Origin of the sequence: Vogesella amnigena (genome assembly GCF_042648905.1) — a bacterium.
Classification (GTDB): domain Bacteria; phylum Pseudomonadota; class Gammaproteobacteria; order Burkholderiales; family Chromobacteriaceae; genus Vogesella; species Vogesella amnigena.
In genome coordinates this window covers 164,331-218,699 of record NZ_JBHRYH010000046.1, presented here as the reverse complement: position 1 = coordinate 218,699, position 54,369 = coordinate 164,331, and the positions used below count along the sequence as shown (strand labels likewise).

The 54,369-nt window shown below is 62.3% G+C and carries 57 protein-coding genes (2 of these 57 running past the window's edge); 34 read left to right on the top strand and 23 right to left on the bottom strand.

The window, feature by feature from the left end; all coding sequences use genetic code 11:
* Together ACFOKJ_RS16775 and ACFOKJ_RS16770 are read right to left on the bottom strand one after the other, a co-directional pair.
* Nucleotides 1–662 carry the 5' portion of a hypothetical protein gene (locus ACFOKJ_RS16775; RefSeq protein ID WP_390281770.1) on the bottom strand. The gene continues 25 nt to the left of window position 1, outside the view, so 662 of the gene's 687 nt are visible here — the first part of the coding sequence; its start codon is at nt 660–662; the stop codon falls past the left edge of the window.
* 230 nt (nt 663–892) lie between these two features.
* Nucleotides 893–1,087, bottom strand: a complete 195-nt coding sequence (locus ACFOKJ_RS16770; protein WP_390281767.1) for a hypothetical protein — start codon at nt 1,085–1,087, stop codon at nt 893–895.
* 604 nt (nt 1,088–1,691) lie between these two features.
* Here ACFOKJ_RS16770 and ACFOKJ_RS16765 point away from each other — a divergent pair.
* The 12 genes from ACFOKJ_RS16765 to ACFOKJ_RS16710 all read left to right on the top strand — a co-directional run bounded on the left by ACFOKJ_RS16765 (nt 1,692) and on the right by ACFOKJ_RS16710 (nt 12,565).
* Entirely contained in the window at nt 1,692–2,411 is a 720-nt protein-coding gene (locus tag ACFOKJ_RS16765; protein WP_390281764.1) for a type 1 glutamine amidotransferase, read from the top strand.
* A gap of 65 nt (nt 2,412–2,476) precedes the next feature.
* The gene (locus tag ACFOKJ_RS16760) at nt 2,477–3,397 is read left to right on the top strand and encodes a LysR substrate-binding domain-containing protein (protein WP_390281762.1); all 921 of its coding nucleotides are present in this window, start codon (nt 2,477–2,479) and stop codon (nt 3,395–3,397) included.
* A 90-nt stretch (nt 3,398–3,487) separates the two neighbouring features.
* Nucleotides 3,488–4,591, top strand: a complete 1,104-nt coding sequence (gene aguA / locus ACFOKJ_RS16755) for an agmatine deiminase (RefSeq protein ID WP_390281759.1) — start codon at nt 3,488–3,490, stop codon at nt 4,589–4,591.
* Nucleotides 4,592–4,820: 229 nt separating this feature from the next.
* Complete coding sequence (locus tag ACFOKJ_RS16750; RefSeq protein ID WP_390281757.1) at nt 4,821–6,134, top strand: NAD(P)/FAD-dependent oxidoreductase; 1,314 nt, start codon at nt 4,821–4,823, stop codon at nt 6,132–6,134.
* The gene (locus ACFOKJ_RS16745; RefSeq protein WP_390281753.1) at nt 6,134–6,970 is read left to right on the top strand and encodes a DUF1365 domain-containing protein; all 837 of its coding nucleotides are present in this window, start codon (nt 6,134–6,136) and stop codon (nt 6,968–6,970) included. The genes ACFOKJ_RS16750 and ACFOKJ_RS16745 overlap by 1 nt, the downstream gene beginning before the upstream one ends.
* Nucleotides 6,936–8,186, top strand: coding sequence for a class I SAM-dependent methyltransferase (locus ACFOKJ_RS16740; protein ID WP_390281751.1), 1,251 nt, complete (start codon nt 6,936–6,938; stop codon nt 8,184–8,186). Before ACFOKJ_RS16745 ends, ACFOKJ_RS16740 begins: the two co-directional genes overlap by 35 nt.
* Nucleotides 8,152–8,685 carry a chalcone isomerase family protein gene (locus tag ACFOKJ_RS16735; protein WP_390281748.1) on the top strand — a complete coding sequence of 178 codons (534 nt, stop codon included), beginning with the start codon at nt 8,152–8,154 and terminating at the stop codon, nt 8,683–8,685. Before ACFOKJ_RS16740 ends, ACFOKJ_RS16735 begins: the two co-directional genes overlap by 35 nt.
* Nucleotides 8,682–9,935 (top strand): MFS transporter, encoded by a 1,254-nt coding sequence (locus tag ACFOKJ_RS16730; RefSeq protein WP_390281745.1) that lies wholly within the window; start codon nt 8,682–8,684, stop codon nt 9,933–9,935. The genes ACFOKJ_RS16735 and ACFOKJ_RS16730 overlap by 4 nt, the downstream gene beginning before the upstream one ends.
* Complete coding sequence (locus ACFOKJ_RS16725) at nt 9,902–10,441, top strand: DUF3833 domain-containing protein (RefSeq protein WP_390281743.1); 540 nt, start codon at nt 9,902–9,904, stop codon at nt 10,439–10,441. The genes ACFOKJ_RS16730 and ACFOKJ_RS16725 overlap by 34 nt, the downstream gene beginning before the upstream one ends.
* Complete coding sequence (locus tag ACFOKJ_RS16720; RefSeq protein ID WP_390281740.1) at nt 10,438–11,211, top strand: SDR family NAD(P)-dependent oxidoreductase; 774 nt, start codon at nt 10,438–10,440, stop codon at nt 11,209–11,211. The genes ACFOKJ_RS16725 and ACFOKJ_RS16720 overlap by 4 nt, the downstream gene beginning before the upstream one ends.
* The gene (locus ACFOKJ_RS16715; protein ID WP_390281738.1) at nt 11,208–11,621 is read left to right on the top strand and encodes a nuclear transport factor 2 family protein; all 414 of its coding nucleotides are present in this window, start codon (nt 11,208–11,210) and stop codon (nt 11,619–11,621) included. Before ACFOKJ_RS16720 ends, ACFOKJ_RS16715 begins: the two co-directional genes overlap by 4 nt.
* A 35-nt stretch (nt 11,622–11,656) precedes the next feature.
* The gene (locus tag ACFOKJ_RS16710; RefSeq protein WP_390281736.1) at nt 11,657–12,565 is read left to right on the top strand and encodes a MerR family transcriptional regulator; all 909 of its coding nucleotides are present in this window, start codon (nt 11,657–11,659) and stop codon (nt 12,563–12,565) included.
* Nucleotides 12,566–12,569: 4 nt separating this feature from the next.
* Here ACFOKJ_RS16710 and ACFOKJ_RS16705 read toward each other — a convergent pair whose 3' ends face one another.
* From ACFOKJ_RS16705 to ACFOKJ_RS16690, 4 genes are read right to left on the bottom strand one after another with little or no spacing between them, the layout of a single operon-like run.
* Nucleotides 12,570–12,794 carry a TIGR02450 family Trp-rich protein gene (locus tag ACFOKJ_RS16705; RefSeq protein ID WP_390281734.1) on the bottom strand — a complete coding sequence of 75 codons (225 nt, stop codon included), beginning with the start codon at nt 12,792–12,794 and terminating at the stop codon, nt 12,570–12,572.
* Nucleotides 12,795–12,808: 14 nt separating this feature from the next.
* Nucleotides 12,809–13,351, bottom strand: a complete 543-nt coding sequence (locus ACFOKJ_RS16700) for a lipocalin family protein (protein ID WP_390281732.1) — start codon at nt 13,349–13,351, stop codon at nt 12,809–12,811.
* Nucleotides 13,352–13,374: 23 nt separating this feature from the next.
* The gene (locus tag ACFOKJ_RS16695; RefSeq protein WP_390281730.1) at nt 13,375–14,904 is read right to left on the bottom strand and encodes a cryptochrome/photolyase family protein; all 1,530 of its coding nucleotides are present in this window, start codon (nt 14,902–14,904) and stop codon (nt 13,375–13,377) included.
* Nucleotides 14,905–14,907: 3 nt separating this feature from the next.
* The gene (locus tag ACFOKJ_RS16690; protein ID WP_390281882.1) at nt 14,908–14,985 is read right to left on the bottom strand and encodes a DUF2256 domain-containing protein; all 78 of its coding nucleotides are present in this window, start codon (nt 14,983–14,985) and stop codon (nt 14,908–14,910) included.
* A 592-nt stretch (nt 14,986–15,577) separates the two neighbouring features.
* On the opposite strand from ACFOKJ_RS16690, the gene pabA reads away from it, so the two are divergent.
* From pabA to ACFOKJ_RS16655, 7 genes are all read left to right on the top strand, one after another.
* Nucleotides 15,578–16,147 (top strand): aminodeoxychorismate/anthranilate synthase component II, encoded by a 570-nt coding sequence (pabA, locus tag ACFOKJ_RS16685; RefSeq protein ID WP_390281727.1) that lies wholly within the window; start codon nt 15,578–15,580, stop codon nt 16,145–16,147.
* A gap of 21 nt (nt 16,148–16,168) precedes the next feature.
* Nucleotides 16,169–17,194, top strand: coding sequence for an anthranilate phosphoribosyltransferase (trpD, locus tag ACFOKJ_RS16680; protein WP_390281725.1), 1,026 nt, complete (start codon nt 16,169–16,171; stop codon nt 17,192–17,194).
* 80 nt (nt 17,195–17,274) lie between these two features.
* Nucleotides 17,275–18,648, top strand: a complete 1,374-nt coding sequence (locus tag ACFOKJ_RS16675) for a phosphomannomutase/phosphoglucomutase (protein WP_390281880.1) — start codon at nt 17,275–17,277, stop codon at nt 18,646–18,648.
* A 116-nt stretch (nt 18,649–18,764) separates the two neighbouring features.
* Nucleotides 18,765–19,715 (top strand): 50S ribosomal protein L3 N(5)-glutamine methyltransferase, encoded by a 951-nt coding sequence (prmB, locus tag ACFOKJ_RS16670; protein ID WP_390281723.1) that lies wholly within the window; start codon nt 18,765–18,767, stop codon nt 19,713–19,715.
* 9 nt (nt 19,716–19,724) lie between these two features.
* The gene (locus tag ACFOKJ_RS16665; protein ID WP_390281720.1) at nt 19,725–20,261 is read left to right on the top strand and encodes a cytidine deaminase; all 537 of its coding nucleotides are present in this window, start codon (nt 19,725–19,727) and stop codon (nt 20,259–20,261) included.
* A 134-nt stretch (nt 20,262–20,395) separates the two neighbouring features.
* The gene (locus tag ACFOKJ_RS16660; RefSeq protein ID WP_390281718.1) at nt 20,396–21,094 is read left to right on the top strand and encodes a hypothetical protein; all 699 of its coding nucleotides are present in this window, start codon (nt 20,396–20,398) and stop codon (nt 21,092–21,094) included.
* A 133-nt stretch (nt 21,095–21,227) separates the two neighbouring features.
* Nucleotides 21,228–21,545, top strand: coding sequence for a hypothetical protein (locus ACFOKJ_RS16655; protein WP_390281716.1), 318 nt, complete (start codon nt 21,228–21,230; stop codon nt 21,543–21,545).
* 60 nt (nt 21,546–21,605) lie between these two features.
* Here ACFOKJ_RS16655 and betA read toward each other — a convergent pair whose 3' ends face one another.
* Entirely contained in the window at nt 21,606–23,342 is a 1,737-nt protein-coding gene (gene betA / locus ACFOKJ_RS16650) for a choline dehydrogenase (RefSeq protein ID WP_390281714.1), read from the bottom strand.
* 119 nt (nt 23,343–23,461) lie between these two features.
* Nucleotides 23,462–24,925 carry a betaine-aldehyde dehydrogenase gene (gene betB / locus ACFOKJ_RS16645; protein ID WP_390281712.1) on the bottom strand — a complete coding sequence of 488 codons (1,464 nt, stop codon included), beginning with the start codon at nt 24,923–24,925 and terminating at the stop codon, nt 23,462–23,464.
* A 220-nt stretch (nt 24,926–25,145) separates the two neighbouring features.
* Here betB and purU point away from each other — a divergent pair, with 220 nt between their 5' ends.
* Complete coding sequence (gene purU, locus ACFOKJ_RS16640; RefSeq protein ID WP_390281710.1) at nt 25,146–26,006, top strand: formyltetrahydrofolate deformylase; 861 nt, start codon at nt 25,146–25,148, stop codon at nt 26,004–26,006.
* A gap of 85 nt (nt 26,007–26,091) precedes the next feature.
* Here the strand turns inward: purU and ACFOKJ_RS16635 are convergent, their stop codons facing one another.
* The 4 genes from ACFOKJ_RS16635 to ACFOKJ_RS16620 form a co-directional block, all read right to left on the bottom strand.
* Nucleotides 26,092–26,754, bottom strand: coding sequence for a carbonic anhydrase (locus ACFOKJ_RS16635; RefSeq protein WP_390281708.1), 663 nt, complete (start codon nt 26,752–26,754; stop codon nt 26,092–26,094).
* 110 nt (nt 26,755–26,864) lie between these two features.
* Nucleotides 26,865–27,839: a GTP 3',8-cyclase MoaA gene (gene moaA, locus ACFOKJ_RS16630; RefSeq protein WP_390281705.1), complete on the bottom strand. Its 975-nt coding sequence runs from the start codon at nt 27,837–27,839 to the stop codon at nt 26,865–26,867.
* 333 nt (nt 27,840–28,172) lie between these two features.
* On the bottom strand, nt 28,173–29,660 hold the full coding sequence (locus ACFOKJ_RS16625; protein WP_390281703.1) for an aldehyde dehydrogenase: 1,488 nt from the start codon (nt 29,658–29,660) through the stop codon (nt 28,173–28,175).
* A gap of 46 nt (nt 29,661–29,706) precedes the next feature.
* Nucleotides 29,707–30,252 carry a cupin domain-containing protein gene (locus ACFOKJ_RS16620; RefSeq protein WP_390281702.1) on the bottom strand — a complete coding sequence of 182 codons (546 nt, stop codon included), beginning with the start codon at nt 30,250–30,252 and terminating at the stop codon, nt 29,707–29,709.
* A gap of 209 nt (nt 30,253–30,461) precedes the next feature.
* Here ACFOKJ_RS16620 and ald point away from each other — a divergent pair, with 209 nt between their 5' ends.
* The 9 genes from ald to ACFOKJ_RS16575 all read left to right on the top strand — a co-directional run bounded on the left by ald (nt 30,462) and on the right by ACFOKJ_RS16575 (nt 39,686).
* Nucleotides 30,462–31,586: an alanine dehydrogenase gene (gene ald / locus ACFOKJ_RS16615; RefSeq protein ID WP_390281700.1), complete on the top strand. Its 1,125-nt coding sequence runs from the start codon at nt 30,462–30,464 to the stop codon at nt 31,584–31,586.
* Between the two features lie 15 nt (nt 31,587–31,601).
* Nucleotides 31,602–32,357 (top strand): gamma-glutamyl-gamma-aminobutyrate hydrolase family protein, encoded by a 756-nt coding sequence (locus tag ACFOKJ_RS16610; protein ID WP_390281698.1) that lies wholly within the window; start codon nt 31,602–31,604, stop codon nt 32,355–32,357.
* Nucleotides 32,358–32,429: 72 nt separating this feature from the next.
* Nucleotides 32,430–33,764 (top strand): glutamine synthetase family protein, encoded by a 1,335-nt coding sequence (locus ACFOKJ_RS16605; protein WP_390281695.1) that lies wholly within the window; start codon nt 32,430–32,432, stop codon nt 33,762–33,764.
* A 94-nt stretch (nt 33,765–33,858) separates the two neighbouring features.
* Complete coding sequence (locus tag ACFOKJ_RS16600; RefSeq protein WP_390281693.1) at nt 33,859–35,241, top strand: aspartate aminotransferase family protein; 1,383 nt, start codon at nt 33,859–33,861, stop codon at nt 35,239–35,241.
* A gap of 187 nt (nt 35,242–35,428) precedes the next feature.
* Nucleotides 35,429–36,355 carry a flagellar motor protein MotB gene (motB, locus tag ACFOKJ_RS16595; protein WP_390281691.1) on the top strand — a complete coding sequence of 309 codons (927 nt, stop codon included), beginning with the start codon at nt 35,429–35,431 and terminating at the stop codon, nt 36,353–36,355.
* A 1-nt stretch (nt 36,356) separates the two neighbouring features.
* On the top strand, nt 36,357–37,106 hold the full coding sequence (locus ACFOKJ_RS16590; protein WP_390281689.1) for an SAM-dependent methyltransferase: 750 nt from the start codon (nt 36,357–36,359) through the stop codon (nt 37,104–37,106).
* On the top strand, nt 37,093–38,421 hold the full coding sequence (locus ACFOKJ_RS16585) for an HDOD domain-containing protein (protein WP_390281688.1): 1,329 nt from the start codon (nt 37,093–37,095) through the stop codon (nt 38,419–38,421). Before ACFOKJ_RS16590 ends, ACFOKJ_RS16585 begins: the two co-directional genes overlap by 14 nt.
* The gene (locus tag ACFOKJ_RS16580) at nt 38,422–39,207 is read left to right on the top strand and encodes a TrmH family RNA methyltransferase (RefSeq protein ID WP_390281686.1); all 786 of its coding nucleotides are present in this window, start codon (nt 38,422–38,424) and stop codon (nt 39,205–39,207) included.
* Nucleotides 39,208–39,230: 23 nt separating this feature from the next.
* Complete coding sequence (locus ACFOKJ_RS16575; RefSeq protein ID WP_390281684.1) at nt 39,231–39,686, top strand: GNAT family N-acetyltransferase; 456 nt, start codon at nt 39,231–39,233, stop codon at nt 39,684–39,686.
* A 25-nt stretch (nt 39,687–39,711) separates the two neighbouring features.
* Here the strand turns inward: ACFOKJ_RS16575 and ACFOKJ_RS16570 are convergent, their stop codons facing one another.
* From ACFOKJ_RS16570 to ACFOKJ_RS16545, 6 genes are all read right to left on the bottom strand, one after another.
* On the bottom strand, nt 39,712–39,879 hold the full coding sequence (locus ACFOKJ_RS16570; RefSeq protein ID WP_390281682.1) for a hypothetical protein: 168 nt from the start codon (nt 39,877–39,879) through the stop codon (nt 39,712–39,714).
* Between the two features lie 258 nt (nt 39,880–40,137).
* Nucleotides 40,138–40,917, bottom strand: a complete 780-nt coding sequence (locus ACFOKJ_RS16565; RefSeq protein ID WP_390281681.1) for a peptidylprolyl isomerase — start codon at nt 40,915–40,917, stop codon at nt 40,138–40,140.
* Nucleotides 40,918–40,935: 18 nt separating this feature from the next.
* Complete coding sequence (locus ACFOKJ_RS16560) at nt 40,936–41,724, bottom strand: peptidylprolyl isomerase (protein WP_390281679.1); 789 nt, start codon at nt 41,722–41,724, stop codon at nt 40,936–40,938.
* 3 nt (nt 41,725–41,727) lie between these two features.
* Entirely contained in the window at nt 41,728–41,991 is a 264-nt protein-coding gene (locus tag ACFOKJ_RS16555) for a BolA family protein (protein ID WP_390281677.1), read from the bottom strand.
* The gene (locus tag ACFOKJ_RS16550) at nt 41,988–42,290 is read right to left on the bottom strand and encodes a YciI family protein (RefSeq protein ID WP_390281675.1); all 303 of its coding nucleotides are present in this window, start codon (nt 42,288–42,290) and stop codon (nt 41,988–41,990) included. Before ACFOKJ_RS16550 ends, ACFOKJ_RS16555 begins: the two co-directional genes overlap by 4 nt.
* On the bottom strand, nt 42,290–42,823 hold the full coding sequence (locus tag ACFOKJ_RS16545) for a septation protein A (protein WP_390281673.1): 534 nt from the start codon (nt 42,821–42,823) through the stop codon (nt 42,290–42,292). Before ACFOKJ_RS16545 ends, ACFOKJ_RS16550 begins: the two co-directional genes overlap by 1 nt.
* 215 nt (nt 42,824–43,038) lie before the next feature.
* Between ACFOKJ_RS16545 and ACFOKJ_RS16540 the strand changes: the two genes are divergently transcribed.
* A complete protein-coding gene (locus ACFOKJ_RS16540) occupies nt 43,039–43,971 on the top strand; it encodes an exopolyphosphatase (protein WP_390281671.1) in 933 nt (310 codons plus the stop codon).
* Here ACFOKJ_RS16540 and ACFOKJ_RS16535 read toward each other — a convergent pair.
* Entirely contained in the window at nt 43,955–44,641 is a 687-nt protein-coding gene (locus ACFOKJ_RS16535; RefSeq protein WP_390281669.1) for an HAD family hydrolase, read from the bottom strand. The genes ACFOKJ_RS16540 and ACFOKJ_RS16535 overlap by 17 nt on opposite strands.
* Nucleotides 44,642–44,689: 48 nt before the next feature.
* Between ACFOKJ_RS16535 and ACFOKJ_RS16530 the strand changes: the two genes are divergently transcribed.
* The 3 genes from ACFOKJ_RS16530 to ACFOKJ_RS16520 all read left to right on the top strand — a co-directional run bounded on the left by ACFOKJ_RS16530 (nt 44,690) and on the right by ACFOKJ_RS16520 (nt 48,341).
* Complete coding sequence (locus ACFOKJ_RS16530; protein WP_390281668.1) at nt 44,690–45,316, top strand: nucleotide-binding protein; 627 nt, start codon at nt 44,690–44,692, stop codon at nt 45,314–45,316.
* Nucleotides 45,317–45,519: 203 nt separating this feature from the next.
* Nucleotides 45,520–46,464 carry a GMP reductase gene (locus tag ACFOKJ_RS16525; RefSeq protein WP_390281666.1) on the top strand — a complete coding sequence of 315 codons (945 nt, stop codon included), beginning with the start codon at nt 45,520–45,522 and terminating at the stop codon, nt 46,462–46,464.
* Between the two features lie 275 nt (nt 46,465–46,739).
* Nucleotides 46,740–48,341: a methyl-accepting chemotaxis protein gene (locus tag ACFOKJ_RS16520; protein ID WP_390281664.1), complete on the top strand. Its 1,602-nt coding sequence runs from the start codon at nt 46,740–46,742 to the stop codon at nt 48,339–48,341.
* Nucleotides 48,342–48,437: 96 nt separating this feature from the next.
* Here the strand turns inward: ACFOKJ_RS16520 and ACFOKJ_RS16515 are convergent, their stop codons facing one another.
* Genes ACFOKJ_RS16515 through lptF form a run of 4 tightly spaced genes read right to left on the bottom strand, consistent with a single transcriptional unit; the run spans nt 48,438 to nt 53,643 of the window.
* Nucleotides 48,438–48,887: a MaoC family dehydratase gene (locus ACFOKJ_RS16515; RefSeq protein ID WP_390281663.1), complete on the bottom strand. Its 450-nt coding sequence runs from the start codon at nt 48,885–48,887 to the stop codon at nt 48,438–48,440.
* 6 nt (nt 48,888–48,893) lie between these two features.
* Nucleotides 48,894–51,464, bottom strand: a complete 2,571-nt coding sequence (locus ACFOKJ_RS16510; protein ID WP_390281660.1) for a [protein-PII] uridylyltransferase — start codon at nt 51,462–51,464, stop codon at nt 48,894–48,896.
* Complete coding sequence (lptG, locus tag ACFOKJ_RS16505) at nt 51,461–52,537, bottom strand: LPS export ABC transporter permease LptG (protein ID WP_390281659.1); 1,077 nt, start codon at nt 52,535–52,537, stop codon at nt 51,461–51,463. The genes ACFOKJ_RS16510 and lptG overlap by 4 nt, the downstream gene beginning before the upstream one ends.
* The gene (gene lptF, locus ACFOKJ_RS16500; RefSeq protein WP_390281657.1) at nt 52,534–53,643 is read right to left on the bottom strand and encodes an LPS export ABC transporter permease LptF; all 1,110 of its coding nucleotides are present in this window, start codon (nt 53,641–53,643) and stop codon (nt 52,534–52,536) included. Before lptF ends, lptG begins: the two co-directional genes overlap by 4 nt.
* 164 nt (nt 53,644–53,807) lie before the next feature.
* Here lptF and ACFOKJ_RS16495 point away from each other — a divergent pair, with 164 nt between their 5' ends.
* Nucleotides 53,808–54,369, top strand: the beginning of a protein-coding gene (locus ACFOKJ_RS16495; protein WP_390281655.1) for a leucyl aminopeptidase. Its footprint extends 1,001 nt past the window's final position; 562 of the gene's 1,563 nt are visible here — the first part of the coding sequence; the start codon lies at nt 53,808–53,810; the stop codon falls past the right edge of the window.

The window sequence follows — 54,369 nt, the reverse complement described above, 5'->3', positions numbered from 1 at the left end:
GCCTGAAGAGGCTTAATGAACGCAAGCGATTCAAGCTTATCTAACTGCCTCAGCAGTTCATTGCTAAGCTCCTCAGCTGCCCTTTGCTCAAGTGTGCCGGGAACCTGGTCATCAGACAGATAACAAGTGAATCCAATAAGCTTCTCAGGCAAATTCAGCATATATGGACCCACACCGTTACGTTCTTCTATCGCGACTCGCAGGTAGTACATTGGGTCTCTAAATATCTCTTCCATTGCCAACAATGGGCTAGTTGAGATGTCATCAATACAATAATCGAAGTTGGACTGGCGGACATTTAACGGCAAATCAAGGTAATTCAGCATCTTTGGGCTACAACGAAGGAACATCAATAGACGATTTGCAAATGCATCCCGAACCATATTTGATGAATCGACTACTTCGTTCAGCATGGCTGCTACGTCTTTATCAACGACAACATTGATAGTGTGGGTGCCAAGTCTTTTTAGCTCACCAGAGATGAATTTTCGTGCAGCAGCTGACTGGCGCTTAGAGCCTAATTCCTTCTTGAGATAATCGACCTCCGTCCGAAGTACGTGATTCAGAAATGCATCCCGCTTCAAACATAGGCGGTCAATATTTTTTTCAAAATCATCTAACAGGGGTTCGTAAATTTTAAACGTCAGTTTTGTCTGTTCCATGGTTTCCACCTTTTGGCTTGGTCTATGGATACAGCTTGGCTGTTTACGTCATTAATGTAAAGAATAATGAGTAAAGAAAAATAGAAGGTTTTCCGCAGATGGATACGGTTAGTATGGTCACTGAGGTGCTTTGTTGCACAAATAAGGGCTTGCGGCCACCCAGTAGAATGACGGCATGAGAAAGGCATGGCTTTTGCATGTGCAAACCAGCTTTGCGAGGCTTGGAAAAGTCACTTCCTGTGCTCAGCTCGACATGCTTCCAGTTCTCGGGTCAGCGAGTCTATTTCATCTTGCATGCTGGCAGCGCGATTCAGCAATTTGCTGATGCTGTACCAATATTCGTATCCAAGGTCGCCATCCGCCAGTGCCAGCTCATGGAGTTTCTGAAGTGCGATGCTCAGGTCAATTTGATGTGCTGTTGACATAGTAAGTCCGTTGGTCGTTTGTATTCGTTGAGGTAAGACCGGTCAACAGCGACTCTTTCTGGGTGGGCAGGGTATGGGGTTGCCTGTGACTGGTGGTCGACGTACCAGGCTGTCCATCAGCAGCATGTGTGTATTCGTTTTTTCAGGATGCTGGCTACGGAAAGTCTGTAGTTGTTCACTATCTTGTGGTAGGCCAGCTACCTTGGCAAGGCAAGGCAAAAATTACTGTTGAATTAAAGGTGATTTTTTTGACACTTTTTGCTTAATTTTTTGCTGATGCGTCAAGTTATGCTTTATCGAGGTGGATAGGGAACCCGGTTTGGTTCCGTGTTTACGACAGCATATGCTTTATTCCAAGGCAGGAAACGCTTAACGGCACAAGCGATTTGCTGAGTTTAATGGCCTTTTTCTTTGCCTGCAGTAAACCGTACTGCATGGGGAATGACGGCATGGCAAGCATCCTCAGCGCACCGCATAACAACGCCAAATCTGGCGGGCGCCAGCGATGCCTGCCACTGTCTGGTGGCTGGGTGGCGTGGTGCAGCTTGTTGAATGTTAAAAATTTGGTATCATGCGTTTAATAAAATAAACACAAGGTGGTGGCATGCATACCGTTCTCATCATTCAGCACACTGCTTACAGTGCGCCGGCTTATTTTCTGAGCTTCCTGGAGCAGCATGGCATTGCTGCCAACATCATTCGCCTGCATGAGGGAGATGCGTTGCCGGGGCAGTTGCACGGCTATGGCGGGCTGGCGCTGTTTGGTGGCGCCATGAGCGTGAATGACCATGAGCAGTACGACTGGATCCAGGCCGAGCTGGATCTGGTGCGGCTGGCGGTGCGACAGGATGTGCCGGTGATCGGGCATTGCCTGGGCGGGCAGATGCTGGCCAAGGCGCTGGGCGGCCGGGTATGTCGCGCGCCGGTGCCGGAGATGGGCTGGCATGCGCTGCAGCATGAGGACGCCACTGCTGCGGCCTGGCTGGGGGAGGAGACTGCTCCGCAGGTGTTCCAGTGGCATGGCGATACCTTCGAACTGCCGGAAGGGGCCGTGTTGCTGGCCTCCAGCCGCTGGTGCCGCAACCAGATGTTCAGCTATCGCGACAAGCACATAGGCATGCAGTTTCACTGTGAGATGACGGATGCGTTGATCCGGGAGTGGCTGGAAGAGGCGGGGCATGAGATCGACCGCCACGACCTGCCCAGTGTGATGCCCAGCCCGGTGATTGCCGCCGCCACTGCCGGCTACCTGCCTGGCAGCCAGCAGCTTGCGGCCAACATCTACCGGCGCTGGATCCGCCAGCTCAAGCCGCGTAGCGCCTGATGGCAGCGTGTTGTTGCTACGGTCTTTCCCTGTTCGTTGCCGCCGCTGTGCGCTAGGCTGGGCGGATGCGAAAACTTCCCCCTCTTGGCGCGCTGCGGGCATTTGAGGCCGCTGCCAGGCTCGGCCACTTCGGCAAGGCGGCTGACGAGCTGTGTGTTACGCACAGTGCCATCAGTCACCAGGTGCGCTCGCTGGAAAGCGCGCTGGGCGTGGTGCTGTTTGAAAAGCGCGGTCGCCTGCAGCAGTTGACCGATGCTGGCCGGCAGTTGCTGCATGCGGTGCAGCAGGCGCTGGACATCATGGCCGACGGGTGTGGCCAGGCGGCGGCCCCCGGCATGAGCGGTGCGCTGCGCATCTCGGCGCCCGCGGAGCTGGCGCACCGTTTCTTTCCCCGGCTGATCGGCGAGTACGCGCAACGCCACCCTGCCATCACCCTGCATTTGCTGGTGCATGACAGCGATTCGCGGGAGATCAATCCGGCGGCCGATATCACCATCCTGTACGCAATGGGCGACAGTGACTGGTCGCGCTACTGGGTGCTGCCGTTCCAGGCGATAGCGTTTTTCCCGGTGTGCCACCCCTCGTTGATGGAGGGCGATAACGCGCTGCGCAGCCCGGGCGATCTGGCCCGCAGCTGCCTGCTGCATGACGATGCCGATGGCAAGACCTGGGCTACCTGGCTGGGTGCGCATGCGGCCAACCTTGCCATGCCGGCGCGCAATCTGCATTTTGCCCATTCCGGGCTGGCCATCGAGGCCGCGCTGCAGCAGACCGGCGTGTGTCTGGCCGATGTGCTGACGGCGGGCGAGGAGCTGAAGAGCGGCCGCCTGGTGCGGCCGTTTCGCGGTAGCGTGCCGTCGCCGGGCAACTACTACCTGGTGGCGGAGCGGCGGAAACGTGACGATGCGCGCCTGGCCAGTTTTGTCGCCTTTGCCGGGCTGGCGCGCTACTTGTGTGAATTCAGCTCACCGGATCAAGAAATTTAGTCATTAGTCGGCAAGTAAATTTCACCATACGCTGCAGTCATGACCAGCGGCATCCCGCTGCTGGCATGTCCTGGCCCCTGGAGCTGCAGCATGGCACGCACCCTGACTTCTCTTCCCCGTCTCGATGGATTCCGCTGCCCGGGGGAATTCGAACCCAAGGCCGGCTGCTGGCTGGGCTGGCCGGAGCGCCCCGATGTGTGGCGCAATGGCGGCAAGCCGGCACAGCAGGTGTGGGTGGAAATTTGCAGCGTCATTGCCGCTAGCGAGCCGGTTACCGTGTGTGTATCGGCGGCGCAGTATGCCAATGCCCGCGCCATGCTGCCGCCGCAGGTGCGGGTGCTGGAAATGACACTGAACGATGCCTGGTTCCGCGATACCGGCCCCGCCTGGCTGCTGAACGATGCCGGCGAGGTGCGCGGCGTGGATTTCCATTTCAACGCCTATGGCGGCCTGCAGGGCGGCATCTACTTCCCCTGGGACCGGGACGAGCAGATCGCGCAGAAGATTCTGGAAGTCGAGCGTGTCGATCGCTACCGCGCGCCCTTCATTGCCGAGATGGGGGGTATCCAGTGCGATGGCGAGGGCACGGTGCTGACCACCGAGCAATGCCTGCTCAACATCAACCGCAATGGCGCGCTGGGCAAGCAAGAGATGACGCGACTGCTGCAGGATTACCTGGGCGCCAGCAAGGTGATCTGGCTGCCGCGCGGCTGCAAGTTCGACGAAACCGATGGCCATATCGACGATCTGGCGTGTTTTGTGCGGCCGGGGGAGGTGGTGATGCAGTGGAGCGATGATGTCGGCGACCCGCAGCATGAAATCTACCAGCAGGCCTACCAGATACTGGCGGCCGCCACCGATGCCTGCGGGCGGCGCCTGCGCATCCACAAACTGCAGGCGCCGCAGCCGCTGGTGTGGACGGCGGAGGAGGCCGCCGGGCTGGATCACGGCGATGCCGCCATGGCGCGGGTGGCGGGCACCACCATCTGCGCGTCCTACATCAATTACTACGTTGGCAACAGCGTGGTGGTGGTGCCGCAGTTCGGCGACCCGAATGACCAGCCGGCGCTACAGCTGCTGGCCGAGCTGTTTCCAGAGCAGCGTGTGGTCGGCATTGCCAATAGTCGCGAAATCCTGCTGGGTGGCGGCAACATCGCCTGCATCACTTCGCCGCAGTTTGCGCCACGGCGCTAGCAGGCAAGTCACGGCCTGCGCCGCCGGTGCTGCAGGCCGGGCTGCATGCTCGGCTGGTGGTTGCTGTCGCAGGCAGGGTCGGTGGCGGTACGGGCTATCGTGGAAGGCAGCGAATTTTATTGAACTTTTGATTTTTGTACAGTACAAAGCATGAACAAACAATTGGCGGTAGTGGATGCCTGCCAGCGATTGCTGCTGGCTGACTCACTGCCATGCCCAGGAGATGTTCATGAAAATTGCCGTGGTGGGTGCCGGAATCGCCGGCTTGTCCGCAGCCTGGCTACTGCATCGCAGTGGCCACCACGTGGTGCTGTACGAAGCCAATGACTATGCCGGCGGCCACAGCAATACCGTCGATGTGTGCTTGCAGGGGGTGACGGCGCCGGTGGATACCGGCTTCCTGGTGCACAACGACCGTACCTATCCCAATCTGACCCGCTTGTTCCGCCTGCTGGGCGTGGCGGTTCACGAGACGGAGATGACCTTCTCGGTGGTGCTGGAGCAGCCGCAGCTGGAGTGGGCCGGCACCAGCCTTGGCAGCCTGTTCGTGCAGCGGCGCAATCTGCTGCGCGGCCGCTTCTGGCACATGCTGGGCGATATCCTGCGCCTGCATCGCCTGGCGCCACGGCTGCAGCTGGAAGCGCATGCCAGCGGCGAGACCCTGGGCGAGATACTGGATCGCTATCGTTTTGGCCAGCCGCTGCGCGACTGGTACCTGCTGCCGATGGGCGCGGCGATCTGGTCCAGCTCCACCCGTGGCATGGCGCGCTTTCCGGCGGCAACCTTCTTCGACTTCTGCCGTAATCACGGCCTGATGCAGGTGCTTGACCGCCCGCAGTGGAAGACGGTGCTGGGCGGCTCGCGCGAGTATGTACGCCGCATGCTCACCGGATGCGGCCAACTGCGGCTGCAGTCGCCGGTGACACGGGTGCGCCGCAGCGAACTGGGCGTCCATATCAGCAGCCGGCATGGCGAGGAGCATTACCACCAGCTGGTGCTGGCCTGCCACAGCGACCAGGCGCTGGCCTTGCTAAGCGATGCCGATGCTGCGGAGCAAAGCGTGCTCGGCCGGCTGCCGTATCAGCGCAATCGTGCGGTGCTGCATACCGATGCCAGCTTTCTCCCGCAACGGCGCACCGCCTGGGCGGCGTGGAATTACCGTGTTGGCCGCCCGGGGCAGAGCGATCAGCCGGTGATGGTGAGCTATCTGCTGAACAAGCTGCAGCCGCTGCCGTTCAGCCAGCCGGTGATCGTGACACTGAACCCCTATCGCGAGCCGGAGCAGGTGCTGGCCGAGTTCGATTATGCCCATCCGGTATTCGATACCGGCGCCATCGCGGCGCAGCACGACCTTGCCCAGATCCAGGGTCGGCGCCATACCTGGTTCGCCGGCGCCTGGGCCGGCTATGGTTTCCATGAAGATGGGCTGAAAGCCGGCATGGCGGTGGCGCGTGGCTTGCACGCCGAGATTCCATGGCAGCTGGATCAGCCCTTGCTGGCGCATGATGTGTTGCCGCCGCTGGCCGCGCCGGGGGTGGCGTGATGCAGCCGCAACTGTATCGGGGCGAGGTCTGGCACGGGCGCAGCCAGCCGGTGCGGCACCAGTTCCGCTACCGCCATGCCTGGGTGGCCATCAGCCTGCCGCAGCAGGATGTGCCGCAGTTGCGGCTGGCCCCCGGCGTGCGCTGGCAGCGTCGCCGCCACGGCCCGCGCGATGGCAGCGCACTGTGGCCATGGCTGTGCCAGCGCCTGCGGGAGCAAGGGGTGCAGGAGTTTGCCCGCGTCGAGCTGCATACCCTGCCGGCGGTACTGGGCTACGTGTTCAACCCGGTGAGTTTCTACCTGGTGCTGGATGCCAGCCAGCAATTGCGTGCGGTGTGGGTGGAGGTGAACAACACCTTTGGCGAGCACCATGACTACTGCCTGCACCATCCCGATCTGGCGCCGATACGCCCGCGCGACTGCTTTGTTGCCCCCAAGGCGCTACAGGTGTCGCCTTTTTTCCAGGTAGAGGGCGAATACCGCTTCCGCTTTCAGCGCGATGCCGGCTCCGGCCGTTTCAGTGTCGCCATCGATTACAGCCGCGATGGCCAGCGGCGCGATTTTGCCGCCCGGCAGCAGGGTTGGCCGCAGGCTGCCACTGCGGCCAACGTCTGGCGACTGGTGCTGGCCTGTGCCTCGCTGACCTTCGCCGTGTGGCTGCGCATTCACTGGCAGGCCTGGCGTCTGTGGCGCAAGGGCGCGCCATTCTTTGGCGCCAATGGCCACCCCGGCACGCTACCACCCGCCGGGCCGGCGGCTGCCAGCAAGCCATACCAACCGTCACCCAACGGAGAACAAACCCATGAATACCGCTTCCGACACCCTGAGGCGCGCTGACGCGCCCGCCGTCACGCGTTCACAGCCTGCCGGCAAGCTGCCCTGGCTGGCGCGGCCCTTGCTGGCCGGCATGGAAAGGTTGCTGTATGGCGAACTGCTGCTGCACACGCCGGACGGCGGCCAGCGGCAGTTCAGCGGGCGTCACCACGGCAGCCGTGCCGAACTGCAGCTGCATGACTGGCGCGCGCTGCGCCGGATTGCGCTGGCCGGCGATATCGGCCTGGCCGAGGCCTGGCGCGATGGCCAGCTGTCGGCCAGCGACTGGCCGGCGCTGCTGAAGCTGGCGCTGGAAAACGAGGCGGCTTTCGAGCGCGCGATTCACGGCAGCTGGCTGGGCACGCTGGGCTATTGGCTGCGCCACCTGTCGCGCGCCAATTCGCGCCGTGGCAGCCGTCGCAACATCCACGCCCATTACGACCTGGGCAATCACTTCTACCGGCTGTGGCTGGACCCGGGCATGAGCTATTCGTCCGCCATTTATGACGGCGATGCCACGCTGTCGCTGGAGCAGGCACAGGAGGCCAAGTACCAGCGCATCCTAGAGCGGCTGGCGCCAGCGGCCGGGCAGCGCGTGCTGGAAATCGGCTGCGGCTGGGGCGGCTTTGCCGAGCAGGCGATCCGCCAATGCGGGGTGCATGTCACCGGGCTCACGCTTTCCACCGAACAGCTGGGCTGGGCGCAGCAAAGGTTGGCCGCGGCCGGGCTGGCAGGGCAGGCCGACCTGCGGCTGCAGGATTACCGCGACGTCAGCGGCCAGTATGACTTCATCGTGTCGATCGAGATGCTGGAGGCGGTGGGCGAGCGCTGGTGGCCAAGCTACTTCGCCAAGCTGCGCGACTGCCTCAAGCCGGGCGGCAAGGCGCTGGTGCAGGTCATCACCATGGCCGACGAGCATTTTGCGCGCTATCGCAGCGGTACCGATTTTATCCAGCAATACATCTTCCCCGGCGGCATGCTGCCATCGCCAACACGGCTGCAGCAGGAGATCCAGCGCGCCGGCCTGCACCTGACCGACCGCTACACCTTTGGCGCCGATTACGCGCTGACACTGCGTGCCTGGCTGGCGCGCTTCGAGCAGGCGCTACCGCAGGTCCGGCGCCATGGCTTTGACGATGCCTTCATCCGCCTGTGGCAGTTCTATCTGTACTACTGCATCGCGGCGTTCGAAGCGGGGAGAACCGATGTTTGCCAACTGGAAATCCAGCGGCGTGCCTAGCGCCTGGCGCTGCGGCGTGGCCCTGCTGTTGTTGTCGGAGGCTGCCATGGCACTACCTGCAGAGTTGAACGGTTTGCAGCCTTTGGGGGCGGGCGATCTGCGCTGGTTCGGCTTCAAGCTGTACGACGCCACGCTGTATACCCGCCAGGGGCAGTCGTTTGACTGGAGTCAGCCGTTTGCGCTGTCGCTGCGCTACGCGCGGGACATTCCCTCGGCCCGCATCGTGGATGCCAGCGTGGAGGAAATGCAGCGCTACGGCATGCCGCCAGAGCGCAAGAACAGCTGGCGGGCGCTGATGCAGAACGCCTTTCCCGATGTGAAGCAGGGCGATGAAATCATCGGTGCCTACCAGGCGGGCAGCGTGCGCTTCTGGCACAACGGCCGGCTTACCGCCACGGTGGAGGACCCGCTGTTCGGGCGGCTGTTCTTCCGCATCTGGCTCGATCCGGCATCGCGTGCGCCGGCGCTGCGGCAACAGCTGCTGCGGAGCCCGGGGTGAACGCGCGGCAGTTGGCCTTGGCTGGCATGGGTGGCTTGCCGCTGGCCATGGTGGCGCTGCCGCTGTACGTGCATACCCCGGCGCTGTATGCCCGTGAATTCGGCGTGGCGCTGGGCAGCCTGGGCGTGGTGCTGTTTGCCTGCCGGCTGCTGGATACGCTGCTCGACCCCTTGCTGGGCCGCTGGCAGGACATGCTGCTGCCGGCGCAGCAGCACGCGGCCAACCTGCTGGCGTGCATGCTCGGGCTGGCCGGCTATGGCTGGCTGCTGTACCCGCAGGCGGCTGCGGCGCTGCTGCCGCAGCTGGCGACTGCCCTGGTGCTGGTGTATCTGGCGCACGGCTGGCTGAACATTGCGCTGCTGCGCTACGGCGCGGCGCTGTGGCCCACCCCGGCCGGGCGCATGCGGGTGGCTGCCTGGCGCGAAGGCTGGGGTGTGCTTGGCGTGTTGTTGGCGGCGGCCTTGCCCGCCTGGTGGGCGGCAAGCAGTGGCGAGCTGGTGGCCATGCGGCAGTTCCTGTGGTTGCTGCTGCCGTGCAGTGTGCTAGCACTGCTGGCTAGCGCCATGGCGCCAGCGGTACCGGCACAGTTGGCCGCCGGCAGGCAGGCTGCCGACTGGTGGCGCTCGCGCAGCTTGCAGCTGGCCGCGCTGGTGCTGCTGCTCAACGGCCTGGCCATGGCGCTGCCGACCACGCTGTTCCAGTTCTATGTGGCCGATGTGCTGCAGGTAAGCGCTGCCGCCGGGCCGCTGCTGTTGCTGTACTTCCTGGCCGCCATGCTGGCGATGCCGCTGTGGGTAAGGCTGGCGGACCGTATCGGCAAGGTGCGCGCCTGGCGCGCCGGCATGCTGCTGGCGCTGTCGGGATTCCTGCCGGTGCTGTGGCTGGGAGGTGGTGACATTGCCGGTTTTGCCCTGGTGTGTGTGCTGACCGGGCTGGCGCTGGGGGCGGATCTGGCATTTGGCAGCGCGCTGGTGGCCGATGAGCTGGGGCAGAACGTGGCGAGTCACGGCGGTGCGGCTTTTGGCGTGGTGTCGATGCTGGCCAAGCTGGCGCTGGCACTGGCTGCCGGCATCGCCCTGCCGCTGGCGCAGTGGAGCGGCTACCAGCCGGGAGACGCGGCCGGCGGCCTGCTGTATCTGTACGCCGGCCTGCCGGCGATCTGCAAACTGTCGGCCTGGTGGCTGTTGCGCCGCCTGCCGCAAACCGGAGTTTCACCATGTGGCAAATCTGTCGTACCGCCCTTGTGCTGATGCTGGGCCTGCTGGCGGGCTGTTCCACCGCCGGCATCGAGGATTACCGTGGCACGCAACCAGGCTTTGACCTGCGGCAGTTCTTCAACGGCCCGCTAACCGCGCATGGCATGTTCCAGGATCGCAGCGGCAAGGTGCTGCGGCGCTTTACCGTCAGCATGCAGGGCCGCTGGCAGGGCGATAGCGGCGTGCTGGATGAGCAGTTCCGCTACGACGATGGCGAAACCCAGCGCCGGGTGTGGACCCTGAAAAAACTGCCGGATGGCCGCTATAGCGGTACCGCTGCCGATGTGGTGGGCGAGGCCAGCGGCCGCACCGAGGGCTTTGCGCTGTTCTGGGACTACACCCTGCGCCTGCCGGTGGATGGCAAGGAGTACGAGGTGCGTTTTGATGACTGGATGTACCAGCTGGACGCGCGCAGCGTGCTGAATCGCTCGGTGATGAGCAAGTTCGGCGTGCGCCTGGGTGAGGTAACGCTGTATATCCGCAAGGAGGACGCGCCGTGAGTCTCAATCCCAGGCTGCGCGACTGGCAGGGCCGGCATGTATGGCTGATCGGCGCCGGCCACGGCATTGGCGCCGCACTGGCACGGCAGCTGCGTGCTGCCGGTGCGGTGCTGGCACTGTCCGGGCGCAGCGAGGATGCGCTGCGCGAGGTAGCCGGCGACGATGCCGGCTGTATGGTGTTGCCGCTGGATGTCACCCGCGAGCAGGACTGGCAGCAGGCCTGCGGCCAACTGTTGCAACGTTGGCCGCGCATCGACCTGGTGGTGATGCTGGCCGGGGACTACCGCGCGGTGCGTGCCTGGCAGCTGACGCCGCAGCTGGCGCGCCAGATGGTGGACGTCAACCTGCTGGGGGTGATGTACGGTACCGCCGCCGTGGTGCCCACCTTGCTGGCGCAGCAGCAAGGCAGCATCGTGCTGGTGGCCAGCGTTGCCGGCTGGGCCGGCATGCCCAACGGGCTGGTGTATGGCGCCACCAAGGCGGCGGTGAATCACTTTGCCCAGACCCTGTACCTGGATTTGCGGCCGCGCGGCATCGGCGTGCACGTGGTGAATCCGGGCTTTGTCGCCACGCGGCTCACGGCGCAGAACGATTTCGCCATGCCGGCGCTGATCAGTGCCGAGCAGGCCGCCAGCGCCGTGCTGGGCGGGTTGGCGCGCGGCGATTTCGATATCCACTTTCCGCGTCGTTTCAGCCTGGCGCTGAAGCTGGCGGCGCATCTGCCTTACCGGCTGTATTTCTGGCTGGCACACAAGGTTACCGGCTTATGAACGAGATGCTTGCCCGCCACCTGGACTGGTTTGCCAGCCTGTCGCCCGCCACGCTGGCGCAGATCGACCAGGTGTATGCCGCCGATGCGCGCTTTCGTGACCCATTCCAGGCCCTGCAGGGCAGGGAGGCGATACAGGCGGTGTATGCGCGCATGTTCCGCACCCTCGGTCAGCCGCGCTTCGTCATCGGCGAGGTAGTGCAGCAGGGGAGCCGTGCATTCGTGAACTGGGATTTCTGCTTTGCACTGCATGGCCGCCAGCTGCAGATTCATGGCGGCACCTTGTTCCGGCTGGACGCTGCCGGGTTGATCTGCGAGCACCTCGATTACTGGGACGCCGCCGCAGGCGTGTATGAACAACTGCCAGTGCTGGGCTGGCTGCTGCGCCGCCTCAAGCGGCGCATGGCATAATGCCCGCCTTTGGCCTTCTTCAAGCTGATTCTGCCATGTCTGCCGTCACTACCCCTTCCGCCTCCGGGCTCCCGATCGCTGCTGTAGAGCGCGAGACGGGGATTCCCAAAGATTTGTTGCGCATGTGGGAGCGGCGTTACGGCTTTCCGCTGCCGCAGCGTGATGCTGCCGGCGACCGTCAGTATGCGCCGGCGGAAGTGGCCAAGCTCAAGCTGATCAGCCGGCTGCTGGACTTGGGCTTCCGCCCCGGCAAGCTGGTGCGGCTGGAAATGGCGGCTTTGCAGGCGCTGACCGAAAGCCATACCCCGAAGCTGGAAGTGCCGGCCAATTGCAGTCGGCTGGTATCGGTGTTGCAAGGCCACGTGGCGGCAGAGGCGCGCGAGTATCTGCGTCACCAGCTGCTGGAGCTGGGCCTGCGTCGCTTTGTGCTGGAGTTCCTGCCTGCGGCCAACCGCTTGGTGGGCGATGCCTGGCTGCGCGGCGAGCTGCAGGTGTATGAAGAGCATTTGTATTCGGAAGAAATCACCCGGGTGATCCGCGAATCGCTGACCGCGGTGCCGGCTGGTCGGCAGAACCCGCGGGTGATGCTTACCACCTGCCCCGGCGAGCAGCATGTGCTGGGTCTGCTGATGGTGGAGGCGCTGCTGCGGCTACAGGGCTGCGACACCATCGCCTTCGGTGCGCAGATGCCGCTGGGCGATATCGTGCAGGCGGCGGCCAAACATACGGTGGATGTGGTGGTGCTGTCGTTCTCGCCGTCCTACCAGGGGGATGTCGCCGGCGACCTGACGCAGCTGGCGGCGCAGTTGCCGGCGCAGGCGCAGCTTTGGGTGGGAGGTGGCGGCTGCCGTCAATTGCATGGCTTGCCGCCACGTGTCTGCCATGTGCGCGATCTCACCGAACTGGACACGCTGGTTGCTGGCTGGTTGGCCGCGCACAGCTAGCGCCTTACTGCCAGCCCTGGCGCCATAAGGTGGCATCGGTCAGCGTCTGCCAGGCAATTACCTGGCTGCGCCGGCTGTAGACCGCCTCCAGTTCTACCTCCGTTATCGGCTGAGCCGGATCCTCCGGCAGCAGCAGCCGGGTCACGATGAAGTGCTTTTCCTTGTTGCGCGGCTGTACTGCCGTCCACTTGCTAAGCAGCAGCTTGCGCGGGTTCAGGCGTAGGGGCATGGCGTGCACTCCTTTCAAGGTTGGCCGCGGCTGTGGCTGACCCAGATCAGCTGGCTGGTGTCGAAGCCCAGGCTGCGCGCCTGCTGTAGCAGCGTGTGGCGCACCTCGTCCGGCAGCTGTCGTTCCCGCGCCAGAATCCACAGATAGTTGCGGTTGTTGCCGGCCACCAGTGCCCAGCGGTAGTCCGCGTCCAGTGCCACCACGTGGTAGCCGCCATAGAACGGTCCGAAAAATGACACCTTCAGCGAGGCGGTTTGCGGGTCGACATTGAACAGTGCCCGGCCCTGTGCCTGCTTCCAGCGGCCGCCGGCCACATCGTAACCACGGTTCAGTACCCGGATGCTGCCGTCGCTGTTCTGGCTGTATTCGGCGCTGACATCCGTCATGCCACGTTCGAAGCTGTGATCCAGGCGGGCAATTTCGTACCAGTTGCCGCTGTAGCGCATCAGCGAAAAATTGCCCACCGGCTGGATGCCAGTCGGGGGCAGGGTGCTACACCCGGCGCTAAACAGGCTGCCGGCCAGTAGCAGGGCGGTGATCAGGCGGGAAGTGGGCATGGGGAACCTTGCTTGTTGTGGTGTCACAGTGTTTCCAGCCGTTGGCGCAGCTGTGCCGCCGTGTTGGTGATGGCCCGCCTTTCCGTATCCGGCATCGCGTCCAGTTGCCGGTACACCAGTGCCAGCCTGGGGTTGGCCGCAAGCCGGTACTGCTGGCGCTGGAAGAAATCCCAGTACAGCGCATTGAACGGGCAGGCCTGCTCGCCATGTCGCTGCTCGCGGCGGTAGCGGCAGCTGCCGCAGTAATCGCCCATGCGGTGCAGGTAGGCGCTGCCGGAGACATAAGGCTTGCTGGCCAGCAGGCCGCCGTCGGCATACTGGCTCATGCCCAGGGTGTTCGGCAGCTCCACCCATTCGAAGGCGTCGATATACACCCCCAGGTACCACTGGTGCAGCGCCTGTGGCGACAGCCCGGCCAGCAGGGCGAAATTGCCGATCACCATCAGGCGCTGGATGTGGTGTGCATAGGCATCGCGCAGCGACTGGCCGATGGCCAGCGCCAGGCAGCGCATGCCAGTGTTGCCATGCCAGAACCAGCCGGGCAGCGGCAGTTGGTGGTCAAAGCCGTTGCTGTGTACATAGTCCGGCATGCGCGCCCAGTACACGCCGCGCACGTATTCGCGCCAGCCCAGTATCTGGCGGATGAAGCCTTCCACCGCCGGCAGCGGCGCATGGCCGCTATGCCAGGCCTGCTCGGCGGCACGGACCACTTCGCGCGGCGACAGCATTTTGGTGTTGAGGGCAAAGGACAGCAGCGAATGGAACAGCCGTGGCTGGCTGCTGTGCATGGCGTCCTGGTAGTCGCCGAAGTGCGGCAGGCCGTGGGTGATGAAGGCACGCAGCTGCTGCAGGGCCTCATCACGGTTCAACGGCCAGGGTAGTGCCCCTGCTGACGGCTCGCCGAATGAATCGATGCCAGCGGCCTGCAGGCTGTGCCACAGCGCGCTGTGGTCGTGGCGTGGCCGGTTATCGGCCGGCGCTGGCGGCGTGCCATGCCAGGCCTTGCGATTGTCGTGGTCGTAATTCCACTTGCCACCTGCCGGGCGGCCATCTGCAGCCAGTAGCACCTGGTGGCGCTTGCGCATCTGCCGGTAGAAGGTTTCCATGCGCCACTGCGTCTGGCCGGCGAACAGCTGGCCGGCTTCCTGGCGGGAAGTGTAGAAGTGTTCGCTGTCCACCGCCTGGCAGGGAATCTGCTGCCGTGCCGCCCACTGCTGCAGTTGCTGGTCCAGTCGCCATTCATCCGGCTGCTGCCAGCGGAATGCCTGCGGCTGGTAATGCTGCAGCAGGACATCCAGGTTGTCTTCCAGCGAGCCACGGTTGCTGGGGTGGTCGATGGCAACGTAACGCACCCGATGTCCGGCGGCTTTCAGCTGGCGGGCAAAGTCGCGCATCGCCACCAGAATCGCCAGCAGCTTCTGTGCATGGTGCAGCACATAGCCGGTTTCCTGCCGCAGCTCCAGCAGCAGGTACACCACATCCGGGCGCGGTTGGGCAAACCAGCTGTGCAGCGGGTTGAGCTGGTCGCCCAGTATCAGTCGCAGCTCGGTCATGGTTCAGTGCTGCCACCGGCAACGCTGGGAGCAGTACTTTACCTGCTCCCAGCATTGCGCCCATTTGCGGCGCCAGCTCATGGGGCGCCCGCAGCCGGCGCAGGGCTTGCTGGGTAGTTGTTGCTTGTTGCCTTTGAAGTGGTGCTTCATCGCAACTTGTGCCGGCGTGGTGCCGGCATGGCATCACGTGCCGCTTGCCATTGGCCGGCTGCTTGTTTGTGTGTCTGGCTGAACATGGACAGCCTCCTGTAACTATCCGCACCGAACTACAGCCCAAGGATGGCGTGTAGAAGCCCGCTTGATGCGGAACGGCATAATGAAATTTTAAGGATTTACCAATTGTTGTACAGCACAAAACGTACAAAAGGGGGGGCTGTAGCCATGCCGACACCAACAAAACGTGGTGGCTGATTGACCGCACCCGGCGAGATGCAGTCTGCCTGAGCAAACTCCGTCACTGCGCTGCCGCGGGTTTGCATCACCGGCGCAAGGTATAAGTGGGTCTGCAGGCATGCTGTATGGATGGTGTGCCGGCTGCACGAGGCAGCCTCAATTCCATCGTGTTATCCTGTAACCCTGTTCTGCCGGCCGCTATTGGCACCCGTGGCAAAACAGGATAAAAACTCATAGATGCGGCACATGAGCCGCTAGAAATAAGGCTTGTAGACCCACTATGTTATTGATGATCGACAACTACGACTCCTTTACCTACAACCTGGTGCAGTACTTTGGCGAGCTGGGGCAAGAGGTGAAGGTGTTCCGCAACGACGAGATCACCCTGCAGGAAATCGAAGCGCTGGCGCCGCAGTACCTGGTGCTGTCGCCTGGCCCCTGCACGCCGAACGAGGCCGGTATTTCGCTGGCGGCCATTCATCACTTTGCCGGCAAGCTGCCGATCATGGGCGTGTGTCTTGGCCACCAGAGCATCGGCCAGGCGTTTGGCGGCAACATCATCCATGCCAAGCAGCTGATGCATGGCAAGGTATCGCCGGTACAGCACCACAATGTGGGCATGTTCCGTGACCTGCCCAACCCAGTAACCTGCACCCGTTACCATTCGCTGGTGATCGAGCGCGAAACCCTGCCGGACTGCCTGGATATCACTGCCTGGACCGAAGACGGCGAGATCATGGGCGTGCGTCACAAGACCCTGCCCATCGAAGGCGTGCAGTTTCATCCGGAATCCATCCTCACCGAGCATGGCCACCGGATGCTGCAGAATTTCCTGCAAGAATTTGCCTGATATCCCACGGAGAACAACAAGATGATCACCCCGCAGGCCGCCCTCAATCGCCTGATTGACCTGAACGAGCTGTTCCACGACGAAATGCTGGACCTGATGCGCCAGATCATGCGCGGCGAAGTGCCACCTACGGTGATCGCTGCCATCCTGGTGGGCCTGCGCGTGAAAACCGAAAGCGTGTCGGAGATCGCCGCCTCGGCGCAGGTGATGCGCGAATTTGCCATCAAGGTGCCGGTGACGGATCGTCGCCACCTGGTAGACACCTGTGGTACCGGTGGCGACAAGTGCCACACTTTCAATATCTCCACCACCTCGGCCTTCGTTACTGCCGCCGCTGGTGCGCGCGTGGCCAAGCATGGCGGCCGTTCGGTATCGTCCAGCTCCGGTAGCGCCGATGTGCTGGAGGCGCTGGGTGTGAATCTGAACCTGTCGGCAGAGCAGGTTGGCCGCTGTATCGACGAGATCGGTGTGGGTTTCATGTTTGCCCCCAACCACCACACCGCGATGAAATACGTGGCGCCGGTGCGTCGCGAGCTGGGCGTGCGCACCATCTTCAATATCCTGGGCCCGCTGACCAACCCGGCGGATGCTCCCAACCAGGTAATGGGCGTGTTCCACCCCGACCTTGTGGGCATTCAGGCACGCGTGCTGCAGGCACTGGGCAGCGAGCGGGTAATGATCGTGCATGGCGAGGATGGCCTGGACGAGATCACCCTGTCCGGCGACACCCTGGTGGCGGAGCTGAAAGACGGCCACATTCGCGAATACCGGCTGGACCCGGCGCAGTTCGGCCTTGGCTACGCCGCACTGCCGATGCTGCGCGCGGAAAGCGCCGAACAGTCGCGCAACATCCTGCTGGCCGTGCTGGCGGGCGAGGCTGGCCCGGCACGCGATATCGTGCTGCTGAACGCGGCTGCCGCCATCTACACTGCAGGTATTGCCGACAGCCTGCAGGATGGCGTGGCGCTGGCGCGTGATGTGATCGACAGCGGCAAGGCACGCCGCAAGCTGGATGAACTGGTGGAATTGTCGCGCTCACTGGCCTGAGCTGCCTGCCTATCCGACCCTTCGTCGCCGGCCATGCCGGCGATGCCATTTTGGAACCCGAGCAAGTGGAATTTCCCGTGATGAATATTGCAGCCTCCATTTTCAAGGCCTACGACATCCGCGGCATCGTGGGTGACACCATTACCGCCGACGTGGCCCGCCTGATCGGCCGTGCCATCGGCTCCGAAGCGCGCGAGCGCAATGTCGGCACCATCTGCATTGGCCGTGATGGCCGCCTGTCCGGCCCGGAACTGGCCAGTGCGCTGTCCGACGGCATCCGCGCCGCCGGCGTGGACGTGATCGATGTTGGCCGCGTAGCCACACCGATGCTGTATTTCGCGGCCTACCAGCTGGAAACGTTCTCCGGCGTGATGGTTACCGGCAGCCACAATCCGCCGGACTACAACGGCTTCAAGATGATGCTGGGTGGTGACACGCTGGCTGGCGACTGGATCCAGAAGCTGTACCAGCGCATCGTCAACAATGACTTTGCCAGCGGCCATGGCGGTTACCGCACGCACGATATTGTCGACGAGTACCTGGCGCGCATCGAGGGCGACATCAAGCTGGCGCGGCCGATGAAAGTGGTGGTGGATTGCGGCAACGGTGTGCCGGGCGATTTCGCCCCCGAGCTGTTCCGCGGCCTGGGTTGCGAGGTGCACAAGCTGTTCTGCGAGGTGGATGGCAACTTTCCCAACCACCACCCGGATCCGGCCAAGCCGGAAAACCTGCAGGACGTGATCCAGGCGCTGCGCGACACCGATGCCGAAATCGGTCTGGCCTTCGATGGCGATGGCGACCGCCTGGGCGTGGTGACCAAGGACGGCAATATCATCTGGCCGGATCGCCAGTTGATCCTGTTCGCGCAGGACGTGCTGTCGCGCCAGCCGGGCTGCAAGATCATCTACGACGTGAAATGTACCCGCCTGCTGGCGCCGGCCGTGCGTGCCGCCGGTGGCGAGCCGCTGATCAACCGCACCGGTCACAGCTTCATGAAGGCCGCGCTCAAGGAGCATCCGGATGCCGGCCTGGCTGGCGAGATGTCCGGTCACGTGTTCTTCAAGGAACGCTGGTATGGCTTTGACGATGGCCTGTATGCCGGCGCACGCCTGCTGGAGATCCTGTCCAGGGTGGCCGATCCGTCGGCGCTGCTGAATGCACTGCCGAACGCGCTGTCCACGCCGGAGCTGAACCTGAAGACCGCGGAAGGCGAAAACCACGCACTGATCGCCCGCCTGCAGCACAGCGCGCAGTTCGAAGGCGCCGAGAACATCATCAGCATCGACGGCCTGCGGGTGGAGTACACCGATGGCTTCGGCCTGATGCGTGCCTCCAATACCACGCCGGTGATCGTGCTGCGCTTCGAGGCCGATAACGCCGCCGCGCTGCAGCGCATCCAGGACGATTTCCGCCGCGTATTGGCCAAGGAAACCAGCGCAACGTTGCCGTTCTGAGCGATAATCGCGCCCGTTTGACGAACTATGCTGCGGTAGCAGCGCAAGGTTGGCCGCGGCCAACCTTGTCCGTTTTACGGCGCCGCCACGCGGCGCCCCGATGAGAAAGGATTGCCATGTACGCCCAAGCTGCCAGCAGCCTCCACACTGTGCGCGACCTGCTGCGCTTTGCCGTCTCCCGCTTCAACGATGCCGGGCTGACCTACGGCCACGGCACCGACAACGCCTATGACGAGGCCGCCTACCTGCTGCTGTCGGCGCTGAAGTTGCCGATCGACCGCCTGGAGCCGTTCCTGGATGCCCGTCTGCTGGACACCGAGGTGAAGGACGTGATCGATCTGATCGAGCGTCGTGCCGAAGAGCGCGTACCGGTGGCTTACCTTACCCATGAAGCCTGGCAGGGCGAGTTCAATTTCTACGTGGATGAGCGCGTGATCGTGCCGCGCTCCTTTATCTACGAGCTGCTGGGCGAGCCGCTGGCGCCGTGGATCGAGCATCCGGAGCTGGTCAACCGCGCGCTGGACCTGTGCACCGGCTCCGGCTGCCTGGCGATCCAGCTGGCGCACCACTACCCGGACGCCGACATCGACGCGGTAGACATCTCGCTGGACGCACTGGAAGTGGCCAGCATCAACGTACAGAACTACGGCCTTGAAGAGCGCATCCAGCTGATCCACAGCGATCTGGTGGAAGGCCTGGAAGAGCCGTACGACCTGATCATCGCCAACCCGCCGTATGTGGATGCCGAATCGGTGGACGCGCTGCCGGCGGAATACCTGCATGAGCCGGAACTGGCACTGGGTTCCGGCGAAGACGGCCTGGACGCTACCCACGTGATCCTGCAGAACGCTGCCCGCCTGCTGAATCCGCATGGTGTGCTGCTGGTGGAAATCGGCCACAACCGCGATGTGCTGGAAGCTTCCTACCCCAGCCTGCCGTTCACCTGGATGGAAACCGAAAGCGGCGATGGCTTCGTGTTCCTGCTTACCCGCGAAGAGCTGGTGGCCGCCGGCCTTGGCGACCCGCTGAACGACGACGACTTTGCCGAAGTGGGTAGCGAGGACTGAGCTGTCGCCATGCAAGGGACAAGGCCGGGCGATGCCCGGCCTTGTCATTACTGCGGCCAGGCTGCCACAGCTGGCCTCCCGGCGATTGACAAGCCACTGACGCAGGTGGAACATCGCGCCCCCATTTCAAGGAGAAACGGCATGGCTCACGACATCCCCTGGCAGGAACTGGAGCGGCAGGCGCGCGCCGCTGCGCAGCAGGCATACGTGCCATACAGCCGCTTTGCCGTTGGCGCCGCGCTGCTCACCAGCGATGGCCGCATCGTGCGTGGCTGTAATGTGGAAAACGCCTCTTACGGCCTGACCAACTGTGCCGAACGCACCGCCATCTTCAGTGCCCGAGCTGACGGCATGCGCGAGGTGGTGGCCATCTGTATCTACACCCCCACCAGCGTGCCCACGCCGCCATGCGGCGCCTGCCGCCAGGTGCTGAACGAGTTCGGCCCGCAGATGGCGGTGCGCACCATCTGTGATGGGCCGGAACAGGTAAACACCAGGCTGGACGCGCTGCTGCCCGGCGCCTTCGGGCCGAAAAACCTGGGCTGACCACGCCGCCGCAGGGTTTGCAATCGGCTTGTGCTTGCGCTGGCGCAAGTGCGGCTGGCGTGTAGTGTCGAAAAGCCTGAGCTATAAAGCGTTAGATGGCGGCATGTCGACGCGACCCATGGCGGGAGGGCTTCATGGCAACACAGGGCGGTAGTGTGCGTTCCAGTCGGCTATATGAAGTCGAAAAGAAATGCACGCAGTACCAGGACAAATACCATGCGCTGGAGCAGGAGCTGGGCATCGCCGAGCAGGTGGCGCTGATCGAAAGCGAAGGCAAGGTTGGCGTGCCGGTGGAGCTGGTGGCGTTGCGGGAGTTGTTCGGTGGCCGGCCGGCCGGGGTGGGCAAGCAGCAGGCAAGTTACGACTATGTCTCCAGTCGCATCGGCAAGGTGCGCCGCAAGCTGCGCGAGGCCTATTTCGCGGTGCCGGATGTCGAGCAGCGCAAGACGCTGATCATGGCGCGGCGCATGCCCCGACGTCTGGTGTGCGATGTGTTGCAGAACGAGTTGAATGCCGTGCGACAGCAGCTGCAGGCAGCCAAGCACACGGCACATGGCAAACCGTGGATGATAGGTGCCGCTGCCAGTATCGGCATGGTGTTGCTGGGGGCGGCGCTGGCTGGTCTGTATGGTGCGCTGGCCGGGGCAGTGGGTGGTTTTTTTGTCGGCAAATGGCTGGTGGACGATAGTCACAAGAAGCTGGCGCGCCAGCTGAAGGTGGTGCAGCAGGATGCCGACAGCCTGGCCAATCTGCTGATGGTCTGCCGCCGTGCGCCGGACTGGTTTTCCGAGGCGGAAGAAAATACCGGCGAGCGCGACCTGTTCGAGGTGTAGGCCAGTTGCCGGTGGTTGCCGGGTTGCGGATATGCCTGGTGCGGGAAAGAGGTGGCCCACAGCGAAATCGCTGGCGGGCCATTTGCTTTTCTGCGCATTCTAAGGCTATGCATGTTTGTAAAAGTACATTTTCTTGATCAATGTCGAACAAATTTGTCGCAATCATGATGTTGCGGCGCAGCATCGTTGGATACAATTACGCCATATTGTGATGCATGAAAGCGTATTGGACTCCGAAATGAATAATATCTTCTCCAGCCTGATGGCAATGTTTGTTGGCACGAATGAGCAATTTGAACCCGGTCTGCGTGTGAATTATGTGCCGCGCGGCTATGTCGAGAAATTTGATGGCACCGTGGTGGCTTGCGATCGCGCGCGTGGCGTGCTGGTGGCCTGGCCGCGTGGCGGCGCCGACTGGCTGCCCGAGCATGCACTGGCCGTGATCGGCTGATTGTTCGAAAACGAAAAATGCCCACGCAAGTGGGCATTTGTGTTTCTGGAGGGCGCTGGCTCAGCGGCTGCCTGCTGTCGCTGGCGGGGCCCATAACAAGGGGGCGTCCGGCCCCTTGCCGGCGGCTGCCAGTTTCAGCGGCTGCCGGTCGGCAACGAAATAGGGCGCTTGCGAGCGCGCCAGCGGCGCGCGGCCGCGGATACGGTCGGCGATCTTCTCCGCCATCATGATGGTGGGCGCGTTGAGGTTGCCGGTAGTGACCTGCGGCATGATCGAGGCATCCACCACGCGCAGCCCGGACAAGCCGTGCACGCGGCCTTCGTTGTCCACCACCGCCATCGGGTCGCTGGCATCGCCCATCTTGCAGGTGCAGGACGGGTGCAGCGCGGTTTCGGCATGCTCGCGCACGAAGGCGTCGATCTCTGCATCGCTCTTGATCATCATGCCCGGCTTGATCTCCTTGCCGCGGAATTCATCCATGGCGCGCTGGCCGATGATCTCGCGGGTGATACGCACCCCGGCGCGGAATTCCTGCCAGTCGATGTCGTGCGCCATGTAGTTGAAACGCAGGATCGGGTGGTCGCGCGGATCGCAGCTTTTCAGCTTGATGCTGCCGGTGCTGGGCGAGCGCATGGAGCCGACGTGGCACTGGAAGCCGTGCGCCTTCACCGGGTTGCTGCCGTCGTAGTTCATTGCCAGCGGAATGAAGTGGTACTGCAGGTTCGGCCAGGCGAACTGCTCGCTGCTGCGGATGAAACCGCCGGCCTCGAAGTGGTTGCTGGCAGCAATGCCGGTGCCGCGCAGATACCACTCGATACCGATTGCTGGCTTGTTCCACCACAGCAGCGCCGGGTAGAGCGATACTGGTTTGGTGCATTCGTACTGCAGGTACATTTCCAGGTGATCCTGCAGGTTCTCGCCCACGCCGGGCAGGTGAACTACGCTGTTGATGCCCATGGCGCGCAATTCGTCGGCATTGCCCACCCCGGAGCGCAGCAGCAGCTGCGGCGAGGCGATGGCGCCGTTGCTGACGATGACCTCGCGCTTGGCGTAGGCCTGATGCCAGCTGCCGCCCTGCAGATAGCTCACACCGATGGCACGTTTGCCATCGAACAGGATGCGGTCGGCCAGGGCGCGGGTTTTTACCTGCAGGGTTGGCCGCTTGCGGGCGGTGTCCAGGTACGCCAGCGAGGTGCTGCAGCGGCGGCCATCGGCAGTGGTGGTGCGATCCATCGGGCCGAAGCCTTCCTGGCGGTAGCCGTTCAGGTCGTCGGTGCGCGGGTAACCGGCCTGCTCGCCAGCAGCCACGAAGGCGGCAAACAATGGTGAGATATCGGCCTTGGGGGTGGTGACGTGCAGCGGGCCGGCATCGCCGTGGTAATCGTTGCCGCCCTTGTCATAGGTTTCCGCCTTGCGGAAGTAGGGCAGGCAGTCACGGTAGCTCCAGTCTTCCAGCCCTTTCATGCTGGCCCAGTTGTCGTAATCCATGGCATTGCCACGAATGTAGACCATGCCGTTGATCAGCGAGGAGCCGCCCAGGCCCTTGCCGCGACCCTGGGTCATGATGCGGTTGCCCATGTGCGGCTCTGGCTGGGTGGTGTAGGCCCAGTTGTAGGTTTTGCCCTGCAGCGGGTAGGCCAGCGCCGCCGGCATCTGGGTGCGCCAGTCCAGGCGCCAGTCCGGGCCGCCGGCTTCCAGCAGCAGCACGCTGACATCGGCATCCTCGGTCAGGCGTGCGGCCAACACACAGCCGGCTGAGCCGGCGCCGACGATGATGTAGTCGAATTCCTGTTTCATGACCGTTCTCTTGCGGCTGGGCCGCGTTCAGGGTGGGCGGGTGCATCTGGGTGTGGCAGGCAAAACCGCGCCGCGTGCCCGAGCCGGGTGCGCAACGCGGTTGTCGTGGCGGTGCTGCCTTATTCGTACGGGCAGGCGACGCCGCTCAGCTCCACGTACACGCTCTTGAGTTGGGTGTAGTGATCCAGCGTGACCAGGCTGTTCTCGTGGCCGATGCCGGATTCTTTCAAACCGCCAAACGGCATTTCGATCGGCGTGATGTTGTAGTTGTTGATCCAGCAAACACCGGCCTGCAGTTTTTCCGCCATGCGGTGGCCGCGAGCCAGATCACGGGTGAATACGCCGGCAGCCAGGCCCAGGCGGGTGTCGTTGGCACGGGCCAGTACTTCGGCCTCATCCTTGAACTTCAGTACCGACATTACCGGCCCGAAGATCTCCTCGCGCACGATGCTCATGTCGTCGTGACAGCCGGCAAAGATGGTGGGGGCGATGAAGTGGCCGCCTTCGCAGCCCGGCACTTCCACGCGCTGGCCGCCGGCCAGCAGGCTGGCGCCCTCGGCAATGCCCTGTTCGACATAGCGCAGCACGGTGGCCGCGTGGTCGCCGGAAATCTGCGCGCCTACCTGGGTATCCGGGTGCAGCGGGTCGCCGATCTTCAGCTTGCGGGTGCGGGCCACCAGTTTTTCCAGGAAGGCGTCGTGGATGGATTCATGCACGAACACGCGGGTGCCGTTGGTGCAGATTTCGCCCTGGGTGTAGAAGTTGGCCAGCATGGCGGCGGATACCGCCTGGTCCAGGTCTGCATCGTCGAAGATGATCAGCGGCGACTTGCCGCCCAGTTCCATGGTGACGCGCTTCAGGGTCTTGGCAGCATCGGCCATGATTGCCTTGCCGGTTTCCACCGAGCCGGTAACCGATACCTTGGCCACGTCCGGGTGGGCGATCAGCTGGCGCGCCGGCTTGGAGCTGCCCAGGATTACGTTGAACACGCCGTCCGGTACACCGGCCTCGGTGTAGATCTTGGCCAGTTCGATGGCGGTCATCGGGGTGAGCGAGGCCGGCTTGTAGATCATGGCATTGCCGCAGGCCAGCGCCGGGGCGGACTTCCAGCAGGCGATCTGGATCGGGTAGTTCCAGGCGCCGATGCCCAGACACACGCCCAGCGGCTCGCGGCGGGTGTAGGCGAATGCGCCTTTCAGCGGAAACTGCTGGCCGTGGATGCTGGCGGCCAGGCCGGCAAAATATTCCACGCAGTCGGCGCCGGACATCACGTCCACCACCTCGGCTTCCTGGATAGGCTTGCCGTTGTCGCGCACTTCCAGCAGCGCCAGTTCGGCGTTGCGCTCACGCAGCAGTTGCGCCGCGCGGTTGAGGATGCGGCCACGCTCGGCGCCGGTCATCGCCGACCAGATGGCAAAGCCCTGCTTGGCAGCGGCAACCGCCAGCGCTACTTCGTCGTCGCCGGCCTGCTGCACGCGGCACAGTACCTTGCCGGTGGCGGGTTCGATATTGTCGACCAGCGGCAGGGCCGGATTGTCGATACTGCGGCCACCGATATAGCTGCACAGAATGGGGGTGTTCACGTTGTCTCCTTGCATCGCGCCCAGGTTATGCCAGCATTGGGCCATGTTGGCCGCATGCGCTCCTGTCTGTTTCCGACATCTACCCATGTCCGCACGACCAGGGTGGATGTCCAGAAAAGGCCAGCCTGTGACGGCTGGCGACCAGTCAGCGCCGTGACCGGGAGCTAAGGTTAGCGCAATGCCCTAGCGGGCGATAATGGTAATGCCGAGGAGACCACACATGACTGCATCCCACCGCTACACACTGGCCTGTACCTGCCGCAGCGGCCCAGGCCAGGTGGCCCGCATTTCCCAATTGCTGGACCAGCAGCATTGCTATATCGATGAACTGGCGGTGTTCGACGACCCGGATACCGAGCTGTTCTTTGTGCGCTGTACTTTTCATGCGCTGGATGGCGTGTTTACCGAAGCCGGCCTGCGCGAGGCATTTGCCGGCATGGCAGAGCAGGGTGTGCTGGAGTGGAACCTGCACGACAGCCATGTGCGCCCGCGCGTGCTGATCATGGTGTCCAAGCTGGATCACTGCCTGAACGACCTGCTGTATCGCCGCAAGATGGGCGATCTGGACATGGATGTGGTGGCGGTGGTGTCCAATCACCCGGACCTGGAGCCGATCGCGCGCAGTTATGGCATTCCCTATCACCATTTGCCGCTGACGCCGGATACCAAGCCGCAGCAGGAAGCGGCGCTGCTGGCGCTGGTGGAGTCCACCGGGGCCGAGCTGGTGGTGCTGGCGCGCTATATGCAGGTGCTGTCGCAGGAAACCTCGCGCCTGCTGTCCGGGCGTGCCATCAATATCCACCATTCCTTCCTGCCGGGCTTCAAGGGTGCCAAGCCTTATCATCAGGCGCATGCGCGCGGAGTGAAGCTGATCGGCGCCACTGCGCACTACGTTACCGACGATCTGGACGAAGGCCCGATCATCGAGCAGGTGGTGGAGCGGGTGGATCACGCGCACAGCGCCGAGCAGCTGCTGACCGTCGGTCGTGACATGGAGTGCCTGGCGCTGGCGCGGGCGGTGCGTTTCCATCTGGAGCGGCGCGTGTTCATGAACGGCAACCGGACGGTGGTGCTGCGCTGAGCGAGGCAAACGACAAAGCCCTTGCATGTGATGCAAGGGCTTTTTGTTATTGCATTGTTGGCCGCAAATTGCGGCCAACCTTGTTTCAGGCGGCGGATGCCTGCTGCCGTGGCTGCAGCGGGCATACCAGCGGGATGAATGCCTTGCCTGCGGCATCGTAGCCCCACAGTGCGCCGTCGTTGAGGTCGAAATACCAGCCATCCAGCACCAGTTCGCCAGCCTGTACTTTCTGCGCCAGCCACGGGTAGCTCAGCAGATTGTTCAGCGACACCATGATCGCCGCCTGTTCGCAGCGGCGCAGCCGTTGCGGCTCATCTTCGTGGCTGTGATTGCGGTAGACAAAGTCGCGTGCCGGCGCGGCGATATCCAGCCAGCGGGTGAGGGCGCTTTCGGCCGGGGTGCTGCGTTGCATCAGGGCGCGGATGCCGCCGCAGCCGGCATGGCCCATCACGATGATGCGCTCCACATTCAGGCTGAGTACCGCGAATTCCAGCGCCGCCGCCACACTGGCATGCTGGTTGCCGGCGTTGTAGGGCGGCACCAGATTGGCCACATTGCGCACCACGAACATTTCGCCCGGCTGGCTGCTCATCAGTGCCGGCGGGTGCACGCGCGAATCGCAGCAGCCTATCACCAGCGTGGCCGGGTGCTGACCGTGGCGCAGTGACTCGTACAGGTTCTGTTCCGGGGAAAAGTAGTCTTGCTGAAAGCGGCGGAAGCCTTCCAGCAGCGGTTCGACCGAGTTCATGATGCGGCTCGCTTGAGAGGTTCTGGTGCGGCCAGTCTCGCGGGGAAACCGGCTGCAGCAGAGCCCACCGCCAGGCGAGGTTGGCCGCAGCTTGCGGCCAACGCTGCTGGCTAGCCGCCGGTCATCGACATGAAGCGCACTACCTGCTGCGGGCGTTCGATGAATTCGTGCTTTTCCGGCTTGAGTTCGATGGCGTCGCGTATGGCGGCTTCCAGCTCGGCATCGCTGCAGCCGGCGCGCAGCAGCGGGCGCAGCTCGTAGCGTTCCTCCTGGCCCAGGCACATGTACAGCGTGCCATCCACCGACAGTCGCACCCGGTTGCAGGTGGCGCAGAAATGTTGCGACATCGGCGTGATCAGCCCCAGGGTGAAGCGGCCGTCACGGCTTTCCCAGTAGCGGGCCGGGCCGCCACCAAGGGTCTTGCAGCTTTCCTGCAGCTCGAAGCGCTGGCCAAGATCGGTCAGCAGGCGGCTCAGGTTCAGCCCCTGGGTGTGCTGGCCGGTACTACCCATCGGCATGGCTTCGATCAGGCGCAGGATGAAATTGTTTTCGATGCAGAAGGCGATCATTGCCTCGATGTCGCCATCGTTGACGCCCACCATCGGCACCATATTGATCTTGATGGTCTTGAAGCCAGCATCGCGGGCGGCTGCCAGACCGTGCAGCACCTTGTCCAGGCTGTCGCTGCCGCTGATCTCCTGCACGCAGTCGCGGCGCAGCGAATCCAGGCTTACGTTCAGCCGGTTCAAGCCGGCTTTGAAAAGTGCCTGTGCATGCTTGTCCAGCTGGGTGCCATTGGTGGTCAGCGACAGGTCCTCCACGCCGGGCAGCGCGGAAAGTCTTGCGGCCAGCTCGGGCAGGTTGCGGCGCAGCAGCGGCTCGCCGCCGGTGAGGCGGATGCGGCGCGTACCCAGGCGGGAGAAGGCGGCGATTACGCGCTCCATCTCGTCGAAGGTCAGCCAGTTTTCCGGCTCCTCGAAACCCTTGAAACCCTTGGGGATGCAGTAGCTGCAGCGCAGGTCGCAGCGGTCGGTTACCGAGACTCGCAGGTATTCGATGTTTCTGCCAAAGCGGTCTGACAACATACGACACTTTCCGATACGGGTGAATTGCACACAGTGTAGGTCAAAGCAAGCAGCTTGCCAGTTGGCCGGAGGGAGGCGATGACCTAGCTCTTTCGGCGTAAGCCCCGGCACTGCACATTGGTCGTGGCAACTGACGCTAGCTGACAGTATGCCCGGTTTTTTTCTGACGACTTTGCTGATTGCGACATGCTGGCAGCAGGGGTATTGCCGGCGTCGTTGGCCGCAAGGCCATGCCCGGGCGCGGCTTTGTCGCCACCAAGACAAAGCCCTTCCAGGGTGTGGAAGGGCTTTGTCGGTAGTGTCAGGCTGCCAGCTGGCTGGCAGGCTGCGCGCTTACAGCTTGATCAGGGTCGATTTCAGCTCGGTGTACTTTTCCAGCGCGTGCAGCGACTTGTCGCGGCCGTTGCCGGATTGCTTGAAGCCGCCGAACGGGAAGTTCATGTCGCCGCCTTCGTCGTAGCAGTTCACCCACACCGTGCCGGCGCGCAGGCGGCGCGACACCTGGTGTGCGGTGGTGACATTGCTGGTCCACACCGCTGCGGCCAGGCCGTATTCGGTGTCATTGGCGATGCGGATGGCTTCTTCCACGTCCTTGAAGGTGATGATGGACAGTACCGGCCCGAAGATCTCCTCGCGGCAGATGGTCATGTCCGGACGCTGGCACACGAAAGCGGTTGGCTCGATGAACAGGCCGGTATCGGTATGGGTGGCCTTGCCACCGCAAACCAGCTCGGCACCTTCCGACTTGGCCTTGTCGATGTAGGACAGCACCTTGTCGTACTGGATGCGATCGACAATGGCGCCCATGCCGCTGGCCGGGTCCAGCGGGTCACCAGGGTAGAAGCCTGCAGCCGCCTTCTTGAATTCGGCGATGAAGGCATCCTTGATGTCTTCCTGCACCAGCAGGCGCGAGCCGGCGGTGCACATTTCACCCATGTTGTAGAAAATGGCACCGGCCGCGGTGCGTGCGGCGCGGGCGATGTCCGGGCAGTCCGACAGCACGATATTGGGCGACTTGCCGCCCAGCTCCAGCCAGACACGCTTGAGGTTGGACTGCGCTGCGTCGGCGGCAATCAGCTTGCCCACGCCGGTGGAGCCGGTGAAGGCGATGCAGTCGATATCCATGTGCATGGCCAGACGTTTGCCCACGTCGCCGGCGCCCGGTAGTACCTGGAAAATACCGTCCGGAATGCCAGCCTGCTTGGCCAGCGCGGCCAGGCGGATGGCGGTCAGCGGCGATTTTTCCGACGGCTTCAGGATTAGGGCGTTACCCGCCGCCAGCGCCGGGCCGAATTTCCAGCTTGCCATCAGGATGGGGAAGTTCCACGGCACCACGGCGGCAACCACGCCAATGGCTTCGCGGGTAACCAGGCCTACCAGTTTCGGGTCTACCGGCGCCACTTCGCCGCCGATCTTGTCGATGGCTTCGGCGAACCATTCCACACAATAGGCTGCGCCCGGCACATCCACCGTAGTGGTGTCGCCGATCGGCTTGCCGGCATCCAGGGTTTCCAGCAGCGCCAGTTCGTCGCGGTGCTCGCGGATCAGCGCGGCAAAGCGCTTCAGGATACGGCCACGGGCCAGCGGTGGCAGGTCGGACCAGCCGCCGTTGTCGAATGCGCGGCGGGCTGCCGTTACGGCTTGCTCCACTTCATGCTCACCCGCCCAGGCAATGCTGGCGAGCTTGTCGCCAGTGGCCGGGTTGATGCAGTCGAAGCTGCGGCCATCGGCGGCGTTTACGTACTGGCCGTCAATGAAGGCGCGGCCTTCGATCTGGATTTCGCTGGAAAAGGCTTTCCACTGAGCGTGGGTGCGAGCCATTGTGTTTCTCCTTTGTTGTGTCTATCCGCCCAGGTGTCAGGGGCGGTCAGAACGTAGGGGGCGAACTTGCGCTGACAATTTCGCAAATATCGCCGCCAACGTTGCGAAAACGGTGTGGCAACTTGCTATCAAAGTAATAAGCGTCGCCGGGGCCGAGTACCCGCACGTCGTTACCGACGGTAACTTCGATGCGGCCTTTCAGCACCACGCCGCCTTCCTGACCTTCGTGCATCAGCATTTCCGGGCCGGTATCGGCTTCGGGCTGGTACACCTCGCGCAGGATGGCGATGTCGCGACGCTCGTGGGACGTACCGACCAGCAGCAGCTGGATCTGTTCGTTGCCCAGGTTGGGGAGCTCGTCCGGGGTGTAGAACACGCGCGGTTGTTGCGGATCGGCGTCAAAGGTAAAGAAGTCCGACAACGTCATCGGCAAACCTTCCAGTACCTTGCGCAGCGAACTGATCGAGGGGCTGACGCGATTTTGCTCGATCAAAGAGATCGTGCCGTTGGTTACGCCAGCTCTTTTGGCCAGTTCGCGCTGGGAAAGCCCCATGCGTTCGCGAACCATCCGAAGTCGTGCTCCGACATCCATGCTTCTGTCCAATCCGTATGTTAATAATTTTAGACGTTCAATGATAAGGATTTTGACCGCTTTTGGCTGTTTTGCTGCGTTGCAATAACGAAAAATCTTTGCAACATGTGCAATTTATAGTCAAAATCAGTGTGTGCTTGCAAGCTTGTTGTAGATTTTTTTAAACAACACCTGTACAACACATCACGACACACCCAAAGGAGACAGCTATGTTAATAGGCGTTCCGAAGGAGATCAAAAATCACGAGTACCGCGTTGGCCTCACGCCGTCCGGTGTTCGTGAAATCGTGGCTGCCGGCCACAAGGTAGTAGTGCAGACCCAGGCAGGTCTGGCCATCGGTTTTACCGACGAAAACTACCTGCAGGCCGGCGCGTCGATCGCGGCAACCGCCGAGGCGGTATTTGCTGCGGCCGACATGATCATCAAGGTGAAGGAGCCGCAGCCGGTGGAGTGTCGCATGTTGCGCCCCGGTCAGGTGCTGTTTACCTATCTGCATCTGGCGCCGGACCCGGAGCAGACCCGCCTGCTGGTGGAATCCGAGGCCATCGCCATTGCCTATGAAACGGTAACTGACGAGCGTGGCGGCCTGCCGCTGCTGGCGCCGATGTCGGAAGTGGCTGGTCGCATGGCGGTACAGGCCGGTGCGCATGCGCTGGAAAAGGCGCAGGGTGGTCGCGGTGTGTTGCTGGGAGGTGTGCCGGGCGTGGCGCCGGCCAAAGTGGTAGTGATCGGCGGTGGCGTAGTGGGGCTCAACGCGGCGCGCATGGCGCAGGGTCTGGGGGCGGATGTCACCCTGCTGGACAAGTCGCTGGGCCGGTTGAAGGAAATCGACAACGTTTACCAGGGTCGCATCAAGACACTGATGTCCAATGCGGCCAACATCGAGGAATCGATACGCGACGCCGACATGGTGGTGGGTGCGGTGCTGATTCCGGGGGCGGCGGCGCCCAAGCTGGTGAGCCGCGCCATGCTGAAGAATATGAAAACCGGTGCGGTGCTGGTGGATGTGGCCATCGACCAGGGTGGGTGCTTCGAAACCAGTCGCGCCACCACGCACCAGGACCCGACCTATATTGTGGACGGCATCGTGCATTACTGCGTGGCAAACATGCCGGGCGGCGTGGCGCGCACCTCCACCATGGCGCTGACCAATGCCACGCTGCCGTATGCGCTGGAATTGGCCGGCAAGGGCTGGGCCGAAGCTTTGATCGCTAACCCACACCTGCGCAACGGTCTGAACGTGTGCCGTGGCAAGGTGACCTACGCCGCGGTGGCGCGGGATCTGGGTTACGAGTACGTGGAACCGTTGGCCGCCATCAAGGCTGCCAGTTGAGCAACTGAGGAAATCATGCAGCAACCGATTATCGGTATTCCCTGTGATGTTAAGCAGATCGGGCTGTTCCCGTTCCACGCGGTGGGTGAGAAGTACATCACCGCCGCGGTGGGCGGAGCAGGTGGCATTGCCATCCTGATCCCTTCGCTGGGGGACGCCGCCCAGCTGCGCGCCATTGTCGACATGGTTGATGGCGTGCTGCTGCCAGGCTCTCCTTCCAATGTGGAGCCGCACCATTACCAGGGTGCGCCGAGCCGTGAAGGCACCTTGCACGATGTGGCGCGCGATGCCACCACGCTGCCGCTGATCGACATGCTGATTCAGGAGGGGGTGCCACTGCTGGGTATCTGCCGTGGTTTCCAGGAGATCAACGTGGTGCTGGGCGGCGAGCTGCATCAGCATGTACAGGAGCAGGCCGGGCTGAACGACCACCGTGAACCGGATACCACCGACCTGGATCATATGTATGGTCCGGCACACCCGGTAACGTTGGCCGCGGGCGGTTTGCTGCATGGCTGGCTGGGTTGCGACAGCGTGATGGTGAACTCCATCCATCAGCAGGGGATCAAGCGTCTGGCTCTGGGCCTGGAAGTGGAGGCGCTGGCGGAGGATGGCCTGGTGGAAGCTTACCGGGTGGCAGCAGCCAAGAGTTTTGCCTTTGCAGTGCAGTGGCACCCGGAGTGGAAATACTGGGACAACAAGGTGTCCCAGGCGATTTTGAAGGCTTTCGGCGATGCCTGCCGGGAGCGCCGTATGCGCCGGAACCAATAGCCGGCGCGTACTCGGCAAACCATCCGCCCCGGGTTTGACTTCCCGCGAGGCTGGAGAAAAGAGGAAAGCATCATGAGTCACCAAATGTTCGAATGGTTGCGTGAGCACAGAATCACCGAAGTGGAGTGCATTGTTCCGGATATGACCGGCGTTGCACGCGGCAAGATCGTGCCGAAGGACAAGTTCGTGTCCGAGGCCGAAATGCGCCTGCCCGAGGCAGTACTGATCCAGACAGTTACCGGCGATTACCCGGATGACAGCATGCTGGATCTGACTGATCCGGACATGGTCCTGAAACCGGATCCGGACAGCCTGCGCTTTGTACCGTGGGCAACCGACCCTACCGCCCAGCTGATCTTCGACGCCTTCCGCGCCGATGGCAGCCCGGTGGAAGTGGCGCCGCGCAGCGTGCTGCGTCGCGTGCTGCAGCTGTATACCGACAAGGGCTGGGCGCCGGTTGTGGCTCCGGAAATGGAGTTCTACCTGCTGTCGCCGAACCCGGATCCGGATATTCCGCTGGCGCCGCCTATCGGCCGTACCGGTCGCGCCGAATTCGGCCGTCGCTCCTACGCCATCGATGCGGTGAACGAGTTCGACCCGCTGTTCGAAGACATTTATGACTACTGCCATGCGCAGAATCTGGAAGTCGACACGCTGATTCACGAAATCGGCACTGCGCAGATGGAGATCAACTTCCTGCACGGCAACGCGCTGGATCTGTGCGACCAGGTATTCCTGTTCAAGCGCACCGTGCGCGAGGCGGCGTTCCGCCACAATATGTACGCCACCTTCATGGCCAAGCCGATGGAGGGCGAGCCGGGCAGTGCGATGCACATTCACCAGAGCGTGACCGACATCGAAACCGGCAAGAACCTGTTCAGCAACCCGGATGGCAGCTCATCCGAGATGTTCCTGCACTTCATCGGCGGTCTGCAGCACTACCTGCCGGAGTGCATGCCGTTCTTCGCTCCGTATGTGAACTCCTATCGCCGTCTTTCGCGCTACACCGCTGCGCCGACCAACGTGGAATGGGGTTACGACAACCGTACCGTGGGCCTGCGCGTGCCGCACTCCTCGCCGGCTGCGCGCCGCGTGGAAAACCGCGTACCCGGCGTGGACGTGAACCCGTACATCGCCATGGCCGCCACCCTGGCCTGCGGCTACCTGGGTATCGTCAACAAGATCAAGCCGCGTGACCCGCTGGCCAGCGATGCCTACGAGCTGCCGTTCCAGTTCCCGCGTGGCACCGAGGAGGCGCTGGAGCGTCTGTCACGCTGCCATGATGTGGCCGAGGTGCTGGGGCCGCGCTTCGTGAAGATGTTCATCGGCATGAAAGAGAAGGAGTTTGCCGAGTACTTCCGCGTGATCAGCCCGTGGGAACGTCGCTTCCTGCTGCTGCACGTGTAAAGCATAACAAGCACCGCAGCCGGCCCGGCTGACGATTCCGGTGCATCTGCCTGCGGCCAACCCGGCCGCGGGCGCTTCATCCAGGAGAGTAGAAATGACGCAGCAACAACGCAGCACCGCTCAGTGGCGCGAACTGGACGCAGCACATCACCTGCATCCGTTCACCGACACCGCTTCGCTGAATGAGCAGGGCGTGCGCATGATCACCCACGCCGACGGTATCTATCTATGGGATAGCGAAGGTAACAAGATCACCGACGGCATGGCCGGTCTGTGGTGCGTGAATATCGGTTACGGCCGCAAGGATCTGTCTGAAGTCGCCAAGCGCCAGATGGACGAACTGGCCTACTACAATACTTTCTTCAAGACTTCCCACCCGGCCGTGGTGGAGTTGTCGCACCTGCTGGCGCAAGTGGCGCCGGCCGGTTTCGATCACGTGTTCTACACCAACTCCGGCTCCGAGTCGGTGGATACCATGATCCGCATGGTGCGTCGCTACTGGGACGTGAAGGGCAAGCCGCAGAAGAAAACCCTGATCGGTCGCTGGAACGGCTATCACGGCTCCACCATTGGTGGCGCTTCGCTGGGTGGCATGACCTATATGCACGAGCAGGGCGAGCTGCCGATTCCGGGCATCGCCCATATCGAACAGCCGTGGTATTACAAGCACGGCAAGGACATGACGCCGGAAGAGTTCGGCGTGGCTGCAGCCCGCTGGCTGGAAGACAAGATTCTGGAAATCGGCGCCGACAAGGTTGCCGCTTTCGTGGGCGAGCCGATCCAGGGCGCCGGCGGCGTGATCATTCCGCCGTCCACCTACTGGCCGGAGATCGAGCGCATCTGCCGCAAGTACGACATCCTGCTGGTGGCTGACGAGGTGATCTGCGGTTTTGGCCGTACCGGCGAATGGTTCGGTCAGCAGCACTTCGGCTTCAAGCCGGACATCTTTACCACCGCCAAGGGTCTGTCCTCCGGCTATCTGCCGATCGGCGCGGTATTCGTGGGCAATGATGTGGCGGCAACGATCGCTGCTGGTGGTGATTTCAATCACGGCTTCACCTACTCCGGTCACCCGGTGGCCGCCGCCGTGGCGCACGCCAACGTCAAGGCGCTGCGTGACGAAGGTATCGTGCAGCGCGTGAAGGAAGAAACCGGCCCCTACATGCAGCAGCGCTGGCGCGAGACTTTCGGCCAGTTCGAGCATGTGGACGATGTGCGTGGGGTAGGGTTGATTCAGGCATTCACCCTGGTGAAGAACAAGGCCACTCGCGAGCTGTTCGACAACTGGGGCGAGATGGGCACCATGTGCCGCGATATCTTCTTCGGCAACAACCTGATCATGCGTGCCTGCGGTGACCATATGGTGTCGGCACCGCCGCTGGTGATCACCAAGGCCGAGATCGATACCATGCTGGGTACTGCCGCCCGCAGTGTGGAAACTTTCGAGAAAAAACTGCGCGAGCGCGGTCTGGCCTGATAGTCAGCAGTCGACAAGCAGTAAAAAGCGGGTTTTGATACAATCAAACCCGCTTTTTCTATTCATACTAATCTCAGTCGATAGCGAAAGCATGTGCATTGCTCTGGCAGCGCTATCGTACTGAACCCTACGCACACGGCTGCGGCCAACCCGGCGCCCGCAGCGCAACCCGACAAAGGCAGGCAGCATGGCTGACGAATCGCAACGCCCCATCGTCGTCAAGAAAATCAAGAAAGGCGGGCACGGTCACCACGGTGGCGCGTGGAAGATCGCCTATGCCGACTTCGTTACTGCCATGATGGCGTTTTTTTTGCTGATGTGGCTGTTGGGCTCTACTTCCAGCGGCATCCTGGCCGGCATTTCCGACTATTTCAAGTCCCCGCTGAAGACCGCCCTGCAAGGCGGTGAGGGTACTGGTGCTTCCACCTCGGTGATCAAGGGCGGTGGCACCGATCTCACCAAGTCTACCGGCGTGGTCTCCAAGGGCAGCCCGCGCGAGCAGACAGACCAGAAAAAGGGGCGCGGCGAGCAGGACAAGCAGCGGATGAGGATGTTGCAGCAGCGCATTCAGCAGAAGCTGGATATGACGCTGAGCAAAAATGATGCGTTGAAGGCGCTGCAGAACCAGATTCGCATGGAAATGACGCCGGATGGCCTGCGCATCATGATCATCGATGAGCAGAACCGGCCGATGTTCCAGTCGGGTGGCTTTGTGCCGCTGGAGCACACCAGGCTGATCCTGCAGCAGATCGGCCGCGAGCTGAATGATATCGATAACAAAATCAGTATTTCCGGGCATACCGACGCCAACCGCTTTCCGGGTAGCGCCGCCGGCTATACCAACTGGGAGCTGTCCGCCGACCGTGCCAATGCTGCGCGCCGCGAGATGGTGGCTGGTGGCATGCTGGATGAAAAAGTGCTGCGCGTGGTGGGTCTGGGGGCTGCCGACCCGATCAACAAGCAGAATGTATTCAGCTCGGAAAACCGGCGCATTGCCATCGTGATCCTGACCAAGGAGGCCGAGGACCGGATCCGCACCGATGGTGGCCAGCAGGGCGAGGAAGCCTCGGCACCGGTAGCCGCGGCCGCCGCCGCCGCGCCACAGGGCCACTAGCATGCAGCGGTGGCGTCTGGTGCGCCTGCTGCTGACGCAGCTGTTGGCCGCATTGCTGGCCTGGTTTTTTGTGGCGCCGCTGACGCAGCCGCTGCATTGGGCTGTGTTGCAGTCCGCGTTGGTGTTGTTGCTGGGGCGCTGGCAGGGTTGGCGCGGCATGGCCGCCTGGCTACCGGCGCTGTTCATGCCGCTGGTGGTGCTGGCGTTGGGCTGGCAGCTGCCTTCCTGGGTTTATCTGGCCGGCTTGCTGCTGCTGTTTGCCCTGTCACGCAATGCGCTGACCGAGCGCGTGCCGCTGTATCTGTCATCAAACGAAAGCATTGCCCGCCTGGCGGAGTGCCTGCCGGAAGCCGCGCGGGTGCTGGACCTTGGCAGTGGCGATGGCCGTGTCGTGCTGGGTCTTGCTGCCAGACGACAGGATCTGCAGCTGTGTGGTATCGAGAATGCGCTGCTGCCGTGGCTATGGAGCCGCCTGCGCTATCTGCGGGCAGGGCGGCCGCAGAATGTGCAGTTGCATTACGGCAGCTTCTGGCGCTATGACTGGTCCGCATTCGACGTGGTGCACGCTTTTCTGTCACCGGCGCCGATGGCACGGGTGTGGCAGCAATTCCAGCAGCAATGCCATCCCGATGCCATGCTGGTGAGTAACTCTTTTATGATACAAGGGGTGCAGCCGCAGGAGCGCGTTGCCCTGTCTGGCATGCTGCAAACCGAACTCTTGATCTGGCGTCGTCCGCATGGAACTTGCTAACTGGCTCTCCTCCCTGAATGAAAACCGCTGGCCGGTATTGCCGGACACGGCGGTGCAGGTGCGGCAGATGATGATGCGTCATCAGGATGAGCTGGCGTTTTCCGAGTTGGCCAACCTGGTGTTGTCCGACCCCTTCCTGCTGCTGGATCTGCTGCGCATGGTGGGCACCTCCAGTGCCCTGCAGCGTAGCGAGTCCAATCCTACCGTTGAGCAGATGCTGATGCTGCTGGGCCTGGAAACGGTGCAGAAGCGCTTTGGCAATGTGCAGGCGCTGATGGTGAGCCGCGGCAAGCTGGACCCGGAGGTGATCGACGCGCTGGGGCAGTGGCTGGGCAAGGGCAGGGTGGCGGCGTTTCTGGTCAAGGAATGGCTGGCGCTGATTGGCGAAACCCGGGTGCAGGACTGCTTTATTGCCGCGCTGGTATATAACCTGCCGGCCTGCTTGTACCTGATCTATCGCAATCGCGAACCGCAGCGCCCCTTGCTGCAGGAAGTGTCCGAAGTCTTTGCCATGGATTACCCGAAGCTGCTGGAACAGTTCATCCAGCGCTTGTCGCTGCCAAGCGGGCTGCTGGCAACGCTGGATAGCAGCAGTGCCAGTCGCCGCAAGCAACTGCTGAAGCTGGCGATTGCCACCGCCAACGGCGTGGATCAGGGCTGGTGGCGTCCGCAGTGGCAGATCGGCATCGACGCAGCTGCACGTTTGATCGGCTGCACGCCGGAAGTGGCGCATGCCGCCGTACGCGATGCCACCTTGCGCGTGGCCAGGAATCCGCGTTCGCGCGGTTACACCTATCCCGCGCGTGCCTTTCTGTGGCGCGAAGGGCCGTTTCCGGTGGCGCCAACGGCACAGCCGGCTGCTGTCCTTAGTGGCGAGGAGCAGCTGGAACTGGCGCTGCGTGAATCGATTCGCCATTTCGCCAATGATCTCAAGCTGGAGCGCGTGTTCTTTCTGCGCTACGACCAGCCCACGCACACCTTGCGCATGCGCTACCAGGTGGGGCTGGATGATCATGATCCCCTGCGCAAGCAGGTGGTGTCGCTGGAGCCTGGCTGCTTTTTCAACCTGCTGGCCAGCAAGCCACAGAGCTTCCACGCCCCGGTTGGTGCGCGCACGCAACTGGCGCACCGCTACGGCGACGAGTTCCTGTCCCTGCTCGGCAATGGCGCATTTGCCGCCATGTCGGTATTCACCGGCCACAAACTGGCGGGGGTGTTCGTGGTGGACAACTTCCGCAGCAACAAACCTATCGAAGATGGTACCTATCAGCGCTTCAAGGAAACCGTGGCGCGGGTATCGCAAATTGCACTGTAAATGACATTCCACAAACATATTACTTCGGCGGCCAACGATGAGATGAAGCAGTTGGCCCGCCTGCTGGAGAACGCGCGCGAGCGGCGCAAGCAAGGTGTGGTGGTGCTGGAAGGCATACATCTGCTGCAGGCGGCGCTGGCTGCTGGCTGGCAGCCGCACGCGGTGTATGTCAACGAACAGGCAGCCGGCAAGGCTGAGCTGTTGTCCTTGCTGGCTGCCGTGGATTCACGGCGTTGCCAGCTGGTGACTGCCGCTGTGTTGGGCAAGGTTACCGCGCTGAGTACGCCATCAGAGGTGCTGACGCTGTGCATGCGCCCAGAGCCGCGCGCCGTGGCCGCTGGCGCCGCCTGCGTGATGCTGGACGATGTGCAGGATCCGGGCAATCTGGGCACCATTCTGCGTTGTGCCGCTGCGGCCAACGTGCGCGAGGTGTTCTTGTCCAGGGGTTGTGTCGATGTGTACTCGCCCAAGGTGCTGCGTGCCGGCATGGGGGCGCATTTCTTTCTCAATATTCATGAAGCGCAGGATTTGCCGGCAGTGTTGGCCGCATGGCCCGGGCGCAAGCTGGTTACCCATCTGGAAGGCAGTGTCTCGCTATATGGTGAAGACCTGAGCGGCGCGGTGGCCTTTGTCTTTGGCAATGAGGGCAGTGGTGTCAGTGCCGAGGTGCTTGCCCAGGCCGACACACGGGTGCGCATTCCGATGCCGGGGCATGCCGAATCCCTGAACGTGGCCATGGCGGCCACGGTATGCCTGTTTGAGCGGGTGCGCCAGCTGGAAGGCTAGTCCTTGCTGCTTGAGGAGGTGCTATGTATGCATGGCAACCGGTAGTGGCCGACGATTTCGAGGCGCTGCACCAGTTGCGCCTGGCGGCGATGCGTCCAAGCCTGGAGGCACTGGGCATTTACGATCCGGAGCGTTCGCGGCAGCGCTTTGCCGCGCGCTTCATCCCGGATGCGGCGCGCTGGATGCTGTGTGCTGGTGAGCGGGTCGGTTTTGCCGCTATGCGTCAGGCGGAGGGTTGCTGCCTGCTGGAGCATCTGTATGTGGCGCCACAATATCAGGGCCGTGGGGTGGGCGGCTGGGCGTTGCGCCAGCTGCAGGCCGAAGCAGCGGCTGTCGGCATGCCGATACGGCTGAATGCCTTGCGAGACAGCCCCTCCAACCGGTTTTACCGGCATTGCGGCTTTGTACCGACTCACGAAGAGCAGTGGGATATTTACTATCTGTGGCAAGCCACCGATAGGCCCGTCAAACCGGTTTGAACGCGGCCGGCCAAGAGGTCGCAACTTATTCCTTGGATTCCCGTTCCATACGCCGTCGCTCGATTTCGCGGCGGGCATTGGCGTTGCGTACGTCTTCCGGGCGGCAGCGCGGCATGGGTTTGCCGGCAAGGATATTGCTGCGCACTTCGGCACGAATTTCGAGATAAGCAGCTTTGGACTGATAGCGCGACATGACGGCAGCTCCTGGGTGAGGAAACGGCGACATGCGCTGGCTTCTGCGCCAGGCAAGATGGTGGCCGGCACTGACAGCGCGGACTGGTGTCATTTGTCGTGATACCCCCATGCGGCATGAAATGCAAGCCTGTAGCCGGTTGGCGGCAGATTTCGGTGGTCGGTACGTACTATGTGCAACAACCCCCTGGGGGCGCCAGGGGGTTGTTGTTGCCGGGAATGATGACTGCACCCGGCTGCCGGTTTCGATAACTGGCGATTACTGGATCTTGGCCTTGGCTTTCAGGGTCTTGATCAGTTCTTCGATGCGTTGCGACTGGATGCGCTGCTCCAGTTGCGGACGCAGTTGCTCCACGGACGGTGCAGCCTCCACTTTCACGTCATCCAGCTTGATGATGTGGAAACCGAACTGGGTCTTCACCGGGGTGGCACTAACCTGGCCCTTGGCCAGTTTCACCATGGCACCGGAGAACTCGGGAACGAAGGTTGCCGGTTCCTGCCAGCCCAGATCGCCACCATTGTTCTTGCTGCCCGGGTCTTGGGATTTTTCTTTTGCCAGCTGGGCGAACGGTTTGCCTTTCTTCAGGGCTTCCAGTACGGCCTTGGCTTCCGCTTCGGTCGCTACCAGGATGTGGCGTGCGTGGTAGCTTTTCTTTTCCGGGAATTCCGCTTTCACCTTGTCGTACTCGGCCTTCAGCAGGGCATCGGTTACCGGGTTGGTGCGGATGTATTCCTTGATGTAGCGGTTGGCCAGCGCCATGGCCTGGGCATTTTCCATTTCGGCCAGGAAGTCGGCGGATTTATCCATGCCTTTCTTCACGGCCTCCTGGCGCAGCACTTCGGCCGTTACCAGCTGCTCTGTTACCATCTGCGCCATCTGCGGGCTGGCAGGCTGGCCCTGTGCTTCCATCATCTTGACTACGGCATCAACACGCTGCTGGCTGATGGCGACGCCATTCACGCTCGGGGCGGCGGCTGCGATGCCGGCGGTCGTGGTCAGGGCGAGGGCAATCAGGGTCTGCTTGAATCGCTTGTTCATTACTGGCTTTCAGTTGGGTTATTGAATGTTTGCCTTCTGGCGCAGTTCGCCAATGGCATCCTGAATGGCTTTGTTCTGCAGGTCTTGCACAATGCGCGGCTTGAGGTTTTCCAGCGGCACCGGCTTGCCGTCGCGTACATCATCAATGCGGAATACGTGCCAGCCCAGGGGTGACTTGTATGGCTTGTCGCTGGTCTGCCCCTTGGCAATGGTTTTCAGCGCCTCTGCCAGCGAAGGCTCCAGCGCGGCAAGGTTGCCCCAGCCCATGTCGCCGCCGCGGTTGCGGCTGTTCACGTCTACCGACAGTTTCACCAGCGCGTCGAATTTGGCGCCTTTCTTCAGCTCGGCAATCACCTTGTTGGCGCCGGCCTCATCTGCCAGCACGATCTGGTGCACCAGAACTTCCTTGGTGCCCTTGAACTGGCTGGCGTAGCGGTCGTATTCCGCCTGTACCTGGGCATCGCTGACCGGGCGGTTTTTCACGGCCGCGGCAAAGAAAGCCTGCTCCAGCAGATTCTTGCGTGCATTTTCCAGGGCGGTGGTGAATTCGGTGCTTTTATCCAGGCCACCGCGAACTGCGGCTTGCAGTACCAGTTCGCGGCTGATCAGCGACTGGCGCAGTTCTTCGCGCAGCGCGGGAGTGTCCTGGGCGCGGCCATTGCTGTCGCGGATCACCTGGCTTACGGCCTGGTCCAGCAGGGTTTTGTCGATGGCCACGCCGTTCACGGTGGCAATGGGGGCGGCAGCGGCAAGGTTGGCCGCAGCTGCCAGGGCGGCGACCGCCAGCAGTTTGCAAGTGAGTTTCATGGATCAGATTTCTTCGGGAGTAAGGGTGCGCATCGACAGCGCGTGAATGCGCAGCTGGGCCAGGTCGCCCACTGCGTCATATACCATGCGCTGGCGCTGCAGGCGGCTTTTGCCGGCAAAGGCCGCCGCCACGATCAGCAGGTCGAAGTGGCCGCCGGATTTGGCACCGGCATGGCCGGCGTGTGCGGCACTGTCGTCGGTGATGTGCAGCTGTAACGGGTTCAGTGTCTGCAGGCGCTGTTCCAGCAGCTTGGTGATGTCGCTCATGCCGGCAGCACCTTGCGGAACGGCTTGACGCTTACCGAGGCGTAGACGCCGGCGGCAACGTAGGGGTCGGCATCTGCCCATTGCTGCGCAGCTTCCAGGCTGTCGAATTCGGCGACGATCAGGCTGCCGCTGAAGCCGGCAGGGCCGGGGTCATTGCTGTCGATGGCAGGAAAGGGGCCTGCCAGCAACAGTCTCCCGGCAGCCTGCAGTGCCTGCAGGCGCTCCAGGTGCGCCGGGCGGGCCGCCAGGCGCTGGGTCAGGGAGTCCGGCACATCCTGGCCGGTAATCGCATACAGCATCAGTGCGTTTCCTCGATGTATTTGGACAGGTACAGGCTCTGGGCGATGACAAACAGGATCATCAGGCCAAAGCCGCCGAATAGCTTGAAGTTGACCCAGACCTCTTCGCTGAAGCGATAGGCAACCAGCAGGTTGAGCGCGCCCAGGGTCAGGAAGAAGACAATCCAGGCTAGATTGAGTTTTTTCCAGGTGGCTTCGGGCAGGCTGATCTGGCTGCCCATCAGCGAACGCATGCCGATGCGACCGGTGAACTGGCCGATCAGCAGGCCGCCACCCATCAGCCAGTACAGTACCGTGGGCTTCCACATGATGAAGTGCTTGTCGTGCAGCAGGAGGGTGGCACCACCCATGACCGTGATCAGCGCCAGGCTGATCCACTGCATGGTGTCCACCTTGCGGTGTTTGATCCAGGCCAGGCCAACGGTAACGATGGTGGCGCCGATGGCGATGCCGGTGGCCAGAAACATGTCCTTGGTGAGCCAGTAGGCACCAAAGAACAGCATGACGGGGAAGAGGTCGGTAAGGAATTTCATGTGGCGGATTATGGGGTCAGCTACAGGGCAGCACAAGTGTGACTGGCAGCCCGAACATTTGTTCAAGCTTGCTGGCGATAATGCTGTTCAGGCAGGCCAGACATGACTATTGTCATAGAGATTTACCGCTGGGTGATAGCACAATCCGGGTGGCTGGCATGGGTGGGTGTAGTCATGGCCGGCAAGACACAACAGATAATCCCAAAGGGGGAGACATGGCAGACAGGAAATACCGACTGGTAACGCGTAGCGACTTCGACGGGCTGGTATGCGCGGTGTTGTTGAACGAGCTGGGACTGATCGACGATATCAAGTTCGTGCACCCCAAGGACATGCAGGATGGCAAGGTGGATATCGGTCCGTTCGACATTACCACCAACTTGCCGTATGTGCCGGGAGCCCATCTGGCCTTTGATCACCACTTTTCCGAAACGCTGCGCAACGAGGGCGGGCACGCCAATCATGTGATCGACCCGGCGGCGCCTTCCGCGGCGCGCGTGGTGTACAACTACTACGGTGGCAGCGAGCGTTTTCCGAATATTGCCACCGACATGATGACGGCCGTGGACAAGGCCGATTCGGCACAGTTTTCACTGGAGGAAATTCTCAACCCCAAGGGCTGGGTGTTGCTGAACTACCTGATGGATGCGCGTACCGGGCTGGGCCGCTTCCGCGATTTTCGCATCAGCAACTACGCGCTGATGATGGATCTCATCCAGTACTGCCGTAACCACAGCATTGACGAAATTCTGGCGCTGCCGGATGTGCGCGAACGGGTGGAACTGTACTTCGAGCACGAAATCCAGGCCAAGGAGCAGTTGCGACGCTGCGCCACGCAGCAGGGCCATGTGGTGGTGCTGGATTTGCGCAACGAAGAGGTGATTCACCCTATCAACCGTTTCGCCATCTATGCGCTGTTTCCGCAGGCCAAGGTGTCGATTCACGTCATGTGGGGCCTGAACAAGCAGAACACCGTGCTGGCGACCGGCAAGTCCATCATCGATCGCAGCAGCCGCAGCAATATCGGCGCGCTGATGCTGGAGTACGGCGGTGGCGGCCATGAGGCTGCCGGCACCTGCCAGGTGGATAACGATCAGGCGGCGACAGCGCTGGCCCAGCTGGTGGAGCGTATCAACGCGGCAGGTTGAGCAGTGTCTGCAGCAGCCCTCGGGCCTCGAACAGGTCCTGGCATACGGCCAGGGCCTGTTTTGCTATTTCTCCGGGCGGTTGCAGCATGTCCGGCACGATGATTACCCGCATGTTGGCCGCCAGCGCGGCCTGGGCGCCATACGGCGAATCTTCCAGCACGATGCAGTGCTCCGGTGCCACTCCCAGTCGGTGCGCGGCCTGCAGGTAGACATCCGGGGCGGGTTTGCAGCGAGCCACCTCGTCACCGGCAACGGTATGCTCGAAATAGCGGGCCAGGCCGGTGCGCCCCAGCTTGATGTCGGCCAGCTGGCGCTGCGTGGCGGTGCCAACGGCGCGTGCAATGCCGTGGTGATGGCACCAGTCCAGCAGCTCGGTGATGCCGGGCTTGAGTGGAATGGTCTGCTGGTGCAGCGCCTGGTGGTACTGCTGGCGACTCTGAGCTTCCAGTTGCTGAGCCTGTTGTGCATCGCCCAGCTCTTCGGTCAGATAGTGCAGGCACAGTGGCATGGCCAGGCCAACCATGGCGTCGAGATGCGCTTGCTGCAGTGGAATATCCAGTGCCGCGGCCGCCTGTTGCCAGGCCAGGGCCGACAGTGACTCGGTATCGATCATCAGGCCGTCCATATCGAAAAGCAGGGCGGCGAAAGAGGTGGGCGTGTTACATTGCATGGCGTAGGTCACAATAAGACAAAGAGATAAAGAGGCAAGAGACGCAGTATGGCGTATTCGATTCTGGTTGCGAATCCCAAGGGAGGCAGTGGCAAATCGACTCTGGCGACCAATCTGGCCGGTTTCTATGCTGCCCAGGGGTCGCGGGTGATGCTGGGAGATGTCGACAAGCAGCAATCCTCGCTGTCCTGGCTGGCCAACCGGCCATCGCCGCTGCCCTGTATTTCCGGCTGGCAGGTAGCGCCGGGCGAGCCGGCCAAGCCGCCGAAAGGTACCCAGGTAGTGGTGCTGGATAGCCCGGCCGGCTTGCAGGGCAAGAAGCTGGCCGCATTGCTTGGCAAGGTGGATAGGGTGATCGTGCCGATCCAGCCATCGCCGTTCGATATGTGGGCCAGTCGGGAATTCCTGGCGCAGCTGTTGCAGGAAAAGGTGGTGCGCAAGCAGCGCGCATTTGTCGGGGTGGTGGGCATGCGGGTGGATCCGCGCACCAAGTCGGCACGGGATCTGCAGCAGTTCCTGGCCGAGCTGGAGGTGCCGGTGCTGGGCTGGTTGCGCGATACCCAGCTGTATGTGCAGGCTGCGGCCAACGGCATGACGCTGTTTGATTTGCCGGCATCGCGTGCCGCGCGTGACCTGGAGGCCTGGCGCGGCATCTTGCAGTGGCTGGATAATTGAGCGCCGGAAAAAGCGCTTGACGGCACCTGGGGTGGTCAGTAGATTGACAAGGTTTGTGTGCGAACCCCCTGCGGGGCAAGCGCAGGGAAAATTGCAAGCGGAAGCCGGGTGGCTTCCGCTTTTTATTTGGGGCCCCCAGTTTTATATGTCGCTATTCCGGAACGGCGGCATGCCACCCTGAATGCAATATGGAGCACACCAATATGTTCAAGCACGAACTCAATTACGGCGATGTTTATCTGGTTCCGCGGAAAACCGTCGTCGACAGTCGCAAGCAATGCGATACCTCGGTGCAATTCGGCCCGCGTCGCTTCGACATGCCGCTGTATGCCTCCAATATGAAAAGCGTGGTGGATGCCGAAACCTGCGAGTACTTTGCCCGCCACGGCTGGTTTTACACCATGCACCGCTTCAATGTGGATACGGTCGGCTTTGTGCGCGACATGCAGCAGAAGGGTCTGTTCGCCTCCATCAGTATCGGGGTGAATGACGACACGCTGGAGCAGTTGGCCGCATTGCAGGCAGCTGGTCTGACCCCGGAGTACATTACGCTGGACGTGGCCAATGCCTGGTGTGTCAAGGCCGAGCGCATGATTCGGCACGTCAAGAGCCAGTTTCCCGGCAGTTTCCTGATTGGCGGCAATATCGCCACCGCCGAGGCCGCGCGTGAGCTGGAGGCCTGGGGTTGTGATGCCATCAAGGCCGGCATTGCCGGCGGCAGGGTGTGCATCACCAAGAACAAGACCGGCTTCCACCGCCCGATGATCTCTACCGTGCGCGACTGTGCCGCCGCGGTATCCGTGCCGGTGATTGCCGATGGCGGCATCGTCGAGCATGGCGATGTGGCCAAGGCGCTGGCATGTGGCGCCAGCATGGTGATGGCTGGGTCGCTGTTTGCCGGCTACGACGAGTCGGCGGGTGAAATCGTCGAGATCAATGGCAAGCATTACAAGGAATACTTCGGCAGTGCCTCGCAGTTCAACAAGGGTGAATACAAGAACGTGGAAGGCAAGAAGATCCTGGTGGAGTACAAGGGCTCGATGGCCCGGCTGCTGGTGGAACTGAAGGAAGACCTGCAGTCATCGGTGAGTTATGCCGGCGGTGCTACGCTGGCGGCGCTGCGCGAGGTGGAGATGATCGTGGTGTAACGCGGTTCTGGCAGGTTGCGTCGGTCAATCATTGTCCGGCGCTGGCGGGGTGTAACGGCCACAACTGTGGCGGTTGCGCCCCGCTTTGCTGTGCACTTGTCGGGTGGCTGATTTGGGGTTTCGTGAGGTAAATCAAGGCGTTTTCACTTTGGCGGCCACCGGTTTGGTCGGCTATATCCAAGACGTGGCCGGAATTTTGTGTGAATAGTTTGCATTATTTGATAATCTTATTGTCGACACGCATCAATTGATAAGAATCAGTTATGAAAATAAATATGCCCGTGACGGATAGCGAGCGGTTTCTTGACCCGGCGCGTCCCATTGTTACCAAGACAGATCTGAAGGGCGCTATCACCTACGCCAATCGTGCGTTTATCGATATCAGTGGCTACACCGAAGAGGAACTGCTCGGTCGCAACCACAACATCGTGCGCCATCCGGACATGCCGCCAGTAGCCTTTGCTGACTTGTGGGACACCATCAAGGAAGGCAAGCCCTGGCGTGGGCTGGTAAAGAATCGCGCCAAGAATGGTGATTTCTACTGGGTGGAGGCGTATGTCACCCCGGTAACCGAGCATGGCAAGCTGGTAGGCTACATCTCGGTGCGCAGCACGCCCAAGCGGGAAGAGGTGGCCGCTGCCGAGGCATTCTATAAGCTGCTGCGAGAGCAACAGGCGAGCATGCCGTCCACGCTGAAGGCATTGGGTAAGCGCCAGGATGCAGGGCGCATCGGCTTTGCCCTCACCGGTGTATTCAGCACCGGCCTGCTGTTGGCCGCAGTATGGCCGGGAGTATCTGACTGGCTGCGACAAGCGGCGGCGGCGGGCTGTTTCCTTGGCCTGGTGGCGGCATCGCTGTGGTGGCGCCGGCGTGAGGGCTGTGTGATGGATCGTATCCATCAGGGTTTCCTTACCCTGGCGGAAGGCCGGCTGGATCATCCGCTGCGCACGCATCTGGGCGGGAAGCTGGGCGCGATGATGGATAGCCTGGAAGCGCTGCGTCTGCATATGCGCGCACTGGTGGCGGATACCCTGTCGGCTGGCGGCATGACCTACGAGCAGGCCAAACGCCTGAGCCACGAAGTGGAAGGTGTGGTGGCGCGTGCCCGCGAGCAGGGCTCCGGGCTGCAACAGATCAGCGCCAGCATGGAAGAAATCAGCGGTACGGTGGAGCAGGTCAGCGCCATGGCGGCGCAGAGTGAGCAGGGGGCCGATGCTACCCGTCAGGCGGCCACTACCGGCCAGGCCGTGATGGGGCTGGCAGCGCGGGCGGCGGAGCAGGCGGTGGATTCCGTGCATCGTTCCAAGACCGATCTGCAGCAGCTGGAGCAGGCAATGGGCAAGATCAGCAATATGACCGAGCTGATCCACGAAATCGCCGAGCAGACCAACCTGCTGGCGCTGAATGCGGCCATTGAAGCCGCACGTGCCGGCGAAACCGGCCGTGGTTTTGCCGTGGTGGCCGACGAAGTGCGCAAACTGGCGGAACGTACCGCACAGGCGACCGACGGCATTACCGAGACGGTGGGCCAGATCGTGTCGATCACCGAAGGGGTCAGCAACACCATGGATCAGTCGGTGACCGAGGTGGGGCATGTTAGTGACGAGATCCGCCAGGCGGCCGGGCATCTGCAGAACCTGTTGTCGGTAGCCGACCAGGCACGCGAATTTGCCCACACCCTGGTGGAGCAGATGGCGACGCAGTCGTCTTCCATGCACCAGGTGGCGGCTTCGGTAGAGCAGCTGGCGGCCCTTGGCGAGCAGAATATCGCCTCGGCCGATGCGGTGCTGGAAAGTTCCTTGCAACTGGAAGGGGCGGCATCCGATCTGGACAAGCTGACCCGCGATTACCGCAAGTGGCAGGATGCGCGCCACTGAGTGCTGACTGCTGCCGGCTGCAAGATGGCCGGCCATGAAAAAAACCGCCGTACCTGTTTCAGGGCGGCGGTTTTTTTGTGCCCGAGGTATAGACGCTCAGGGCTGACGCAGCGGTACCCAGATGGCGGTTTCCAGCGACATCAGCTCCTCGCCGTGCTGGTTGTCGGTGGTCCAGCGCAGTTTCACCACACCAAACTCGGGCTGCGAGCCGGAGCGCTTGGCGGACAACACTTCGATGGTGGCCTGCAAGGTGTCGCCGGCGCGGGTTGGCCGCGGCCAGCGCATCTTGTCCACGCCCATGCCCACCAGGCCGCCGGCCACGCTGCGGCCGAACTCGCTCTGCACCACCAGGCGCATGGTCAGGCTGCTGGTATGCCAGCCACTGGCGGCCAGGCCCTGGAACACGCTGTCCTGTGCGCTGTCGTGATCCAGGTGGAAGTGCTGCGGATCAAACTGCCCGGCAAACTCCTGGATGGCCTGGGTGTCGATGGTCAGGCTAGCGGTGTGAAAGCGCAGCCCGGGAGTGAGGTCTTCGAAGTAGAGCATGGTGGTTCAGACGCGCAGAGTGTTGATCAGGTCGTTTTCCAGTGCCAGCAGAGTCTTGTCATCGCCCAGGTGTGCCGAGGACAGCAGGAAGGAGTCTTCCACCCGGCCACCCAGGGTCATGATCTTGGCCGAATTCACGCTGACATGATAGTCGGACAGGGTCTTGGCGATGCGCGCCAGCAGGCCGGGGTAGTCGGCGGCCGTGATCGACAGCACATAATGCCGGCCCTTGTCGTCCGGGCGGATCATTACCTGCGGCCGTACCGGGAAGTGTTTCTGGTGGCGGTTCAGTCGCCCCTTGGGCGGTAGTTGCACCGGGTCGCGGCGCTGCAGGGTGGCGGCCAGCTCGAACTCGATGAAGTTGATCAGGTCGCGATAGTTGCTGTCGTGAAACTCGGGCAGGAACACGTGGAAGGTGTCCAGCGCGTAGTTGTGGCGCGTGGTGTAGATCTTGGCGTCGACAATGCTGTAGTTGTGGCGGCCGAGAAAGGCGCAGATGCGGGCGAACAGCTCCGGCTGGTCCGGTGTGTACACCAGCAGTTGCAGGCCTTCCTTGTTGTCGTCCAGCTGGCGGGCGCGCACCACCGGCTCGGTGGTGTGCATGCAGCGGTTGAGCAGACGGGTGTGCCAGGCAATCTCGCGCGGCTCGTGGCGCAGGAAGTACACCATGTCCAGTTGCGACCAGAATGCCTGCTCGGCGCTCTCCGGCACGGTATTCAGGCGTAGCAGGCGGCGCGCGGCGGCCTTGCGCTCTTCCAGCTCGGAGTCGGCATCGATCTGGCCGCCACGGGTCAGCGTGCGCAGCGTGGCGTGGTACAGGTCTTCCAGTAGCTTGGCCTTCCACGCGTTCCAGACCTTGGGGCTGGTGCCGCGAATATCGGCCACGGTCAGGATGTACAGCGCCGCCAGCTGGCGCGGGTTGGCCGCAAGGTTGGCAAATTGCTGGATGGTGGCCGGGTCGTAGATGTCCTGCTTCTGGGCGATGCCGGACATGGTTAGATGGTGTTGCACCAGCCAGATCACCAGTTCGCGATCGTCGCCGGTGATGCCATGGGTGTCGCAGAATTGCGCAGCATCCGCCATGCCCAGCTGCGAGTGGTCGCCGCCGCGACCCTTGGCGATGTCATGCAGCATGCCGGCGATGTACAGCAGCTCCGGTTTGTCGAACTCGCTCACCAGTCGCGACAGTAGCGGGTACTCGTGATTGAACTCCGGAATGGCGAAGCGTCGCAGATTGCGCACCACCATCAGGATGTGTTCGTCCACGGTGTAAACGTGGAACAGGTCGTGCTGCATCTGGCCGATGATGCGGCCGAAGGCTGGCCAGTACTTGCCCAGTACGCCGTACAGGTTCATGCGGCGCAGGGTGCGGGTCAGGCCGCGACCCTCGCGGAACAGCTGCATGAACAGCTGCAGGTTCTGCGGGTCGTGGCGGAAGCGTTCATTGATCTGGCGGCGGGCGTGCCATAGCGCGCGCAGGGTGCGTGGCGCCATGCCGTTCAGGCTGTGGCGCTGCATGTGCAGGAAGGCCTGCAGGATGCTGCACGGCTCGCGCTCGAACACGTCGTTGTCGTAGATGCCCAGCATGTTGTTGACGCTGTAGAAGTGCTCATCCAGCCGCTGGGTGATGCGTGGCACGTCGCACAGCAGGCGTGCGCGCAGGTTGGGCAGCAGGATGCCGTTGAGCTGGCTGACGTTCTTGGCCGATTTGTAGTACAGCTGCATCAGCTGCTCGCTGGCGCGCTTGGCCTTGTTGTCGCTGAGGTCATTCATGCTGGCCACCTGCTGCTGCAGGTCGAAGATCAGCCGGTCTTCGCGGCGGCGGGCGGCCAGGTGCAGGTCGATGCGGATCTGTTCCAGCTGGCGTTCGCTGTAACGGATCAGTCGCGCCTCGCTCGGGGTGAGAATCTCGTTGCGGGTCAGCGATTCCCAGTTGTGGCCCACGCCGATGGCCTTGCTGATCCACAGGATGGTGTGCAGGTCGCGCAGGCCGCCCGGGCTTTCCTTGACGTTGGGCTCCAGGTTGCTGGTAACGCCGAAGTGCTTGTTATGGCGCTGCTGCTGCTCCAGCAGCTTGCCTTCCAGGAAGCGCAGCGGGTCGCGGTGCTTTTCCACCGCGGCATTCAGCTGGTGGTACAGCACCGGGTTGCCGGCCAGCAGGCGGTTTTCCAGCAGCGTGGTTTCCACGGTGATGTCCTGGCGCGATTCGGCAAGGCATTGTTGCACCGTGCGTACGCTGTGGCCGACTTCCAGGCCGATGTCCCACATGGCGCCGATGAAGTCTTCGACAAAGCTGGTCAGGCTGTTCGAGGTGGCCTCCGGCAGCAGCAGCAGCAGGTCGATGTCGGAGTGCGGAAACAACTGGCCGCGACCATAGCCGCCCACCGCCAGCAGGGCGGCGCGCTGGCCCATGCCCAGTACTTCCCAGGCGGAGCGGATAATGCTGTCGACCAGTTGCCCGTGCTTGAGCAGGTAGGTGCGGGCGTTGCGCTGCTGGCAGTATTCCGCGGCCAGGGCCTCGCGGCCCTGCTGCAGTGCCTGACGCCAGCGCTTGCAGTGCTCGATGCGGTCGCTCATCGTCGTTCCTGTCGTGCGATTGCGGCCAACCCCCCTCCCAGGAACAGCAGGGTGGGCAAGGTTGCCGACATGATCGGGTTCCAGTTGTACAGCAAGCCCATATGGCCAAACAGCCGGTTGCAGAAGTGGAAGGCAATGCCGATGCAGATGCCGGTGAACAGCTTGATGCCCAGGTCGTTATGGCGGCCATTTACCGGGGTGAATGCCAGTGCCACCATGGCCATCGAGATGCAGGCCAGCGGATAGAACAGCTTGCCCCACAGTGCGATTTCGTAACGCTGGGTTTTCTGGTTGTTGTTGCGCAGGTGCTCGATATATTTGGTCAGATCCAGTGCCGACATCTGTTCCGGCACCACCAGCAGCACCGACAGCAGTTCCGGGCGCAGGATGGATTGCCAGCGTAGCTGTGGCTGCTTGCTGGTCTGTACCCGGTCGCTGCCGATATCCGACTGGCGCACGTTTTCCAGCAGCCACTCTTGCTGCTGCGGCAGGTAGTGGCCGCGCTCGGCATGGCGGGTGCGGGTCAGGCGGTAGTCGTTGTCGTGGGTGTAGATGCGGATGCCGAGCAGGGTGTTGTCCGGCAGCATCTCGCTGATATTGATGAAATTGTTATCGTCCTTTACCCACAGCCCGGAGCGGAATTCCTGCGCCACCAGCGAATGGGTGGCATTGAGCTTGATGCGTTCCGCGGTCTGCTCGGCCCACGGGGCGCCGTATTCGCCGAGAAACAGCGCCAGCAGCGCCATCGTGCCGCCGAACAGCAGCTTGGTGCCGGCAATGCGGCGCAGCGATACCCCACTGGTGCGGATGGCGGTGTATTCCGAGCTGCTGGCCAGCTGCGACATGGCCACCATGGCGCCGATCAGCACCGCCAGTGGCATCAGCTCGTAGGCATGGCCTGGCGCCTGCAGCAGCACGTACAGCAGCAGGGTGGAGGAATCGAAGCTGCCCTTGCCGAGGTTGGGTAGCTCGCGGATGGCGTCAAAAAAGCCGTACAAGCCCAGCAGGCTGACCAGCACGAACAGGGTGGCGGCGGTGAAACGGCGCAGCAGGTAGTTGCGGATAAGGCTCATGTCGACTGTCTTTGCAGCAGGTTCTTCAGGCGTTGCAGCATCGGGCGTGCCGGGCGGTTGTGATAGCGCAGCAGTAGCAAGGCCAGTGCCAGCATGATCAGGTGGGCAGGCAGAATGCCAAGCGCGGTGCCGATCTTGCCGCTGCCAATGGCATCGCGCAGCAGCCACAGCAGGTTCTGGTACAGCAGGTAGGCGCCCAGGGCAAACACCAGGTTATAGGCATGGCCGGCGCGCGGGTTGTAGTGGCTAAGCGGAATCGCCAGCAGTGCCAGGATGATGCCGCACAGCGGCAGCGACAGGCGCCAGGCCAGTTCGGCGCGGTCGGCAGGGTTCTGGCTGCCCAGCAGCTCCAGGGTTGTCCTGCCTTCGCTGTCCACCGGCGGGTGCACTTGCTTGGCCGCTTCGGTGACTTTCAGCGTGTAGCGCTTGAATTCCATTACCTCGTAATTGGCGCTGCCTGGCTCGCCGCTGTAGCGACGGCCATCCTGCAGCACCAGGGTGCGGTTGCCCTCGGCGTCGAAACTCAGCTTGCCTTCGCGAGCAAAGATCGACGACACCTCGCCCTGGCGGGTGAGCTGCACGAATACATTGCGCGTGGCACCGGAAAGTACCGAGTAGCTTTCGATGAAATACACCCGTTCGCCGTTGGCCGCTTCCTTGAAAATGCCGGGCGACAGCGCGGTCATGTCCTCGCGCTGCTTCATGGTTTCGGCGTATTCCTTGCTGCGCTGCGCCGCCCAGGGCTCCACCACTGTGGTGCCGATGGCTACCAGCAGGCAAAGCGGTACGGCAAAGCGCATCACCGGGCCTATCCAGTCGGCCAGCGATTTGCCGCTGGCCATCCAGACCGCCATTTCCTGCTCGCGCCACATGCGGGTGAGCACTACGATGACACTGACAAAAATCGTCAGGATCATCAGTACCGGAAAGAAGCCGATAGACCAGAAGCCGATGAGGGCGAAGATGGCGTCGCCGGCAATCATGCCGCGTGCCGCCCGGCCCAGCATATTGATGGTCTGGGTAGAGAGCAAAATGGCAAATAAAATGGAAAAAACACCGATACTGGTATAAGTCAGTTCACGGTTGAGGCTTTTTTGAAAAAGCATAAAAAAGGGCCCGTTTTGACAATGCGTCTAGAGGGTAGTGATAATTGGAAAGGTTTCAATGATTGATTGCCGGCCAGAAAACCAGGCAGGGCGGCCGGTTCCGGCTGGGCCACAAGCCTGTGGAATGCGCCTTGCAGAACCCAATACCAACGGTGGAGCGTGCCATGGAGTTTAACATTAAAAGCGGAAGCCCGGAAAAACAGCGCGTCGCATGCGTTGTAGTGGGCGTGTATGAAACCCGCAAGCTGTCTTTCGCTGCCGATCTCTTGGATCGTATCTCCAATGGCTTTATTGCCGACGTGCTCAAGCGTGGCGACATGGATGGCAAGCTCGGCTCCACGCTGCTGCTGCACTCGGTGCCGCACGCCCTGTGCGACCGCGTGATGCTGGTGGGGCTGGGCAAGGAACGCGATTTCCGCGCCAAGGAATACCGCGAGGCGATCCGCGCCTCGGTGAAGGCGCTCAGCAATACCCAGGCCAATGAAGTGGTGAGCTACCTCACCGAGCTGCACGTGAAGAAACACGACGTGGAATGGATGATCGAACAGGCCACCGTGGTGATCCAGGACGCGCTGTACCGTTTCGACCGCTTCAAGTCCAAGCAGGAAGAAACCAAGGAACCGCGCAAGTTCACCCTGGCCGTGCCGCGCCGCAGCGACCTGACCGATGGCGAGCGTGGCCTGGCCCGTGGCCTGGCGATTGCCGGTGGCATGAAGCTGTGCAAGG

Excerpts from the sequence above, each read along its gene's own strand:
- ACFOKJ_RS16520 (WP_390281664.1), top strand. The coding sequence starts at position 46,740 with ATGCCCGTGACGGATAGCGAGCGGTTTCTTGACCCGGCGCGTCCCATT.
- ACFOKJ_RS16675 (WP_390281880.1), top strand. The coding sequence starts at position 17,275 with ATGAATATTGCAGCCTCCATTTTCAAGGCCTACGACATCCGCGGCATC.
- ACFOKJ_RS16540 (WP_390281671.1), top strand. The coding sequence starts at position 43,039 with ATGGCAGACAGGAAATACCGACTGGTAACGCGTAGCGACTTCGACGGG.
- ACFOKJ_RS16715 (WP_390281738.1), top strand. The coding sequence starts at position 11,208 with ATGAACGAGATGCTTGCCCGCCACCTGGACTGGTTTGCCAGCCTGTCG.
- ACFOKJ_RS16605 (WP_390281695.1), top strand. The coding sequence starts at position 32,430 with ATGAGTCACCAAATGTTCGAATGGTTGCGTGAGCACAGAATCACCGAA.
- trpD (WP_390281725.1), top strand. The coding sequence starts at position 16,169 with ATGATCACCCCGCAGGCCGCCCTCAATCGCCTGATTGACCTGAACGAG.
- prmB (WP_390281723.1), top strand. The coding sequence starts at position 18,765 with ATGTACGCCCAAGCTGCCAGCAGCCTCCACACTGTGCGCGACCTGCTG.
- ACFOKJ_RS16570 (WP_390281682.1), bottom strand. The coding sequence starts at position 39,879 with ATGTCGCGCTATCAGTCCAAAGCTGCTTATCTCGAAATTCGTGCCGAA.
- moaA (WP_390281705.1), bottom strand. The coding sequence starts at position 27,839 with ATGTTGTCAGACCGCTTTGGCAGAAACATCGAATACCTGCGAGTCTCG.
- aguA (WP_390281759.1), top strand. The coding sequence starts at position 3,488 with ATGGCACGCACCCTGACTTCTCTTCCCCGTCTCGATGGATTCCGCTGC.
- ACFOKJ_RS16745 (WP_390281753.1), top strand. The coding sequence starts at position 6,134 with ATGCAGCCGCAACTGTATCGGGGCGAGGTCTGGCACGGGCGCAGCCAG.
- ACFOKJ_RS16550 (WP_390281675.1), bottom strand. The coding sequence starts at position 42,290 with ATGCTGTATGCGATTACCGGCCAGGATGTGCCGGACTCCCTGACCCAG.
- betA (WP_390281714.1), bottom strand. The coding sequence starts at position 23,342 with ATGAAACAGGAATTCGACTACATCATCGTCGGCGCCGGCTCAGCCGGC.
- ACFOKJ_RS16625 (WP_390281703.1), bottom strand. The coding sequence starts at position 29,660 with ATGGCTCGCACCCACGCTCAGTGGAAAGCCTTTTCCAGCGAAATCCAG.
- lptG (WP_390281659.1), bottom strand. The coding sequence starts at position 52,537 with ATGAGCCTTATCCGCAACTACCTGCTGCGCCGTTTCACCGCCGCCACC.
- ACFOKJ_RS16535 (WP_390281669.1), bottom strand. The coding sequence starts at position 44,641 with ATGCAATGTAACACGCCCACCTCTTTCGCCGCCCTGCTTTTCGATATG.
- ACFOKJ_RS16585 (WP_390281688.1), top strand. The coding sequence starts at position 37,093 with ATGGAACTTGCTAACTGGCTCTCCTCCCTGAATGAAAACCGCTGGCCG.
- ACFOKJ_RS16510 (WP_390281660.1), bottom strand. The coding sequence starts at position 51,464 with ATGAGCGACCGCATCGAGCACTGCAAGCGCTGGCGTCAGGCACTGCAG.
- ACFOKJ_RS16515 (WP_390281663.1), bottom strand. The coding sequence starts at position 48,887 with ATGCTCTACTTCGAAGACCTCACTCCCGGGCTGCGCTTTCACACCGCT.
- ACFOKJ_RS16740 (WP_390281751.1), top strand. The coding sequence starts at position 6,936 with ATGAATACCGCTTCCGACACCCTGAGGCGCGCTGACGCGCCCGCCGTC.
- ACFOKJ_RS16525 (WP_390281666.1), top strand. The coding sequence starts at position 45,520 with ATGTTCAAGCACGAACTCAATTACGGCGATGTTTATCTGGTTCCGCGG.
- ACFOKJ_RS16665 (WP_390281720.1), top strand. The coding sequence starts at position 19,725 with ATGCAAGGGACAAGGCCGGGCGATGCCCGGCCTTGTCATTACTGCGGC.
- ACFOKJ_RS16620 (WP_390281702.1), bottom strand. The coding sequence starts at position 30,252 with ATGGATGTCGGAGCACGACTTCGGATGGTTCGCGAACGCATGGGGCTT.
- ACFOKJ_RS16735 (WP_390281748.1), top strand. The coding sequence starts at position 8,152 with ATGTTTGCCAACTGGAAATCCAGCGGCGTGCCTAGCGCCTGGCGCTGC.
- ACFOKJ_RS16760 (WP_390281762.1), top strand. The coding sequence starts at position 2,477 with ATGCGAAAACTTCCCCCTCTTGGCGCGCTGCGGGCATTTGAGGCCGCT.
- lptF (WP_390281657.1), bottom strand. The coding sequence starts at position 53,643 with ATGCTTTTTCAAAAAAGCCTCAACCGTGAACTGACTTATACCAGTATC.
- ACFOKJ_RS16695 (WP_390281730.1), bottom strand. The coding sequence starts at position 14,904 with ATGACCGAGCTGCGACTGATACTGGGCGACCAGCTCAACCCGCTGCAC.
- ACFOKJ_RS16705 (WP_390281734.1), bottom strand. The coding sequence starts at position 12,794 with ATGCCCCTACGCCTGAACCCGCGCAAGCTGCTGCTTAGCAAGTGGACG.
- ACFOKJ_RS16560 (WP_390281679.1), bottom strand. The coding sequence starts at position 41,724 with ATGAAACTCACTTGCAAACTGCTGGCGGTCGCCGCCCTGGCAGCTGCG.
- ACFOKJ_RS16575 (WP_390281684.1), top strand. The coding sequence starts at position 39,231 with ATGTATGCATGGCAACCGGTAGTGGCCGACGATTTCGAGGCGCTGCAC.
- ACFOKJ_RS16725 (WP_390281743.1), top strand. The coding sequence starts at position 9,902 with ATGTGGCAAATCTGTCGTACCGCCCTTGTGCTGATGCTGGGCCTGCTG.
- ACFOKJ_RS16660 (WP_390281718.1), top strand. The coding sequence starts at position 20,396 with ATGGCAACACAGGGCGGTAGTGTGCGTTCCAGTCGGCTATATGAAGTC.
- ACFOKJ_RS16530 (WP_390281668.1), top strand. The coding sequence starts at position 44,690 with ATGGCGTATTCGATTCTGGTTGCGAATCCCAAGGGAGGCAGTGGCAAA.
- ACFOKJ_RS16690 (WP_390281882.1), bottom strand. The coding sequence starts at position 14,985 with ATGAGCTGGCGCCGCAAATGGGCGCAATGCTGGGAGCAGGTAAAGTAC.
- ACFOKJ_RS16590 (WP_390281689.1), top strand. The coding sequence starts at position 36,357 with ATGCAGCGGTGGCGTCTGGTGCGCCTGCTGCTGACGCAGCTGTTGGCC.
- ACFOKJ_RS16635 (WP_390281708.1), bottom strand. The coding sequence starts at position 26,754 with ATGAACTCGGTCGAACCGCTGCTGGAAGGCTTCCGCCGCTTTCAGCAA.
- ACFOKJ_RS16545 (WP_390281673.1), bottom strand. The coding sequence starts at position 42,823 with ATGAAATTCCTTACCGACCTCTTCCCCGTCATGCTGTTCTTTGGTGCC.
- ACFOKJ_RS16565 (WP_390281681.1), bottom strand. The coding sequence starts at position 40,917 with ATGAACAAGCGATTCAAGCAGACCCTGATTGCCCTCGCCCTGACCACG.
- ACFOKJ_RS16555 (WP_390281677.1), bottom strand. The coding sequence starts at position 41,991 with ATGAGCGACATCACCAAGCTGCTGGAACAGCGCCTGCAGACACTGAAC.
- ACFOKJ_RS16580 (WP_390281686.1), top strand. The coding sequence starts at position 38,422 with ATGACATTCCACAAACATATTACTTCGGCGGCCAACGATGAGATGAAG.
- ACFOKJ_RS16770 (WP_390281767.1), bottom strand. The coding sequence starts at position 1,087 with ATGTCAACAGCACATCAAATTGACCTGAGCATCGCACTTCAGAAACTC.
- ald (WP_390281700.1), top strand. The coding sequence starts at position 30,462 with ATGTTAATAGGCGTTCCGAAGGAGATCAAAAATCACGAGTACCGCGTT.
- purU (WP_390281710.1), top strand. The coding sequence starts at position 25,146 with ATGACTGCATCCCACCGCTACACACTGGCCTGTACCTGCCGCAGCGGC.
- ACFOKJ_RS16600 (WP_390281693.1), top strand. The coding sequence starts at position 33,859 with ATGACGCAGCAACAACGCAGCACCGCTCAGTGGCGCGAACTGGACGCA.
- motB (WP_390281691.1), top strand. The coding sequence starts at position 35,429 with ATGGCTGACGAATCGCAACGCCCCATCGTCGTCAAGAAAATCAAGAAA.
- pabA (WP_390281727.1), top strand. The coding sequence starts at position 15,578 with ATGTTATTGATGATCGACAACTACGACTCCTTTACCTACAACCTGGTG.
- ACFOKJ_RS16610 (WP_390281698.1), top strand. The coding sequence starts at position 31,602 with ATGCAGCAACCGATTATCGGTATTCCCTGTGATGTTAAGCAGATCGGG.
- ACFOKJ_RS16750 (WP_390281757.1), top strand. The coding sequence starts at position 4,821 with ATGAAAATTGCCGTGGTGGGTGCCGGAATCGCCGGCTTGTCCGCAGCC.
- ACFOKJ_RS16700 (WP_390281732.1), bottom strand. The coding sequence starts at position 13,351 with ATGCCCACTTCCCGCCTGATCACCGCCCTGCTACTGGCCGGCAGCCTG.
- ACFOKJ_RS16710 (WP_390281736.1), top strand. The coding sequence starts at position 11,657 with ATGTCTGCCGTCACTACCCCTTCCGCCTCCGGGCTCCCGATCGCTGCT.
- ACFOKJ_RS16765 (WP_390281764.1), top strand. The coding sequence starts at position 1,692 with ATGCATACCGTTCTCATCATTCAGCACACTGCTTACAGTGCGCCGGCT.